49 protein-coding genes and 1 pseudogene (1 of these 50 running past the window's edge) are annotated in these 57671 nt (G+C 56.7%); 19 read left to right on the plus strand and 31 right to left on the minus strand.

The window, feature by feature from the left end; all coding sequences use genetic code 11:
• Positions 1 to 263 precede the first annotated feature (263 nt).
• A complete protein-coding gene (locus Q1A48_RS08535; protein WP_299943471.1) occupies positions 264 to 815 on the minus strand; it encodes a hypothetical protein in 552 nt (183 codons plus the stop codon).
• Between the two features lie 4 nt (positions 816 to 819).
• Positions 820 to 3168, minus strand: a complete 2349-nt coding sequence (locus Q1A48_RS08540) for a S8 family serine peptidase (protein WP_299943474.1) — start codon at positions 3166 to 3168, stop codon at positions 820 to 822.
• A gap of 95 nt (positions 3169 to 3263) precedes the next feature.
• Between Q1A48_RS08540 and Q1A48_RS08545 the strand changes: the two are divergent.
• A pseudogene (locus tag Q1A48_RS08545) lies at positions 3264 to 3541 on the plus strand (IS3 family transposase); the annotation flags it as partial.
• A 546-nt stretch (positions 3542 to 4087) separates the two neighbouring features.
• On the opposite strand, the gene Q1A48_RS08550 reads toward Q1A48_RS08545, so the two are convergent.
• From Q1A48_RS08550 to Q1A48_RS08590, 9 genes are all read right to left on the minus strand, one after another.
• Entirely contained in the window at positions 4088 to 4711 is a 624-nt protein-coding gene (locus Q1A48_RS08550; protein ID WP_299943477.1) for an anaerobic ribonucleoside-triphosphate reductase activating protein, read from the minus strand.
• A gap of 4 nt (positions 4712 to 4715) precedes the next feature.
• On the minus strand, positions 4716 to 4883 hold the full coding sequence (gene nrdD / locus Q1A48_RS08555) for an anaerobic ribonucleoside-triphosphate reductase (RefSeq protein ID WP_299943480.1): 168 nt from the start codon (positions 4881 to 4883) through the stop codon (positions 4716 to 4718).
• A 1-nt stretch (position 4884) separates the two neighbouring features.
• Complete coding sequence (locus Q1A48_RS08560; RefSeq protein ID WP_299943482.1) at positions 4885 to 6975, minus strand: ribonucleoside triphosphate reductase; 2091 nt, start codon at positions 6973 to 6975, stop codon at positions 4885 to 4887.
• Positions 6976 to 7354: 379 nt separating this feature from the next.
• Positions 7355 to 7789, minus strand: coding sequence for a GNAT family N-acetyltransferase (locus Q1A48_RS08565; RefSeq protein ID WP_299943485.1), 435 nt, complete (start codon positions 7787 to 7789; stop codon positions 7355 to 7357).
• 1 nt (position 7790) lies between these two features.
• Positions 7791 to 8945 carry a cupin domain-containing protein gene (locus tag Q1A48_RS08570; protein ID WP_299943487.1) on the minus strand — a complete coding sequence of 385 codons (1155 nt, stop codon included), beginning with the start codon at positions 8943 to 8945 and terminating at the stop codon, positions 7791 to 7793.
• 133 nt (positions 8946 to 9078) lie between these two features.
• On the minus strand, positions 9079 to 10452 hold the full coding sequence (purB, locus tag Q1A48_RS08575) for an adenylosuccinate lyase (protein ID WP_299943490.1): 1374 nt from the start codon (positions 10450 to 10452) through the stop codon (positions 9079 to 9081).
• A gap of 15 nt (positions 10453 to 10467) precedes the next feature.
• Positions 10468 to 11106, minus strand: a complete 639-nt coding sequence (gene hflD, locus Q1A48_RS08580; RefSeq protein WP_299943680.1) for a high frequency lysogenization protein HflD — start codon at positions 11104 to 11106, stop codon at positions 10468 to 10470.
• Entirely contained in the window at positions 11100 to 12257 is a 1158-nt protein-coding gene (gene mnmA, locus Q1A48_RS08585) for a tRNA 2-thiouridine(34) synthase MnmA (protein WP_299943493.1), read from the minus strand. Before mnmA ends, hflD begins: the two co-directional genes overlap by 7 nt.
• 89 nt (positions 12258 to 12346) lie before the next feature.
• Complete coding sequence (locus Q1A48_RS08590) at positions 12347 to 12955, minus strand: pseudouridine synthase (RefSeq protein ID WP_299943496.1); 609 nt, start codon at positions 12953 to 12955, stop codon at positions 12347 to 12349.
• Between the two features lie 148 nt (positions 12956 to 13103).
• Between Q1A48_RS08590 and icd the strand changes: the two genes are divergently transcribed.
• Positions 13104 to 14354: an NADP-dependent isocitrate dehydrogenase gene (gene icd, locus Q1A48_RS08595; RefSeq protein WP_299943498.1), complete on the plus strand. Its 1251-nt coding sequence runs from the start codon at positions 13104 to 13106 to the stop codon at positions 14352 to 14354.
• A 99-nt stretch (positions 14355 to 14453) separates the two neighbouring features.
• On the opposite strand, the gene cspD is transcribed toward icd, so the two are convergent.
• Positions 14454 to 14744 (minus strand): cold shock domain-containing protein CspD, encoded by a 291-nt coding sequence (gene cspD / locus Q1A48_RS08600; RefSeq protein WP_299943501.1) that lies wholly within the window; start codon positions 14742 to 14744, stop codon positions 14454 to 14456.
• A gap of 299 nt (positions 14745 to 15043) precedes the next feature.
• Here cspD and clpS point away from each other — a divergent pair, with 299 nt between their 5' ends.
• Both clpS and clpA read left to right on the plus strand, forming a co-directional pair.
• The gene (gene clpS / locus Q1A48_RS08605; protein ID WP_299943504.1) at positions 15044 to 15415 is read left to right on the plus strand and encodes an ATP-dependent Clp protease adapter ClpS; all 372 of its coding nucleotides are present in this window, start codon (positions 15044 to 15046) and stop codon (positions 15413 to 15415) included.
• Positions 15416 to 15549: 134 nt separating this feature from the next.
• Positions 15550 to 17829, plus strand: a complete 2280-nt coding sequence (clpA, locus tag Q1A48_RS08610; RefSeq protein WP_299943507.1) for an ATP-dependent Clp protease ATP-binding subunit ClpA — start codon at positions 15550 to 15552, stop codon at positions 17827 to 17829.
• Between the two features lie 93 nt (positions 17830 to 17922).
• On the opposite strand, the gene infA is transcribed toward clpA, so the two are convergent.
• The 10 genes from infA to Q1A48_RS08660 form a co-directional block, all read right to left on the minus strand.
• Entirely contained in the window at positions 17923 to 18141 is a 219-nt protein-coding gene (gene infA, locus Q1A48_RS08615) for a translation initiation factor IF-1 (protein ID WP_299943510.1), read from the minus strand.
• Positions 18142 to 18267: 126 nt separating this feature from the next.
• Entirely contained in the window at positions 18268 to 18987 is a 720-nt protein-coding gene (locus tag Q1A48_RS08620) for an arginyltransferase (RefSeq protein ID WP_299943513.1), read from the minus strand.
• Positions 18980 to 19693, minus strand: coding sequence for a leucyl/phenylalanyl-tRNA--protein transferase (gene aat / locus Q1A48_RS08625; RefSeq protein ID WP_299943515.1), 714 nt, complete (start codon positions 19691 to 19693; stop codon positions 18980 to 18982). The genes Q1A48_RS08620 and aat overlap by 8 nt, the downstream gene beginning before the upstream one ends.
• A 71-nt stretch (positions 19694 to 19764) precedes the next feature.
• The gene (gene trxB, locus Q1A48_RS08630; RefSeq protein ID WP_299943517.1) at positions 19765 to 20706 is read right to left on the minus strand and encodes a thioredoxin-disulfide reductase; all 942 of its coding nucleotides are present in this window, start codon (positions 20704 to 20706) and stop codon (positions 19765 to 19767) included.
• Between the two features lie 332 nt (positions 20707 to 21038).
• Positions 21039 to 22202 (minus strand): acyl-CoA dehydrogenase family protein, encoded by a 1164-nt coding sequence (locus Q1A48_RS08635; RefSeq protein WP_299943519.1) that lies wholly within the window; start codon positions 22200 to 22202, stop codon positions 21039 to 21041.
• An 11-nt stretch (positions 22203 to 22213) separates the two neighbouring features.
• Positions 22214 to 24226, minus strand: a complete 2013-nt coding sequence (locus tag Q1A48_RS08640; protein WP_299943522.1) for a biotin carboxylase N-terminal domain-containing protein — start codon at positions 24224 to 24226, stop codon at positions 22214 to 22216.
• The gene (locus Q1A48_RS08645) at positions 24226 to 25029 is read right to left on the minus strand and encodes an enoyl-CoA hydratase/isomerase family protein (protein WP_299943524.1); all 804 of its coding nucleotides are present in this window, start codon (positions 25027 to 25029) and stop codon (positions 24226 to 24228) included. Before Q1A48_RS08645 ends, Q1A48_RS08640 begins: the two co-directional genes overlap by 1 nt.
• 14 nt (positions 25030 to 25043) lie before the next feature.
• Positions 25044 to 26210 carry an acyl-CoA dehydrogenase family protein gene (locus tag Q1A48_RS08650; RefSeq protein ID WP_299943527.1) on the minus strand — a complete coding sequence of 389 codons (1167 nt, stop codon included), beginning with the start codon at positions 26208 to 26210 and terminating at the stop codon, positions 25044 to 25046.
• 99 nt (positions 26211 to 26309) lie between these two features.
• A complete protein-coding gene (locus tag Q1A48_RS08655) occupies positions 26310 to 27917 on the minus strand; it encodes an acyl-CoA carboxylase subunit beta (protein WP_299943530.1) in 1608 nt (535 codons plus the stop codon).
• Positions 27917 to 28810, minus strand: coding sequence for an SDR family oxidoreductase (locus Q1A48_RS08660; protein ID WP_299943533.1), 894 nt, complete (start codon positions 28808 to 28810; stop codon positions 27917 to 27919). Before Q1A48_RS08660 ends, Q1A48_RS08655 begins: the two co-directional genes overlap by 1 nt.
• A 187-nt stretch (positions 28811 to 28997) precedes the next feature.
• Between Q1A48_RS08660 and Q1A48_RS08665 the strand changes: the two genes are divergently transcribed.
• Positions 28998 to 29642: a TetR/AcrR family transcriptional regulator gene (locus Q1A48_RS08665; RefSeq protein ID WP_299943536.1), complete on the plus strand. Its 645-nt coding sequence runs from the start codon at positions 28998 to 29000 to the stop codon at positions 29640 to 29642.
• A gap of 260 nt (positions 29643 to 29902) precedes the next feature.
• Entirely contained in the window at positions 29903 to 32437 is a 2535-nt protein-coding gene (locus Q1A48_RS08670; protein ID WP_299943539.1) for a hypothetical protein, read from the plus strand.
• On the opposite strand, the gene yciH is transcribed toward Q1A48_RS08670, so the two are convergent.
• A complete protein-coding gene (gene yciH / locus Q1A48_RS08675) occupies positions 32434 to 32757 on the minus strand; it encodes a stress response translation initiation inhibitor YciH (protein WP_299943542.1) in 324 nt (107 codons plus the stop codon). The genes Q1A48_RS08670 and yciH overlap by 4 nt on opposite strands.
• 189 nt (positions 32758 to 32946) lie before the next feature.
• Between yciH and Q1A48_RS08680 the strand changes: the two genes are divergently transcribed.
• The gene (locus tag Q1A48_RS08680) at positions 32947 to 33780 is read left to right on the plus strand and encodes an ion transporter (RefSeq protein ID WP_299943545.1); all 834 of its coding nucleotides are present in this window, start codon (positions 32947 to 32949) and stop codon (positions 33778 to 33780) included.
• Positions 33781 to 33805: 25 nt separating this feature from the next.
• Here the strand turns inward: Q1A48_RS08680 and Q1A48_RS08685 are convergent, their stop codons facing one another.
• The gene (locus tag Q1A48_RS08685) at positions 33806 to 34270 is read right to left on the minus strand and encodes a PaaI family thioesterase (RefSeq protein WP_299943548.1); all 465 of its coding nucleotides are present in this window, start codon (positions 34268 to 34270) and stop codon (positions 33806 to 33808) included.
• Between the two features lie 100 nt (positions 34271 to 34370).
• On the opposite strand from Q1A48_RS08685, the gene Q1A48_RS08690 reads away from it, so the two are divergent.
• From Q1A48_RS08690 to Q1A48_RS08720, 7 genes are all read left to right on the plus strand, one after another.
• On the plus strand, positions 34371 to 35516 hold the full coding sequence (locus tag Q1A48_RS08690) for a serine hydrolase domain-containing protein (RefSeq protein WP_299943551.1): 1146 nt from the start codon (positions 34371 to 34373) through the stop codon (positions 35514 to 35516).
• The gene (locus tag Q1A48_RS08695; protein ID WP_299943554.1) at positions 35513 to 35740 is read left to right on the plus strand and encodes a SlyX family protein; all 228 of its coding nucleotides are present in this window, start codon (positions 35513 to 35515) and stop codon (positions 35738 to 35740) included. The genes Q1A48_RS08690 and Q1A48_RS08695 overlap by 4 nt, the downstream gene beginning before the upstream one ends.
• Positions 35741 to 36422: 682 nt before the next feature.
• Positions 36423 to 37070 (plus strand): OmpA family protein, encoded by a 648-nt coding sequence (locus Q1A48_RS08700; protein ID WP_299943684.1) that lies wholly within the window; start codon positions 36423 to 36425, stop codon positions 37068 to 37070.
• 293 nt (positions 37071 to 37363) lie between these two features.
• On the plus strand, positions 37364 to 37978 hold the full coding sequence (locus tag Q1A48_RS08705) for a hypothetical protein (protein WP_299943557.1): 615 nt from the start codon (positions 37364 to 37366) through the stop codon (positions 37976 to 37978).
• Between the two features lie 315 nt (positions 37979 to 38293).
• Positions 38294 to 38758 (plus strand): hypothetical protein, encoded by a 465-nt coding sequence (locus tag Q1A48_RS08710; RefSeq protein ID WP_299943560.1) that lies wholly within the window; start codon positions 38294 to 38296, stop codon positions 38756 to 38758.
• 166 nt (positions 38759 to 38924) lie between these two features.
• Positions 38925 to 39293 carry an STAS/SEC14 domain-containing protein gene (locus tag Q1A48_RS08715; protein WP_299943563.1) on the plus strand — a complete coding sequence of 123 codons (369 nt, stop codon included), beginning with the start codon at positions 38925 to 38927 and terminating at the stop codon, positions 39291 to 39293.
• Positions 39294 to 39328: 35 nt separating this feature from the next.
• Complete coding sequence (locus tag Q1A48_RS08720; RefSeq protein WP_299943566.1) at positions 39329 to 40132, plus strand: class I SAM-dependent methyltransferase; 804 nt, start codon at positions 39329 to 39331, stop codon at positions 40130 to 40132.
• Between the two features lie 170 nt (positions 40133 to 40302).
• On the opposite strand, the gene Q1A48_RS08725 is transcribed toward Q1A48_RS08720, so the two are convergent.
• The 3 genes from Q1A48_RS08725 to cmoA all read right to left on the minus strand — a co-directional run bounded on the left by Q1A48_RS08725 (position 40303) and on the right by cmoA (position 43603).
• Positions 40303 to 41688: an L-serine ammonia-lyase gene (locus Q1A48_RS08725; protein WP_299943569.1), complete on the minus strand. Its 1386-nt coding sequence runs from the start codon at positions 41686 to 41688 to the stop codon at positions 40303 to 40305.
• A gap of 185 nt (positions 41689 to 41873) precedes the next feature.
• Positions 41874 to 42851 (minus strand): tRNA 5-methoxyuridine(34)/uridine 5-oxyacetic acid(34) synthase CmoB, encoded by a 978-nt coding sequence (cmoB, locus tag Q1A48_RS08730; protein WP_299943573.1) that lies wholly within the window; start codon positions 42849 to 42851, stop codon positions 41874 to 41876.
• Positions 42852 to 42859: 8 nt separating this feature from the next.
• Entirely contained in the window at positions 42860 to 43603 is a 744-nt protein-coding gene (gene cmoA, locus Q1A48_RS08735) for a carboxy-S-adenosyl-L-methionine synthase CmoA (RefSeq protein ID WP_299943576.1), read from the minus strand.
• A gap of 668 nt (positions 43604 to 44271) precedes the next feature.
• Here cmoA and Q1A48_RS08740 point away from each other — a divergent pair.
• The 3 genes from Q1A48_RS08740 (at position 44272) to Q1A48_RS08750 (ending at position 47140) form a co-directional block, all read left to right on the plus strand.
• Positions 44272 to 45369, plus strand: coding sequence for a PHB depolymerase family esterase (locus tag Q1A48_RS08740; RefSeq protein WP_299943579.1), 1098 nt, complete (start codon positions 44272 to 44274; stop codon positions 45367 to 45369).
• Positions 45370 to 45696: 327 nt separating this feature from the next.
• The gene (locus Q1A48_RS08745; RefSeq protein WP_299943582.1) at positions 45697 to 46491 is read left to right on the plus strand and encodes a 3-hydroxybutyrate dehydrogenase; all 795 of its coding nucleotides are present in this window, start codon (positions 45697 to 45699) and stop codon (positions 46489 to 46491) included.
• Between the two features lie 34 nt (positions 46492 to 46525).
• Positions 46526 to 47140: a response regulator transcription factor gene (locus Q1A48_RS08750; RefSeq protein ID WP_299943585.1), complete on the plus strand. Its 615-nt coding sequence runs from the start codon at positions 46526 to 46528 to the stop codon at positions 47138 to 47140.
• A 48-nt stretch (positions 47141 to 47188) separates the two neighbouring features.
• On the opposite strand, the gene Q1A48_RS08755 is transcribed toward Q1A48_RS08750, so the two are convergent.
• From Q1A48_RS08755 to Q1A48_RS08765, 3 genes are all read right to left on the minus strand, one after another.
• A complete protein-coding gene (locus tag Q1A48_RS08755) occupies positions 47189 to 48136 on the minus strand; it encodes an alpha/beta hydrolase (protein ID WP_299943588.1) in 948 nt (315 codons plus the stop codon).
• Complete coding sequence (locus tag Q1A48_RS08760) at positions 48123 to 49322, minus strand: MFS transporter (protein WP_299943590.1); 1200 nt, start codon at positions 49320 to 49322, stop codon at positions 48123 to 48125. The genes Q1A48_RS08755 and Q1A48_RS08760 overlap by 14 nt, the downstream gene beginning before the upstream one ends.
• Positions 49323 to 49413: 91 nt before the next feature.
• On the minus strand, positions 49414 to 52737 hold the full coding sequence (locus Q1A48_RS08765) for a PAS-domain containing protein (RefSeq protein ID WP_299943592.1): 3324 nt from the start codon (positions 52735 to 52737) through the stop codon (positions 49414 to 49416).
• Positions 52738 to 52954: 217 nt separating this feature from the next.
• Here Q1A48_RS08765 and Q1A48_RS08770 point away from each other — a divergent pair, with 217 nt between their 5' ends.
• Together Q1A48_RS08770 and Q1A48_RS08775 are read left to right on the plus strand one after the other, a co-directional pair.
• Positions 52955 to 55132, plus strand: coding sequence for a TonB-dependent receptor (locus Q1A48_RS08770; protein ID WP_299943594.1), 2178 nt, complete (start codon positions 52955 to 52957; stop codon positions 55130 to 55132).
• A gap of 277 nt (positions 55133 to 55409) precedes the next feature.
• Complete coding sequence (locus Q1A48_RS08775) at positions 55410 to 55826, plus strand: YbaN family protein (protein WP_299943596.1); 417 nt, start codon at positions 55410 to 55412, stop codon at positions 55824 to 55826.
• Positions 55827 to 56139: 313 nt separating this feature from the next.
• On the opposite strand, the gene Q1A48_RS08780 is transcribed toward Q1A48_RS08775, so the two are convergent.
• A protein-coding gene (locus tag Q1A48_RS08780) for an insulinase family protein (protein ID WP_299943599.1) crosses the window boundary here: on the minus strand, positions 56140 to 57671 show its 3' portion. Its footprint extends 1378 nt past the window's final position; the window shows 1532 of its 2910 coding nt (coding positions 1379-2910); its start codon lies beyond the right edge, outside the window — the gene reads right to left on this strand; the stop codon is at positions 56140 to 56142.

Raw genomic sequence — 57671 nt, forward strand, 5'->3', positions numbered from 1 at the left:
TCTTCCGCCAGATTGAGCAGACCGGTCTTGTGTTTAATGATGCGATCGTTAGTATGAATCATGGGGTTTATCCTTGGCTTTGGTTTCAGGTTTCGTCACCTTCATCAAAGCCGGTAAACCCCCTCTTTTCAAGGAGATGTGTCAGATTTGGTCTGAACTAATACAGTTTAGTATTCTGAACACTACCATAAAAAGGGCATCACTTATAAGGTGGTGCCCTTTTTCTGTCTCAGATAAAACTTACTAATTTAGGTAAGTTTTAACTATTGTGCTTTGTGCATAGTCTCTGTAACTTCAACTCGGCTTTCAACCGTCAAGCCAGACTGTCTTATCGCATTGAAAGCTTCTAACAAGTCATTGCCTTCTCTAACTTTCAAAATGGCAATGTCAGTGCCTGGAAATGTCGATACTACTTCCATGCCAGCAGCAGCTGCTACTTCTGATGCGCTAACATTTTCACCTAATAAAATTGTGATATTACCAGTTAAAGTTGTTAGTTCATCGGTCAGTGTATTTCGTACTATTGTACCTTTAGCAATAACATCTGTTACTGCATCAGCATCGATATTCACTATGGCCATTTCACCTTTAATTGCAACAACCTGTTCTGGTGCAGCAATCGATGATGGGACACTTGCCATTGATCGTTCAACCTTAAAGATACCAAACTCAGTAGAGTTCGCTCTTGCTTCGGATATCGTTCTTAGCTGCTTGACCTTTATATCTTTCTTTTCCACGCTATCAATAGTGCTGGCCTGTGCCATACCTGATAAACACAGTGCGGCAGTTAAGATCATTAATGTATTAAACTTCATTGTACTATCCTTCTTGTTGAGAGGCACGCCCGAACGCTCTTAGTGATACACCTTCTAGAACACTCTCTACAGGGTTATTAATCATGCCTGTCGCCTCCCACTGGTTTCTCGTGTTTGAGAACTCAATGTTAGTCTCACCGGTATCAAATGCTCTGATTGTCCAAGTTCCCATAGCATTTTCACCATAAAATGCATTCGAAAGGATTACGGCACCATCCAGGATGTAACCTTCGCTAAGAGTCCCATCGGCGAAGCTAAATGAAGCATCTAATAATGCCTGCTTAGAAGAAAGTAAAACACTTCTAGTGCCTGAAGGAGAAACCACTTCAAGCGCTAAGTCGTTACCAGCCGAGGTTAATAGACTATCATTTAAAAGGGGGCCACCTATATGTTCATTGCGGACATCAAACTCGAACTGCATGGCTTCAATAATAATATCTTCCGCCACTTCAATTTGTTGGCTCACACCAGTCGCACTATTGTCTGGAATAATCGCTTCCATGGCGTCGTCACCAGCGGTGGATCCCACACCTTGCCATTCAGTGATAAATTGTTCACCAAGGTTCTCTGGGTAATCTAAGGCCATAGCAACAGCTGCACCTGCATCAACTCGACCAAAGCCATAGAGATTGTTAAAGCGATAACCAGCTGCGTTTTCAACCCAGCCGTCGTGAGCAACAAAAGATCCTTCTCCAATTTGCAGTTCAACTTTTTCGTTTTCAGGGTCAACTATAGTGCTGGTTGAAGCTAAAATGTGCCGAACATCCCGCCAGGTCAACTCTGGGTTTGCTGATAAGATTAGAGACACAACGCCTGATGCATTCGGCGCAGCAGAAGATGTACCATTGAAGGTTGAAGTATAGTTACAAGTTGCGTTCTCTGGATGGCCTGGATAATTGAACGGGTATTGGCTGATTGCAAAGGCTTCACCAAAAGCTTCGCTAAACGAACTTATTCCGCTACCATTAAAGCCAGAATAACCATTAATACAGGTCATTTGGTCTGTTGTTACCATCGCTGGCCGATAACGTCCAAATTCACCGGCAGGAGCGGATACCATTATGCTTGCGCCTGCTGTTGAGTAACTTGTATGTTTGCCGTCAGCATTCACCGCCGCAACGTTCAAGTAATATGGGTGAGAGTGACTGGGCTGGAACGCTGAGTTGTAGCAGGTTAAACCTAAATCATTAGCGCCATTATCAGCACAGAAAGAACCCTCAAGAGTACTTCTTCCAGATCTAAAGGCATTACCACTGGACTTCATGTTCAAAGCGCCTTTGCCGCCTCGAAGCATAAGATTCGGGTAAGACTCAACAGCTACATCTAAAGCAGAGGGTGCGATAGCACTAGGGTAGGTAATGCCGTAGCTACGGTTAAATGCTGAAATTTCTTCATCCTTAGAAATACCACTTCCCGGAAACCCGTGAGCCAATAGGTCCGTTTGCTCTATTTTATCAGAGCCTAAATAGTTCATACCTATTAGCCCTGTATCTGGGGCTACACCACGGCTACCTATGTTGTTCCAGCCTGTAGCTGCAATTAAGCCAGCTACACTAGTACCATGATCACCGTCAATGGAGGTGCTCGTTGGGTCTGTTCTGTCAACTGCTGATGCGTTTAAGTTGATAGAGCGATTTGGTAATACATTATTTATCAAGTCTTCATGGCGAATTTCTACGCCTGAATCTACAACAACCGCTGTCACACCTGCACCAGTGACACCTTGAGCATAAGCAGCTGCAACATTCATGTCTTCGCCAGCAATAAGCTCTTCGGCTTCAAGTCTTTCAAATAGGGCATCAGCTTCCTCAACTGTATAAACCTCATCATCGACAAGGCCTTGCTTCATTTGATCACTTAATGCGTAAGCTTTTTGGCCTGTATTGCGTAGGTGCCATTGTTGATACGCTAGAGGGTCATTTGCAACCTTCATGATCTCAATGGTCGCAGAGGCTGAAACATCATTTGCTGTTACAGTATAAGCAATAGAAGCGGCTTGTCCTGAGATCGGAGTATATTCAAACTGATTGCCATTTAATGAAAGCTGACCATGACTAAAAGTATAAACGCCATCAACTGGATTAATAGCCTCACCATTTTCTGAAAAACCATAGGTTAAAGCATCACCATCTGGATCGCTGCCCAATAGTTCTCCAGATACAGGAATCCATTGCTTTGCTCCATCTACAGTTACATTACTTGCAGTTGGCGGAGTATCAGAAGCAACAGGATCAGAAGCAACAGGATCAGAAGCAGGATCGGAGGAAGACGAATCATTATTGCTCCCACAGCCTGATAATGTTAATAAAAGCGCTGCTTGAATCGCAGAAAGTTGGAACATTTTTCTAATCATTTAAATTTCCCATTATAAGTAATTGTCGGGTGTGAGAATTATAAACCACCTCAACGATGTCTGGCCACTAATCGTAGATATTCCAATAACTTCAGCACACAGACCGGGGAAGTCAATATTGTGCGCAATTTTACAGTGATTTACAGGAGGAATTTGGTATGGTTTCTTGAGTGTCGCGTAAGGAGAACTACTCCGGCAACGCACCACACGAGAATTTCTGGGGAGCTCTGAAAAATGAGTTTGTGCACCACCGCCGCTTTTTCACCCGGACGGAAGAGCAAGCAGCTATCAGGGAGTACATCAAGATTTTTTATAACCGCCAGTACCGCTTGGCAACCTGGCTCCGGCCGAATTTTCCAAATGGTATTTGTAGTCAGCCAAAGTCGCTTAAAGCTGATTGTCCTATATTGTCAAAAAATAACAGGATAGTTACAGCACAGACGGATTATTTTTCTGTGATGGAAAATGAGACAGGCTCGGTTGGAAATTTTTACTTGGATGATGACCAAGTGCTACCTATTGGTCTGCAAGTTAACCTTGGTCGAAGTTTAAATCTTTATGGAGAGGGTGCCAACCGTTTAGTGTCAATAATTGTGGGCTATCCAAAATGTATTGAGCGGGCACTAGCCTGGGCGATACCAAATATTAACTTTTCCGTTTTCAGTACAGAGGTTCTAACGGTTGACAGTGACGAAGATGGCATTAGTAATGGTGAAAAGACCCGGGCTGGTGAGGATGGTTTTATTACAATACCCTTGCTTTACGATACAGGCGGTGTTGGTCTCAACGATGGTGTTGAACTGAAAGTAGGCTCGGACCCAACTTAAGAGGGAAGCACTTCGCACGCAGCGGTGCGTTGTTGGGTTGGCGATAGGTATTCGTGCGTTATGTGCATCTCTTAACCCCTTGCCTGAGCTTACTATGAAAATCGAAGCGTTTTATCCAATGCCTGTGCGCTGTTGCACTGCTGTATTTCCAGGTGGGAAATCCCGAATAGCCGCAGTTTTTGACGAATCTGGTCCAGTTCGCTGTCGCTTGTGAGCCGGGGGTGTCGGGTCAGGCGCACCTGCAGGGGGAGGCCGGCTTCTGCCAGGAGTTTTGCACATTGCCAGGGTGCAGCTCCACTGCGGGCCACACCGGAAATAGCCGGGTAATTTTCCGGCAGGGCTTTGATATCAAGGCCGACCCAATCCAATCGGGGGATCAGGCGGCGCAGGCGGCGCGGGTAGATGCCGGCGGTGTGCAGGCCCACCTTGAATCCCAGTTTGCGCACCCCGGTTATGGCATCCTCCAGGGCTTCCTGGGCTGTGGGCTCGCCGCCGGAGAATACCACCGCATCCAGCAAACCGCGCCGATCAGCAAGAAGGTTCAGAATCTGGCCCCAGTCGTAGGCACTGGCGGCACGGGCGGGCAACAGATGGCCGTTGTGGCAGTAGCGGCAGCGCCAGGGGCAGCCCTGGCAAAAGACCACCGCGGCCAATTCGCCGGGGTAGTCGATGGCGGTAAATGGTGTAAAGCCGCCGACCCGCAGGCGTGCAGTCATGATTTTACACCGAGCCCGGTTTGTTGTTAGCGACAAAGAAGCGGCGCTCCCGGTGTTCGGACTGCTTGCCGGGGTTCCAGAATGACACCGGGCGGTGGTAGCCCATCACACGGCTCCAAACTTCGCAGCGGGTGCGGTCTTCCTCTTTCATTATTGGGGCTTGTTTATGCATGTCATGTCTCCTTGGTGGTCAAGTGTGAATTACTGCAGCGGCCCTGCTCATTCGCGAGCAGCGCCTCGTCGCAGCGGGGGCAAAATTCGTGCTCACCGCTCAGGTAACCGTGCACCGGGCAGATGGAAAAGCTGGGGGTCACAGTGATATAGGGCAGGCGGTAGTGCTCCAGTGCGCGCCGCAGCAGCCGGCGGCAACTGTCGCTGTCCGGCAGCTGCTCGCCCAGATACAGGTGCAATACGGTACCGCCGGTATAGCGGGACTGGAGGGACTCCTGCCGGGCCAGGGCTTCGAAGGGGTCATCGGTAAAGCCCACGGGCAGTTGTGTTGAGTTGGTATAGTAGGGCGCTTCTTCGCTGCCGGCCTGGATGATATCTGCGAAACGCCTGCGGTCCTCACGGGCAAATCGGTAGGTGGTGCCCTCGGCTGGCGTCGCCTCAAGGTTGTAGAGATGACCAGTTTGTTCCTGGAATTCCGTCATGCGTGCGCGGATATGGTCCAGCAGCCGTTCCGCCAGGCGGGTTCCTGTTTCAGTGACAATGCTCTCGCGGTCGCCGCTGAAATTGCGCAGCATCTCGTTGATGCCGTTTACCCCGATGGTGGAAAAATGATTGCGCAGAGTGCCCAGGTAGCGGAGGGTATAGGGAAACAGCCCCGCATCCATATGCTGCTGGATAATTTTGCGCTTGACCTCAAGTGAGTCCCGCGCCAGTTCCAGCAGCCGATCCAGGCGGATGACCAGGGCATCCCAATCGTCGCGGTACTGGTAGCCGAGACGTGCACAGTTGATCGTCACTACGCCGAGAGAGCCCGTCTGTTCCGCGGAACCGAACAGGCCGTTACCGCGTTTGAGCAATTCGCGCAGATCCAACTGCAAGCGGCAGCACATGGAGCGCACCATATTCGGACTCAGGTCTGAATTGATAAAGTTTTGGAAGTAGGGCAGGCCATAGCGGGCTGTCATGGCAAACAGGCGCTCTGCGTTGTCGCTGTGCCAGGGAAAATCCGCAGTGATGTTGTAGGTGGGAATCGGAAAGGTAAAAACCCGGCCACGTGCATCGCCCTCACTCATCACTTCGATATAGGCGCGGTTGATCAGGTCCATTTCTTCCTGCAGAGCGCCATAGGTGAACGGCATCTCCTCGCCTGCGATCACCGGTACCTGATCGCGCAGATCCTGCGGGCATACCCAGTCGAATGTGAGGTTGGTAAAAGGGGTTTGGGTTCCCCAGCGGGACGGTACATTGAGGTTGAAAATCAGCTCCTGCAAACATTGGCGCACGGTGGCGTAGCCCAGCCGGTCCTTGCGCACATAGGGGGCCAGGTAAGTGTCGAAGGAACTAAAAGCCTGGGCGCCAGCCCACTCGTTTTGCAGGGTTCCGAGAAAATTGACAATCTGGCCCACGGCGCTGGACAGATGTGCCGGCGGCGCGGATTCCACCTTGCCCGGCACGCCGTTCAAGCCTTCGTGCAGCAGGGTGCGCAGCGACCAGCCAGCGCAATAACCCGCAAGCATATCGAGATCGTGGATATGCAGGTCACCATCCCGGTGGGCTGCGCCGATTTCTTTTGCATAGACATGATTCAGCCAGTAGTTGGCGATCATTTTGCCGGCACTGTTCAGGATCAAACCGCCCAGAGAGTAGCCCTGATTGGCGTTGGCCGCGACACGCCAGTCCGCCCGCTGCAAATACTCATTGATCGAGGTCTCCACATTCACCAGGGATTGCCGATGACTGCGCAACCGCTGATGCCGGCCCCGATAGGTAATATAAGCCCGTGCAGTCTCCACATAATTGCCGCTGATCAACACCTGCTCGGCAATATTCTGGATCTCCTCAATATCAATTGGTGTGCCGTCATCAAAGCGGTGACCGATCACTTTCAACACCGACTGGGTGAGACGCAATGCGTCCTCTTCGTCATAAGCCTCGGTGGCACGGCCGGCACGCAAAAGCGCACTGGTGATTCGCCGGGCATCAAAAGCCAGGGTGCGTCCATCGCGCTTGCATACCAGATAATCTTCAGGGGATGTGATCGGGTTTGCCGAACTGGGTAGATTAGGGTGGGTTGGAGTGGCAATGCTCGTCATGGGCGGTCCTCACAAACAGTGCGGGAAGCATAACGAGGCAATGGGGGCAACACTTGATCTGGATCACTATATATTGAATATGAAAATTAAAGTCCCACAATATATGGTGTTTTCATTATTTTTGAACGGAGCTTTGAGTGGAGGTTTTGACGCCAAGGGGGGGGGAGTCAACCTGAAGCTTCAGCTGCCACTGCGACCCTATCCGTACTGATGGTACAGTAACCAAAAGGGCCTTCTGGCGACGGCCTTTCTGCTGGCTAAGTGGCGCGCTGGCCGGTGCAGGCTGCAGGTCCGATATGCCCTTGGGTGATGAGCCGCGCCTGACTGTGACTGCAGTCTTTCAGATCGGCGATTCAGCGGGCCATTGGAAATCTATTGGTCAGCCGGACGAGAAATCCAGATCCCGCACCATCCTGATATGGGGAATATTCGCCTCCGAGAAAATGTCACCTTTGACAACAAAGCCAACCCGGCTGTAGAACCCCTGGGCCTGTTGCTGGGCGTGCAAATAAACACGCTGATGGCCGAGGGTTTGGGCATGTTCGCAAATGGTCTCAAGCAGCTTCGCGCCATAGCCAAGGCCCCGCGCGGATTTTATTAGTGCTAAGCGACCGATCTTGCCATCTGCCGTCAGGCGTCCCGTGCCTATTGCCTCGCCATCCTTGAAAACAAGGAAATGCCGGGCGCTTTCTTCCAGGGTGTCCCACTCCAAATCGGCGGGCACTTTCTGTTCCCGCACAAACACGGCGTCCCGGATAGAGCGGATAGCGCTTCGCTCGCTATGCCAGTTGGCGGTGCGGATAACCGCGGCCATATCAGAAATCCTCCGGAGGATAGATCAGCGTGCCCTGGGAAACCAGTTGATCGATCAAGCCATCCGCAACGCCCAGTTGCGGATAGTCGTCGATATCGCGCCAGAGGATTGCGCGGCTTACGGTAAATTGTCTGGCAAAAGCAAGGGGCACGGGGAGAGCTTCCCCATCCACAAACAGGGTTGCAGGCTGGTGGCAAAAGGCACAGCGCGAGGCGGGATTCAGTACCAGGGACAGTCCCCGGGGCAGCTGTTGCCGCCAGTCGGCGGCACTGTCCGCATCCAGGGCCACGATATCTGGATATTTTGCCTCGGTCATTACCGCACCGAACCACCGGGTGATTTTCTCCGGCTGTTGCAGCCAATGGCCTAACTGTTTCTGTAGGCGTGCTACTGAGAGCGCGTCAATTTCGGCGGGATTCCCTGTGGGCTCCGCGCCTGCATCGGTATAGCGCATGCTGTCTGGCAATCCCGTTGCGATTTCGCTGGCGAGGTCCTCAAGAATCACCGCAGCAGAGGGCGCGCGAAAGCCGATGGAAATTGTTGTGCAGGGGCCTTCGGCAATACCCCAGTGACTGTACTGTGGCGGCAGGTAAAGCATATCGCCCGGTTCCAGTAGCCAGTGGTTTTCCGCTTCGAATGCACTCAGGATATTGAGCGGCGTGCCCGCCAGCTGCGGCTCGGTCTCATTGACTTTGGGGCCCTGTTGCCAGAGACGTTTGCCCTCAGCTTGAAGTAGAAAAACATCATAGTGGTCGTAGTGCGGGCCCACGCTGCCCTGATCGGCGGCATAGCTGATCATCACATCGTCAAGGCGCCAGTCGGGAATAAAACGAAAGTACTCTTTGAGTTCGGCTACTTCAGATAACCATTGGTCCACGGCTTGAACCAGCAGGGTCCAGCGGGTGCGGGGCAAAGAGAGGAAGTCCGCTTCGGTGAATGGTCCCGAGCGCAGTTGCCAGGGTCCATTTTCCCCGTGTTCCAGTACCAGGCGCGATTCCACCCTTTCTTCGAGGGCCATGCCCGCCAGCGCCTCAGGGGAAATGGGGGACTTGAAATCGGCAAAGGCGCTGCGAATCAGTAGGGGCTTTTGCTGCCAATAATCGCGCATAAAGATGTCGATCGGCATATCACCGAGATGGGTCAGGAGGCTGGCCATAGGAAACTCGCTATTGAAAAACCAAAAAGTGCGCGGACGCACTGTTTCCGGTCATTGCCCGCTGGAAGGCGCGTAGGGCGCGGGCGGTGTTTATCCTTGCGGCTACCTGTCGGGTGGCCGCTGCTGAACCTGTTTAAAGCTTGCGGGCCTGTTCTGCGGCATTGCCGATATAGGTGGACGGAGTCAATTCCAACAGAGCGCTCTTGGCCGCAGCAGGAATCTCCAGGCCTTCAATAAATACTTTCAGGGTCTCGCGGGTGATGCCCTGGCCGCGCGTGAGGGTTTTGAGTTTCTCGTAGGGTGCTTCGATATTGTAGCGGCGCATCACGGTCTGAATGGGTTCAGCCAGCACTTCCCAGGCATTGCCCAGGTCTTTTGCGAGGCGCTCGCGGTTGATTTCCAGCTTGCCCAGGCCCTTTGTGGTGGCGGCATAGGCGATAGTGGAATAGCCGGCACCAACTCCCATATTGCGCAGTACGGTGGAATCGGTCAGGTCGCGCTGCCAGCGGGAAAGGGGCAGCTTGGCGGCCAGGTGCCGGAACACGGCGTTGGCCAGGCCCAAATTGCCCTCGGAATTTTCGAAGTCGATGGGGTTGACCTTGTGCGGCATAGTGGAAGAACCCACTTCGCCGGCAACCACCCGCTGTTTGAAGTAGCCGAGGGAAATATAGCCCCAAATATCCCGGTCGAAATCAATCAGGATGGTGTTAAAGCGTGCGATTGCATCGAACAGTTCGGCAATATAGTCATGTGGCTCGATCTGGGTAGTGTAGGGGTTCCAGGTCAGGCCCAGGGAGTTTACAAACGCTTTCGCATGCTGTTCCCAGTCGATCTCCGGATAGGCGGACAGGTGTGCATTGTAGTTACCTACGGCGCCATTGATTTTACCCAGCAGGGGTACTGCGTGGATTTGGTTTACCTGGCGGCGCAAGCGCGCAACCACGTTGGCGAGTTCCTTGCCCACGGTGGAGGGGCTGGCGGATTGACCGTGGGTGCGCGACAGCATGGGCACATCGGCAAAGTTTTTGGCAAGCTCGGCGACCTTGTCCACGAGGTTGTTCATTGCTGGCAACAGGACCTTTTCACGCCCGGCGCGCAGCATCAGTGCGTGGGCAAGGTTGTTGATGTCTTCTGAGGTGCAGGCGAAGTGGACGAATTCGCTCACCCTGGCCAATTGTGCATTGCTACTGATTTTTTCCTTGAGAAAGTATTCGACAGCTTTTACATCGTGGTTGGTAGTGCGTTCGATGTCTTTGATACGCTGGGCATCTTCCAGGGAGAAATCGGCCACGATGCGGTCGAGCAGCTGATTGGCATCGTCGTCGAACCGCGCCACCTCGGTGATCTGCCTGTGCGCGGAGAGTTGCTGCAGCCAGCGTACCTCTACTTCAACGCGGGCGGAAATCAGGCCGTATTCGCTGAAAATAGCGCGCAGAGGGGCGGTCTTGGCCTCGTAGCGGCCATCAATGGGGGATACCGCTGTAAGTGCGGAAAGCGCAACGGTCATAGTCAATCTCCGAAACTAGTGATTTGTAGATTCGATGTGTGCGATCAATTCATTGGTCGAGCGCAATAGCTTCTTGCGCTGAAACAGCAGATGCAGGCGGCGACCGCCCAGCTGCCGCCACAGGGTTGCGGCGCGGATGCCGGCAAACAGCATGGAGCGGATCTGGTTGGCGATGCGTTGCTGCTGCAGGTAATTGAAATCTCCGAGTACCTGGATGCGAAAGCGGAAGGTACCGAGGGTGTCACTGTAGATACTGGCCAGGTTTGAAAACACATTTTCGTGTGTCGGTGCGAAATGCTCGGCCTGGGCTTTGGCTTTTTGCAGGCGGTTGCCAATGATGGAAAGGAGCGCGCTCTTTTTGCTGAGCTGCCGCTGCAGATAGAGTATGGAAAGCGCATACCGAAGACAGTCGGTATATTCTGGGTGCTGGCGCGATTGTAGCAGTTGCCTTGAGACCTGCAGGCCCGGCAGTAGATTGACGGCACCGCCAAAGACAGTGTCGGTGTGGTCGGGATTGAGCTGAAACAGGCTGAACACACCCGTTTCCAATTGTACCTGCGGGGCAGTGCCGGTCTTTGCGAGGCGTTCTACCAGTGTTGCAGCTTGAAATATTCCGGCCAGTGCCAGAGCCTGATCCCGCCAGTTATTCAAAATCGCTCCTTAGTGTTTGTTGTTTTTTTCGATACGGCAGAACCGATGCCGGTGGCATTTTCTATCACCGCACCGCCAAGGCAAACCTCGCCATCGTAGAGTACCAGTGATTGCCCCGGTGTCACGGCGCGCTGTGGCTCATCAAATGCCACAACCAGGTCTCCATTTTCCTGTACATGCACAGTGCAATCCTGGTCTGGCTGGCGGTAGCGGGTTTTAGCCTGGCAGCGGAATGTTTCACCCGGTGCGGCGCCATTAATCCAGTGTGTCTGGGTTGCTTCTAGCCCTGTTGCATAGAGCAATGGATGATGCGCCCCCTGTGCAACGATCAGTACATTGCGCCGCAGGTCTTTGCCCACCACGTACCAGGGATCCTCCCCGCCACCTTTGACGCCGCCGATACCCAGGCCCTGCCGCTGGCCAATGGTGTGGTACATCAATCCCGCATGGTGCCCCATGAACCTGCCTTCCGGCGTTTGCATATCCCCGGGCTGTGCCGGCAGGTACTGTTCCAGAAAATCCTTGAAACGGCGCTCGCCGATAAAACAGATGCCGGTGCTGTCTTTTTTGTTATGGGTGATAAAGCTGTTCTCTTCGGCAATACGGCGGACTTCGGGTTTTTCCAATTCCCCGAGCGGGAAGAGGGCACGGGCGAATGCCGCCTCTCCCACCGCGTGCAGGAAATAGCTCTGATCCTTGTTGCCATCCAGCCCCTTGAGCAGATAGGTGCGCCCCTTACTATCACGACGGCGCGCATAGTGGCCGGTGGCAATGGCATCCGCGCCCAGCACTTCTGCGTATTCGAGGAAGACTTTGAATTTGATTTCGCGATTGCACAGGATATCCGGGTTGGGTGTGCGCCCGGCCTTGTATTCCGCCAGGAAGTAGGCAAAGACATGATCCCAGTATTCAGCGGCAAAGCTGGCTGTATGTAGTTGAATGCCGAGCCTGTGGCAGATGTCCTGGGCATCGGCCAGGTCGGCCCTGGCGGTACAGTACTCGGTGCCGTCGTCCTCGTCCCAGTTCTTCATAAACAGGCCCTCGACCCGATAGCCCTGCTGGATCAGGCGCAATGCGGCTACGGAAGAATCGACACCGCCGGACATGCCGACAATGATGCGCTTGGGCTGTTTGTTGGGTGTGGAATCAGACATAGAAGGACTGTCCCTACCTCACTGGAAAGGAAAAAGGGGCGAATTTTACCTGTGAAAACGCCCCGGACCAAGGCCGTTTTGAGTTTCCGTTAGTGCTTACCGCTGTCGGTGCGCGGGATACGCTTTTGTCCGGGCTTTGACCGGGTCTTGTCAGCGGTGAAAATCTCCTCCATCCGGTATTCTCCGGGCTTAAGCGCGCCGAGCTGCCAGCGGCCGATCGCCATACGCACCAGGCGCAGGGTGGGGAAGCCGACGGCGGCGGTCATACGCCGCACCTGGCGGTTACGGCCTTCGCAAATGGTCAGTTCCAGCCAACTGGTGGGTATGGACTTTCGCTCCCGAATCGGCGGCGTGCGCGGCCACAGTTTAACATCGGGCAGGCGCCGGGTCCTGGCCGGCGCAGAGCACCCCTCTTTGAGAACCACGCCCCGGCGCAGAGCCCTGAGTGCATCAATGCTAATCTCCCCCTCAACCTGGACCCAGTAGGTTTTTGCCATCTTTTTCTTTGGGTGGCTGATTTGATGTTGCAGTGCGCCATCGGCTGTGAGCAACAGTAGTCCCTCCGAGTCAAAATCGAGCCGGCCGGCGGGATAGAACCCCTTTTGGCAGATGTAGTCTGCAAGCGTGGGGCGGCACTGGCTATCCGTGAATTGGCTCAGGACGCCGTAGGGTTTGTTGAAGAGAACGAGCTTGGCCATGGCAAAAACCCGGTATTGTAATCCAACAACAAAAAGAAGCCGATACTGCTATAATCCCGCCGTTTTTGTCCCCGCCCCAAGGGCCCGGGGAAGTGGTGCAAGCAATGCTGGGCCTAAAAAGTCACAGAATTTAGGGAGTTTACGCAATATGGGTCATATCCAAGTGCCGACAGACGGCGAAAAAGTTACAGTCAATGCCGATGGTTCGCTGAATGTTCCGGATCGCCCGGTGATTCCCTTTATCGAGGGCGACGGCATCGGTGTGGATATCACCCCGGTTATGCGCAAGGTGATCGATGCCGCAGTAGAGAAGGCTTATGGTGGCGGCAAAAAAATCGAGTGGATGGAAATCTACTGTGGTGAAAAAGCGGCTGAGACATACGCGGGCGACTGGTTCCCGGCCGAAACCCTCGCGGCGATTCGGGAGTATGTTGTCAGCATCAAAGGCCCTCTCACTACCCCGGTAGGTGGGGGATTCCGTTCCCTGAATGTCGCTCTGCGCCAGGAACTGGATCTGTATGTCTGTCAGCGACCGGTGCGCTGGTTCAGCGGCGTGCCCTCTCCGGTGAAGGAGCCGAACAAGGTAGATATGGTGATCTTCCGGGAGAACTCCGAAGATATCTATGCAGGCATCGAGTGGAAAGCGGACAGTGACGAAGCGAAAAAAGTCATCCAGTTCCTGCAAGAAGACATGGGTGTTAAGAAAATCCGCTTTCCGGAGCACTGCGGTATCGGCGTCAAGCCGGTTTCTGCCGAAGGCACCAAGCGCCTGGTGCGCAAGGCGATCCAATATGCCATAGACCAGGACCGCGATTCCGTCACCCTGGTACACAAAGGCAATATCATGAAGTTCACCGAAGGTGCCTTTGCCGATTGGGGCTACGAGCTGGCGCGCGATGAGTTTGGTGCCCAACCTCTGGACGGGGGCCCCTGGCATAGCTTCAAGAGCCCGAAAACCGGTAGGGAAATTATTATCAAGGATGTGATTGCAGATGCCATGCTGCAGCAAATCCTGCTGCGTCCGGCGGAGTATGATGTTATCGCCACTCTGAATCTGAACGGTGACTATCTGTCCGATGCCCTGGCTGCTCAGGTGGGGGGTATCGGCATTGCGCCGGGTGCCAACCTTTCCGACGAAGTCGCGCTGTTTGAAGCCACGCACGGCACAGCGCCCAAGTACGCCGGCCAGGACAAGGTCAACCCCGGCTCCCTGATTCTGTCTGCGGAAATGATGCTGCGTCACCTGGGTTGGGAAAAAGCGGCAAACCTGGTCATCACAGGTATGGAGGGCGCCATCAAGGCCAAGACCGTCACTTACGACTTCGAACGCCTGATGGAGGGCGCCGAACTGAAATCCTGTTCTGAGTTTGGTGGCGAAGTTATCACCCACATGGTCTAGATTGCCGCCGGGCTGGTTGTCTGGGCGCCGGCCTTAGACAAGCCCTTCACTGAAAAGTGGAGGGCTTTTTTGCCTGAGCGTATTGCCGGGTGCGGTTGGCTAATCCAGCGCCTCGGCTTCCTTTTCCCGGAGTGCTTCAGAAGGTGCAGGCTCAGATTCGTGACTGGGGGGGCTGGATTCGCCCGCAGTCACAGAGGAAATGTTGGTGGCGTGATAGCCCTTATCGCCCCTGATGATATCAAAGGTGACCTGCTGGCCAGCTTTCAGGGTTCGATAACCCTCCATTTGAATTGCGGAATAGTGTGCAAAAAGATCCTCCCCTCCGTCATCCGCAAGAATAAATCCATATCCCTTGGCGTTGTTGAACCACTTCACGGTACCGGTAGGCATAGCGAACTCCCTCTAATTGCCCAGGTGGCCCCCTGGCCACCGTACAGAGTTTTTATTTTTATTTGAACTGCGAATAAATCGGCTGCGATCCTGACTGCGATTAACGGCTGCGAATAAGGCAGACAATACCTCTTGTAGTCAACTGGCGTGAGAATGTCAAGAAACCCAGCTGGTTACTGTGGTATCCCTGTGTCGATGGTCAATTAAGGTTACAATGGCAGGTCATTGATGTTTGCGCGGGTGGCAACATCCGAGCTCAAAAGACCGAGCTCAAAAGAAAGAATGCATTGATAATTTTTATGAGTGTTGCAAAAATCATTAAACTAAACGCCGATAAAGAGGACGGGGATCGCGAGTTCTCCGATGGTGGGCTCGCGCTGGAAGAGGCGCCACCGCAGTTAAAGCGACCCCCGATGTATAAAGTCGTGATGCTCAATGATGACTATACCCCCATGGACTTTGTGGTTGAGACTCTGGAGCTGTTTTTTGGCGTCAACCGGGAGCGTGCAACGCAGCTGATGTTGCAGGTACACACGCGGGGAAAAGCGGTGTGCGGTGTCTATACTCGGGATATAGCGGAGACAAAGGCCGCCCAGGTCAATCGATTCGCCCAGGAGAATGAACATCCATTGCTGTGCGAGATTGAGGCGGATGAAAGTAAAGACCAGTGATTTTGGACAGAGCTGCCTTTGAACTAGGGCCCCGTCACCTGAAAGGAATCAGCCAGGATATAGACGCCGGCAAAGGGTGCGCGCCAACCAGCGGAGTCGGCGGGAACTATTGGCGATTACGGTTTGAGGTTTAAATGCTCAGCAAGGACTTAGAGGTAACGCTTAATCTGGCGTTCAAGGGTGCGCGCGCAAAACGGCACGAATTCATGACCGTAGAGCACCTGCTGCTGGCGCTTTTGGACAATGAATCGGCAGCCGATGTGTTGCATGCCTGTGGGGCCGATCTCAGTGCGCTGCGGCGTGAACTGCTGGAGTTTGTGGATTCCACCACGCCGTTGATTCCCGAAGCCGATAGCGATCGCGAAACCCAGCCGACACTCGGTTTCCAAAGAGTCCTGCAGCGGGCCGTTTTTCACGTCCAGTCCTCCGGCAAAAAAGAGGTGACCGGGGCCAATGTCCTGGTGGCGATTTTTTGCGAGCAGGAAAGCCAAGCCGTTTATTACCTGAAGCAACAAAGTGTTGCGCGCATTGATGTGGTCAATTACATCACCCACGGGATTTCCCGTGTCGGCTCCAGTGGCAACAATCACCACCACAGCCCCGATGCCGCACCGGAGCAGGTCGACGAGGAGATCGGCGGCGGCACTGAAGCCGGTGCCGCGGACCCCCTGGGAAGCTATGCCACCAATTTGAACCAGGAGGCTATTCTGGGCCGTATCGATCCCCTGGTGGGGCGCGTCCCTGAGGTGGAACGGGTTACCCAGGTCCTGGCACGCCGGCGCAAGAACAATCCACTGCTGGTTGGCGAGTCCGGTGTCGGTAAAACGGCGATCGCCGAAGGGCTCGCGCGGCGCATCGTGGATGAAGATATTCCCGAGCCTCTCAAAGAGAGCACCATCTACTCACTGGATCTCGGCTCTTTGCTGGCCGGGACCAAGTACCGGGGGGATTTCGAGAAGCGTTTCAAAGCCCTGTTGGCCGAGCTGAGGAAGCGTGAGCACGCGGTGCTGTTTATCGATGAGATCCACACCATTATCGGTGCCGGTGCGGCCTCTGGTGGCGTAATGGATGCCTCCAATCTGCTCAAACCGCTGCTCTCCAGTGGCCATTTTCGTTGTATCGGCTCCACCACATTCAGCGAATATCGCGGTATCTTCGAGAAAGATCGCGCCTTGTCCCGCCGCTTCCAGAAGATTGATGTGAGCGAGCCAACCGTTGAAGAGACGGTGCAGATTCTGCAGGGGCTTAGAAGCTGCTTTGAGGATCACCACAAGGTACGTTTTACCGAGGCGGCCCTGGAAGCGGCGGCGCAGCTTTCCAGCCGCCATATCACCGAGCGTTTTCTTCCGGACAAGGCCATCGATGTTATTGATGAGGCCGGCGCTTACCAATCGTTGCTGCCCCTTGAGGAGCGCACGGAGGTCATTGGCGTTGGTGAAATTGAGTCGGTGATCGCAAAAATGGCCCGTATCCCGGCCAAGAGTGTTTCCGCATCGGATAAAGAACAGCTGTCCAAACTCGACGATAACCTGAAGATGGTGGTATTTGGCCAGGACCGGGCTATCGAGGCACTCAGTACCGCGATCAAGCTCAGTCGCGCGGGCTTGGGTGCTGAGGAGAAGCCCATAGGCTCCTTCCTGTTCTCCGGTCCCACCGGTGTCGGCAAGACCGAGTTGTGCCGGCAGTTGGCGAAGGTGATGGGCATCGAGCTGATTCGCTTCGATATGTCGGAGTACATGGAGCGGCACACGGTCTCCCGCCTGATCGGGGCGCCGCCGGGCTATGTGGGTTTTGATCAGGGCGGTTTGCTGACCGACGCTGTCACCAAACATCCCCACAGTGTGGTCTTGCTGGATGAAATCGAAAAGGCCCACCCCGAGGTTTTCAATCTGCTTCTGCAGGTGATGGATCACGGCACTCTGACGGACAACAACGGGCGCAAGGCCGACTTCCGCAATGTGATCCTGATTATGACCACTAATGCCGGCGCCGAGTTGATGAGCCGCCGCTCAATTGGCTTCTCCAGTCAGGATCATTCCACGGATGGTATGGAGGAGATTAAAAAGATCTTCACCCCCGAGTTCCGCAACCGCCTGGACAGCATTATCCAGTTTGCTGCTTTGCCATTGGATGTGGTGAAAACGGTGGTGGACAAGTTGATTGTCGAGCTGCAGACGCAACTGGATGATTCCCGGGTGACCCTGGCCGTGGACGATGAGGCCCGCGAGTGGCTGGCTTTACACGGCTACGATGAAACAATGGGGGCCCGCCCCATGTCCCGCCTGATTCGCGACAAGCTGCGCAAACCCCTGGCCGAAGCCGTTCTGTTTGGAGAGCTGGCGGAAGAGGGGGGGCGAGTGGCGGTGACAATAGAAAATGATGAGTTGGCAATAAAAACTGCGGTGCCGGCCTGATTATCGATACGCCATTGCAACAAAAAAAGCCACCTGCGGTGGCTTTTTTTGACTGGGCAAGCTGCCGATAAGGGGCTTCCAGCAGTGCGCAGATTAGCGCGCCCGGTAGGTGATACGTCCCTTGCTCAGATCGTAGGGGGTCAGCTCCACCTTGACCTTGTCACCGGTGAGGATGCGAATATAGTTTTTGCGCATTTTCCCCGAGATATGTGCAATGATCACGTGCCCATTTTCCAACTTCACGCGGAAAGTGGTATTTGGCAGAGTGTCAATCACCTCGCCTTCCATTTCAATATAATCGTCTTTTGCCATGCGGCAGCAACCTTAAAATAACTTGATCAGACCTGTACCCCGGAGACACTCTGGTCTAGCCGCGGTTCGACGGGCGAGCATTTTGCACGAAAAGAGGCGCTAGAGCAAAGGGCGTGTCTGTCAGCGCTAGGGGGATTTTAGTCTCCAGCGGTTCTCCACGAGCATTTCTATCGGCTGGAACTGGCTTTTGTAGGCCATTTTATGGCACTGCTCAATCCAATAACCCAAATAGAGATTGGCAAGGCCGAGTCGTCTTGCCCACTCAATCTGATAGAGAATAGAGTAACTGCCCAGACTCCGCCTGTCCTCATCCGGGTCGAAGAAAGTATAGATGGCAGACAGGCCCGCAGTGAGCAGATCGGTGACGGCCACAGCGACCAGCACACCCCGTGCGCGCAGTTCGATATAGCGTGTGGCTCCCCAGGCTTGGCACAGGAAGCTGCGATACTGTTCGCGACCGGGCGGGTACATCTCCCCGTCGGCGTGGCGCTGTTCAATATAGCGCGCGTAGAGGGCGTAGTGCTCATCGGTGTCGATGGTTTCGATATGGAAGATATCCAGGTCCCTGTTGCGCTTCCAGCAGCGGCGCTGATTGCGGTTGGGGACAAACAGACTCACCGGCACCCGGGCCGGGATACAGGCCTTGCAGGTGGCGCACTGGGGGCGGTACAGGTAGGCGCCACTGCGGCGGAACCCCAGCTCCGAAAGATGATTGTACAGGCGCTGGTCCACCTCGGTCTGCGGGTCCACGAATACCGTATTGGCTTCCCGGTCCGGCAGGTAGCCACAGGGGTGGGGCAGAGTGGCCAGGAGATGGACTGAGTCCAGCTGAGAGTATTTACCCATAAATCCACGAAAGCTTCCAGGGCTTTGCAAAGGCGGGTTGTTGTAGCCCGTTTTCCAGCAAGTGTTCGAAATCCCTGCGAGAGATCTCCACTGCCCCCAGGCTGGCCAGGTGGGGACTGCCCACCTGGCAGTCGATCAACGGGCAGCCCCACAATTCTAATTGCCGAACCAGGTGAACAAAAGCGACTTTGGAGGCGTCTTTCTCACGGTGAAACATCGATTCCCCGAAAAACACACGCCCGATGGCGATACCGTAGAGTCCCCCAACAAGGTCACCATTGCGCCATACCTCCACAGAGTGGCTGTGACCGAGATGATGCATGTGGATAAATGCCCGGCGCATCCTATCGGTAATCCAGGTGCCCTCCCCATTGGCCCTCTGGGCGCGGCAGCTATCGATAACAGGCTCGAATGCGCGGTCAAATGTGACCCGGAAGGTTTTGCGGCGCAATACTTTTTGCAGGCTGCGGCCCACACGGAATGTTTGCGGAAAAACCACACAGCGGGGGCAGGGGCTCCACCAAAGAATGGGTTGGCCGTTCGAGTACCAGGGGAAAATCCCCCGCCGGTAAGCAGCCAGCAGCCACTCGGGGGTCAGGTCCCCCCCCGCAGCCAGGAACCCATTGGGGTCCGCCAGTGCCGCCGCTGTGGGCGGGAAGGCGATACGCTGGTGGTCGAGCCACACCAAGCGTTGGGTACTTGCCATGGCCTGACTCCTGTCTGAGGGGCGGAACGATATCCGGAGGTCTAGCAGCCGGGAATCGGGTTCACTCGCTATTACGCGTCCAGGAAGCGCTCGGCATCCAGTGCCGCCATACAGCCAGTGCCGGCAGAGGTCACCGCCTGGCGGTAGATGTGATCGGACACATCGCCGGCGGCAAAAACGCCTGCGACAGAGGTCTGGGTGGCATTCCCCTCAAGGCCATTGCGGACAATGATATAGCCACCATGCATCTCCAGCTGCCCCTTAAACATGTCGGTATTTGGCTTATGGCCGATGGCGATAAAGACACCGAATACGTCCAGTTCCCTGGTGGTGTTGTCCTGCGTATTGCGCAGACGCAGGCCGGTAACGCCATTATCATCGCCCAGAACCGCGTCCAGCGTGTGTTGCCAGCAGACAGTGATATTGCCGTTTTGCACTTTTTCCATCAGGCGATCCTGCAGAATCTTTTCTGCGCGGAGCTGGTCGCGGCGGTGGATCAGGGTCACCTCGCTGGCGATATTGGACAGGTAAAGCGCTTCTTCTACGGCGGTATTACCACCACCAACCACGGCTACTTTCTGATTGCGGTAAAAGAAACCATCGCAGGTTGCGCAGGCGCTGACGCCGCGACCTTGAAAGGCCTCTTCAGAGGGAAGACCCAGGTACTGGGCCGAGGCACCGGTGGCAATAATCAGTGCATCGCAGGTATAGGTCTTGTTGCCCTGCAGAGTGAATGGGCGTTGCTTCAGGTCCACCGATTCGATGTGATCAAAAATAACCTGGGTGTCGAAGCGTTCCGCGTGGGCCTGCATCTGAGCCATCAGGTCGGGCCCCTGCAGGTCCGCAGCGCCACCCGGCCAGTTTTCCACCTCTGTGGTTGTGGTTAATTGTCCACCCTGTTGCATACCGGTGATAACGACGGGTTTCAGATTTGCGCGGGCTGCGTAAATCGCAGCGGTGTACCCGGCGGGGCCCGAGCCGAGAATGATCAGTCGATGGTGGTTGCTACTCATGAAGTACTCTTAACAATCGTCGGTGTGCAAAGGTAACAGTGAACCGGAAGTCCACCAGCTTGTTTGTTTTTTGATCAGATGGGGCTGTCAGTTTGGGCCGTATAATAGGGGATAAAAACTCGTGGGCGAAATAGTTTGGCTTAATTTGTTTCATTGGCCAGCGCTATCCAAGAGGGGATGCGGGTTGTCGGCTGTGGCCTGGGCGAGGAAAATAAATCTTACAATCCAGCCGGGCAAATGCCGGACAGGGTGTCGGGCCGAGGGATTCTGGCTGCAAGAGGCCCCTGGTATTCGTTGGTAGGGTCAATAGCCTGTGCCAAGTGTGAAAATCCCTAAACCCCCATCTGCCTGGAAGCCAAATCCCGCATGATTTCCTCGGAACCACCCCCGATCGCATTGACACGCACTTCGCGATAGATACGCTCAACCCGGCCGCCGCGCATATAGCCGGCGCCGCCGAGCACCTGCATGGCTTCACGGGCGCAATACTCGAGGGTTTCTGTGGCCTGAACTTTGAGCAGGGCGATCTCGGCCACCTTCAGTTGCTGCTGTTGTTCAGCCCAGGCACAGAGATCCATATAGGCCTGGGTGGCATTAATACGTTGCAGCATCTGTGCGAACTTGTGGCGGATCACCTGGTGGCTGGCGAGGCATTTGCCGAAGGTCTTGCGCGCCTGGGCCCATTCGATCGCATCCTGCAGGCAGACGCGGCTGTACTCCACGCAGGAGGCGGCGATACCGAGGCGTTCGCGGTTGAAATTGTGCACTATGGGCAGGAAGCCCTGGTTTTCTGCACCGATCCTATTGTCTGCGGGCACACGCACCTGGTCAAAGAAGATACTGGCCGTATCTGAACACCACCAACCCTGCTTTTTGTCCAGTAGCTGCCGGCTGACACCCTGTGCGTTTGCCGGTATCAGCAACAGGGAGATACCGTCAAACCCCTCGCCGCCGGTGCGCACGGCGGTAGTGAACCAGTGGGCCCGCATACCCCCGGTAATATAAGTCTTTTCCCCGCTGACAATGTAGCTGTCGCCATCGCGCACCGCACGGCATTGAAGATTGGCCACGTCAGAGCCGGCATCGGGTTCGGTGACGGCCAGGGAGATCTGTTTGTCGCCGCGCAGTACTGCCGGTATCACCGCGTCTTTGAGGGCATCGCTGCTGTAATGCAACAACGGGGGCAGGGCGATTCCGTGCACCATCAGGCTGGCATAGAGACCACCGGCACCGGTGCGCGCCAGCTCCTCGGCGGCAACAATCATATGAAAGGCATCCGTCTCGATGCCACCATAGCGCTCGGGGTAACCCATTTGCAGCAGGCCCACATCGGCAGCCTTTTTCCAAAGGGCCTCCGGCAGCAGGCCCTGCTCGTCCCAGTGGGTGATATGGGGCTGGATTTCCCGCTCGACAAAACGGCGCAACTGATTGCGCCACTGCCGGTGACTCTCGCCGTAGAAAGGGCTGGCCATGCGGGAGGCATCGATATCGTACACGCTGGAATCCTCTAGGAAGAGTCACTGCCGGGAAGCAGGGTGGTTCTGTTGGGGGCAGCTTCTATCTGCACCAGGAGCTGACCGCCGCGCACCTGGTCGCCGGCGCAGGCCCCGAGCTTGATAACGGTGCCGTCGCGATCCGCGCGCAGGGGGTGTTCCATCTTCATGGCTTCCATCACAGCGAGGGTAGCGCCGCAGCGCACGGTCTGATTCAGTTCTACCCGCATTTCCAGCAGGGCGCCGTCCATCGGGGCGCTAATATGGCCGCTACCCTGACCGAGATTTGCCTGTAACGGTGCCTGGCTTCGATCCTCGAACTGCAGTTGGCGGCCATCTTGCAACAGGTAGAGCCTATTGCCCTGTTGCAGGAAAAGGGGTTTCTGGGCGACGCCGTCGATCGTTAAGGTGGCGGTCGCGGTGTTGTCGAGCGCTTGTGGCTGCATTTCAATCTGATGGGCCTGCTCCGCCACGCTCACCCGGTAGCGGTGCGGTCCCAGCGCCAGCAGCTCACACTCGAAGTCTCGCCCTTCGGTACCGAGGCGGTAGTGCAGGGGCACACTGCTATCGCCACTGCGCCAGTTAGTGCGCCCCCCGCGCCTATCCTGCGGTTTCAGGTGACGCTGGTGATTGAGTACCGCCGCTAGTGCCACCCAATCGCTGGATATTGCTTCGGGTGCAGTGAGGTTGGTGATTGTGTCCAGAAAACCGGTATCGGCATCGCCGGAAATAAACTCGGGCTGTATCAGTAGTTGGTACAGGAAGCGAATATTGTTCTTTGGGCCAATAAGCTGCAGCTGTGCCAGCGCTTGCCACAATTTTCTCCGGGCGGCTTCGCGGTCCTGTCCCCAGGCGATCAGCTTGCCCAGCATGGGGTCGTAGAAGGGGGTGATTTCAGCGCCCTCGCGCAAGGCGTGATCAATGCGCACCCCGTCTCTATCCGGTTCACGCCAGTAGAGGATAGGCCCCGCCTGGGGCAGAAATTGCTGCTGGGGATCTTCCGCATAGAGGCGGACTTCAATGGCGTGGCCACACTGGCTGACCTGCTGCTGGGTAACCGGCAGCGCCTCGCCGCGGGCTACAGCCAGCTGCCAGGCCACCAGGTCGAAACCGGTTACCATTTCTGTCACCGGGTGCTCCACCTGCAAGCGGGTGTTCATTTCCAGGAAATAGAATTCGCCACCCGGGCAGAGCAGGAATTCCACTGTCCCGGCGCCCTCATAACCACAGGCACGTGCCGCGGTTACCGCGGCCTCTCCCATGGTTGTGCGCAGATCTGCATCCACTGCCGGGGAGGGGGACTCCTCGACCACTTTCTGGTGGCGTCGCTGTACAGAACAGTCTCGCTCGCCCAGGTGGATGCAGTTGCCGTGTCGGTCGGCGAACACCTGGAATTCGATATGGCGGGCGCCGATGAGGGCCTGTTCCAGAATCAGCTCGTCGTTGCCAAAGGCGTTCTTGGACTCGCTGCGCGCGGCGCGCAGCTGCGCTGCCAGTTCGGCGCTGCTGTGGGCCAGGCGCATGCCGCGGCCGCCGCCGCCGGCGGCGGCCTTGATCATCAGGGGGAAGCCGATACGATCCGCCTCTGCCATCAGGGTGCGGTCATCCTGGGCTCCCTGAAAGCCGGGGATACAGGGCACACCGGCAGCGGAAACAAACGCTTTGGCGCGTCGCTTGTTGCCCATCAGCTCAATGACTTCAGCGGGGGGACCGATAAAGCGCAGGCCGTTCTCTGTGCAGGCGCGGGCAAAATCGGCGTTTTCGGCCAGGAATCCATAGCCCGGGTGAATAGCGGTGGTCCCGGTTTTTCTTGCGGCAGAGAGGATTTTGTCAATATCCAGATAGGATTCCGCGGAAGTCTGGCCGCCGAGGGCGACGGCCAGGTCGGCGCTATTGGCATGGGGGGCATGGCGATCCGGGTCGCTGAACACCGCAACGGTGCGATAGCCCTCGGCTTGGGCCGTGCGCAGGATGCGCAGGGCAATTTCCCCGCGGTTGGATATCAGGAGCGTGTCTGGTGTGGACATCAGTGTTGCCACCCCGGTGCGCGTTTTTCCATAAAAGCGCGGGCGCCTTCACGGCCTTCGCTGCCTTGAATGGCACTGGAAAAGTGTTTCGCAGCAGTGTCGAGCAGGTGGCTCAGGGCGGACTTGTCGGCAATCTGTGCGGCCTGCAAAAGCAGTTGTTTGGTGGTAGCCAGAGCGCCCGGTGCGCAGGCATTGATATTGCCGAGATGTTCCCGCAGTGCGGTCTCCAACGCCGTGGAGCTGTCCAGCAACTGGTGAATCAGGCCGATATCCAGCGCCTCCCGTGCTTCCAGAGTGGCGCCACTCAATGCCAGCCGCCTCGCCTGGGACAGACCCACGCGGGCAACCACAAATGGTGCAATCTGTGCCGGGGGCAGGCCCAGTCGGGTCTCCGGTAACGCGAAGCGACAGCTGTGATCGGCGATGGCGATGTCGGCACTGCAGGCCAGTCCAAAACCGCCACCCATCACGGCGCCTTCGAGTACAGCAATCACCACCAGCGGGGTGCTGTTGACTCTCTCCAGCAGTTCGCCGAAGCGGCGGTTCAGTCGATAAAAGGCATCCGTATCGCCATCGCCGGCGCCTTGCTGGGCAGTGAGCATGTCGCCGATATCCCCACCTGCGCAGAAGTTGTGTTCGACACCGCGCAGTACCAGAGCCCGGGTTTGTGAAGCGGTCTCCGCCTCTGTCAGTTTCTGTAGCAGTTCGTCCACCATGTGCAGGCTGATGGCATTGCGCTGCCGGGGGCGGTTGAGGGTGAGGTGCCGGGCAATGCCGATGGTTTCATCAATGATCGTTTGCATACTGGACCTCCACTCTATTCGCCGGACTTGCGCTTGCCGGGCAGAATGCCCATCAACTTGCAGATAATACCGAGCATCACTTCATCGGCGCCGCCACCAATGGCTGTGAGGCGGCTATCGCGATAGGCGCGGTTGATACGGGTTTCCTCGATATAGCCCATGCCACCCCAGAACTGCAGGCACTGATCGGGAATGGTACGGGACAGCCGGCCCGCTTTGAGCTTGGCCATGGAGGCCAGCGTGGTGACATCCTCACCCGCCACATAGGCTTCTACCGCGCGCCAGGTGAGTGCCCGCAGACACTCCACTTCGGATTGCATCTCCGCCAATGCAAAGTGCACGGTCTGGTTGTCGAGCAGCGGCGCCGTGAAGGCGTGGCGCTCGCGCACGTAGTCGATGGTACTGCTGATACAATTTTCCAGGCCCTTCAGGGTCAGGGCGGCGCCGGCGAGACGTTCCTCCTGGAATTGCAGCATCTGCAACAGAAAGCCGGCTCCCTCGTCGCCGATGCGGAAGTGTTTGGGAACCCGCACATTGTCAAAAAATACCGGTGCGGTTTCCGAGCAGCGCATTCCAAGCTTTTCCAGTTTTCCCCCAATGCGCAGCCCCGGTGTTTTGGCGGGAATAATCAGCAGGGATTTGTTCTTGTGGGCCTTGCCTTCGCCGGTGTTGACCAGGGTGCAGAAAAAATCGGCGCAGGGTGCGTTGGTGATCCACATCTTGCTGCCGTTGACCAGATAATCGTCGCCGTCACTTTTTGCGATCGTCTTGATGGCGGCCACATCCGAGCCGGCGCCGGATTCGGACACGGCGATGGCGCCAACCATCTCCCCGCGAATTGCCGGGGTCAGGAATTGCCCGCGCAGGTCGGCGCTGGCAAAGTTTGCCAGCGCCGGGGTGCACATGGCGGTCTGTACCGAGATGGCCAGGGGCACACCACCGCAATGGGCACCACCGAGCGTTTCCAGAAAAACGGTTTCGTAGCTGAAATCCAGCCCAAGCCCGCCATAGTCGCTGGACTTGCTGATGCCCAGCAAACCCAAATCCCCCAGTTGTCTGAAGATGTCGCGAACGGGAAAGCTGCCGGCTTTCTCCCATTTCTCTATATGGGGGTTGATTTCCTGCTGGACAAAATGCTCTACCGTGCGCTGTAATTCCCGGTGCTGTTGGCTGAGTATCATGAATGCTTCATCCTCTCTAGGGGCTTTTATCTGCTGAGTTTTATCCGCAAGCCGACCGCCCTTTGCCCGATTGCGATGTCCGGATCAGGCGAAACAGGGCTAGAACCTCGCCACGCCAAAGGTAATTTTGCGCGTTTGAGTACACGCCGATTCGCGACAGATTGCCAGCAGCATACCCAGCAGTTTGCGCGTGTCGCGAGGATCGATAATACCGTCGTCCCACAGGCGGGCGCTGCAGGCCAGGGCATCGGAATTTTCCTGCATAAAGGCACTGGTGTCGTTTTCCAGTTTGTCCAATAACGCAGTGTCTACCTGGCCGCTGCGCGCCATTTTCTGTTCGGTGACAATACGCAATACCTTGCCGGCCTGGGCCGGGCCCATGACCGCCGTGCGCGCATTGGGCCAGGCAAAAATAAAACGCGGGTCGAAGCCGCGCCCGCACATGGCGTAGTTACCGGCACCGTAGGAGCCACCCACCACGATACTGAGCTTGGCCACACTGGCGTTGGCGACAGCCTGTATCATTTTGGCTCCGTGTTTGATAATGCCGTGGTGCTCCACCTCGGTACCGACCATAAAGCCGGTGGTGTTGTGTAAAAACAGCAGTGGCGTGCCGCTTTGTTCACACAACTGGATAAACTGCGCGGCCTTGTTGGCACCCTTGGGGGTGATAGGGCCATTGTTGCCGATAATGCCCAGTGGGTTTCCTTCAATGCGGATATGGCCGCAGACGGTCTGCCGGTCAAATTGTGCTTTAAAGTCCAACATCGCAGAACCGTCGGCGATACGTGCGAGAATTTCGCGTACGTCATAGGGTTTTTTGCTGTCGGCGGGAATCAGGCCGAGCAGGTCGTCGGTGGGGTAGTGAGGATCTGCATACTCCTCTGGAAGATTGGGTGCGTGCTGGCAGGGAAGGGTGGCGACAATTTCCCGTGCTATGCGGATGCCATCGGCGTCGCTCTCGGCCAGATAGTCACCACTGCCGGACTCCCCACAGTGCATTTCTGCGCCGCCCAGGTCCTCTTTGTCGGCAATTTCCCCGGTTGCCGCCTTGAGCAGGGGGGGGCCCGCGAGATACATACCGGATTGTCCACGCACCATCACCACATAATCGGACAGGCCCGGCTGGTAAGCACCACCGGCGGTAGCACCACCGTGTACGACTGTGACCTGAGGAATGCCGGCGGCGGACATGCGCGCCTGGTTGGCGAAGCCGAGTCCGCCGGGGGCGAAGGTGTCGGTGGCATACTGCAGGTTGGCGCCACCGCTTTGCGCCAGGGTGATCACTGGCAGGCGGTTCTCCAGCGCTATTCGCTGTATGCGCAGGGCTTTATCCATACCGGCTGGGGAAATGGTGCCGCCTTTCACTGCGTAATTGTCTACTCGCACCATACAGCGGCGTCCGCTGACCTGGCCGATACCGCAGAGGGCGCCGCCTCCGGCACCACTGCCGTCCTGATCATCGTAGAGCTTGTAGCCTGCCAGGGCGCACAGCTCAATAAATGGCGCGCCCGGGTCCAGCAACAGGTTGAGACGCTCGCGGGGCAGCAGCCAGCCGCGTTCCCGGTAGCGAGAGGCTCGCTCCCGCTCGGCCTGTGCCGGTCGCTGTTCGGCTTCGCGAAAGTGGGCGATCCGCTCCATCATCGCGGTGCGGTTGTTGTTGAAATCGCTGCAGCGGTTGTCCAATTGGGAGTCGATGGGTTGCATCAGAGCTTGCCCTCTGCTTCCAGCGCTTCCACCACCTTGGGGCGGCGTTTACGGTGGAAGCCGTTAAAGCGCTTGACGCTGTTGGCCGCGACAGGGCGCCAGAGGGGGGAGTGGTGCTTGAGGCTGGAGCCGCCATCAATGCGCAGTGTCTGGCCGGTGATATAGCCGGCGGCATCAGAGAGCAGAAAGCACACGGCACCACTTACCTCTGCTTCCTCGCCCAGACGGTAGAGGGGTATTGTTTCACGAAAGCACGGTAACAGTTCGCGTAGGAATTCGGGATCGTAGGTATCCAGGCCGCTGGTGAGGATATAGCCGGGCGCCACGGCATTGACTCTGACTCCGGAGGCCGCCCATTCCAGTGCAGCGGTTTTTGTCAGGTTTTCCATGCCTGCACGGGCGGCACCGGAATGCCCCATCATCGGCATGCCACCAGCGTTGTCTGCGGTGATATTGACGATGCTGCCACCGTGGGTTTTCATGGACTGCACATACACTTCCCGGGCCATCAGGAATCCACCGAGCAGGTTGCTGCGCAAAACAGCGTCAAAGCCCTTTGCAGAGATGTGCTCCAGGACGGAGGGAAACTGACCGCCAGCATTGTTCACCAGTCCGTGAATCCTGCCCTGGGCCTGCACAATCTTGGCGACCGTATCCTTTACACTTTGTTCGTCGCGGATGTCGAGGCTGTAGTAGCTGCATTCGCCGCCGTCGCTAACGATCTCCCCGGCAACACGTTCCAGTTTGTCCAAGCTGCGCCCGATTAACAGAACGCGGGCGCCGAGGCTGGCCAGTTCATGGGCGATACAGCGGCCGATACCACTGCCGCCGCCGGTAACGATATGGGTCTGTTCACTGAAGCTGCCGGGACGCAGCTGGCTGTGATAGCGCATGAAAATTTCCTTTTATCAAGCTCTTCTGGCTTGTCAGTTTTTATCGTTGCTGCTTGCACCCGCGCGACTGAATACGCAGAATACCCTAACGCTACCAAGCAAGCGCTTGGTATTCAACCATTGTCACCCGTTCGATGAAAAATTCATTCAGCCGTTACTAAGTGCGGATTGTTTTGGGGAAGGTTCAGTGCACAAAGGCACCACAAGTCTGGCCAGGCAGCAGCAAAATCTAAGCCCGCAGCAATTGATCGGTGAATTGGTAGAGCGGGGCGAACTCACCGATCCGGGCTCTCCCCGCGGGCGCCTGCTCAATGTGGCCGCGCGGCAGTTTGAGCAGAAAGGTTTTGCCAGAACCACGGTACGGGATATCGCTACCGAGGTCGGTATTCTGTCCGGCAGCATCTTCCACCACTTTGCCAGTAAAGAGCAGATTCTCTGTGCGGTGATGCGGGAGGTCACTATTTTTGCCAGTGCGCGAATGCACAGTGCGGTGCAAGAGGCCGAGTCACCGCGGGATAAACTGCGCGCCTGCATTCAGTCGGAGCTGGAGGCGATTCACGCCCAGGCAGTCCCAGGCTTTTCCATTCTGGTATTGGAATGGCGCAGCCTATCCAAAGAGAGTCGCAAGGAAGTGCTGCGCTTACGGGATGAATACGAGCACATTTGGCTGGGTGCGATTCGGGCGGCCAGTTGTCGCGGTGGGGATGCGGCACTGGTGCGACGCCTGTTGGTGGGCGCCCTCAGTCATACCTACAGTTGGTTTAAGCCGCGAGGCAAAGGGCTCTCTATTGCCGATCTGGCAGATCGTATTCTGCTGATTTTTGCTCCCTGATGTTGTCTGGCGTTACACAGGCAGAAGCGGTTTGCCAATCCAAGGCCGCACTATACAGCGCCTTGTAGTGACACCCACTGGCAGTGCAGCTGGAAGATATGCCGGCAAAACTGTGCGCTTTTCCTCCTTTCCTGACAAATTTTCAATTGACATGGGGCTCCTGAGAACTAGGGCTCACCGGCGTTATCCTGAATCTTTTATTCTGCGCGAAAAATGCCACAAATTTGACATTTTGTGTCACTTGGTGACGGGAGAGGGAGATGCCAGGTCAGGGGTTATTCCAGATAGTCTCCATGGGGCGGACGCTGTACGGCAAAAAACCGGATCTGGTGATACAGGATGCAGCCAGGCTGTTTTCCATCCCCGAAGCCCAGGCCGGCAGGCTCTTGTTGAAAGGCTGGGTCATCAAAGATCAGCTGGTTTCTGCACAGGTACTGAAATATCGTGCCGGTCTGCACAACATCGGTTTGCGTGTAAAAGTGTACCCAGCGGGGCAATTTGACAACCTGCAGCTGATTGCCAGGATCAAAGTGGCCCAGAGGCGCAGAGCCCAGGGCACCAAAACAGACCGCGGCGAGGTGCGCGGGGCAAATATCCCGGCCATTAAAGGCAATCGTACCAGCGCAACGATGCATCGCCAACAAAGTGCAACAAGACATCAGCCAGCAGCTTTCCCCAAGGGGGCTGGGCTTAACACTGTGCCACCCTGCAATACCACCGATGGGGTGGAACACTTATTCAGTGGCGACAAAACTCTCTCCCCTGCCGGGGTCTCCGGCGCTGGCCCGGTGTTGCTGGGTTTGATCCCCGCCGCTGTATTGCCGGGGATTTTTATCCTGTTGCTGGGGTTTTGCCTGTATGGAGCTGGCTATGCCCTTTGGCAGATCCCCTTGGCCATTTGGCATGGGGGGCTGAACGGGGCTGTTGTGGCCCTTAGCCTCATTTCGACGGCCTTTTTCATTGTTGTCCTGCTGCTTGCTTTGCCTTATTTCCGGCTTCCCCGTGATCTGCAGGGTAAACCCGGTGTGCGCGGGTTGAGTCGCTCCGAGGGCCGGGAGCTATTGCGCTTATTCGAATTACTTTCCGTCAGCGCTGGCCTGCCGAAAGTACAGCGGGTATGGGTTGGGCCAGGTGCCAAAGTTTTCTCCGGGCCGAGCCTCTCCCAAGTGTTAAGCCAGGTGCTGACCTTAAATCTGGGGCTTGCCTGCGTGGTCTCCCTTCCGGGCAGTGACGGTCTGGCGTTGGCGGCGCGGGCGCTGGGCCTCTATCGCGGAAGGATGAGTGGGTTTTTTGCCTGGCTGGTGCTGGATGGGGGTCGCCGTTTGGAATTAATGCAGTGGGCCCTGGAAAACGAACGCAGTGCAGTTTGTATCACTGGCACGCCCAGGGGGCTGCAAAAGCCGGTGCATCGCTTACTGGTGATTTGTGGCCATTTTTTACTGCCGCTGATTGAACGCTTGGACAACCTACATCGCGCGCTTACCGGCCGTGCTGCACAGCATCTTGAGACCCGCGCGGATCTCTATGCAGCGGGGGTGATTGGCAGCGAGGCTTTCGCGGAATTTGCTCAAAGGTGGCACCGTCTGGTACATGCGGACTTACTTGTTGCCGGAATTAACCGCGATGCCTTGGCACTGGGGCAGTGTCTCGAGAATATTCCTGCGGCAGTGCAGTGGACGCTGGAAAATCTGGATGGGGAAACCTGCAAGGCCATTGAGCTGGCCATGGCACAGGCGAGTGACCCCTGGGACTGCGGTCAGGCTGCGGATGACGCGCGCATCGCTGCGGTCAGTCAGCAGCGATTGCCGGCACGGGTTACCAGGGCATTTTCCCTGGGGGACTTTTTCAGCGATCTGGATACGTTGACGCGGGGGGTGAGTGCTGCCAGCGCCGGGCCCGATTGCCAGATTGTGCCAAACCGGCAACTGTTGCGTTCAAACTGCGGGGCGCAAGAGGCCGCTGGTGTACTGGATGTCTATTTTAACCGCCTGCCACCGCACACACTTTTGCCTCTCGACCGCCCCGTTACCGAGCAAGTGCAGGGTATGGATCTGCAGGCCACGATCAATTGGTTGCGCGGCAAGCTGTTTGAGCTGCGAGGCCTTCGCGGGCGTCGGCAAGAGTTACTGGGGTGCCTTGTGGCCATGCAGTTGGGTGCGGGATTGATCAGGGTTAAGGTGCAGATCAGCCCACAGGACTACTGCCTGGAAAGCACAAGCCTAGTCGCTGCCCAGGAGATGGCTGCGGTGAAGCGGTCTGATCTGGAGGAAACGGAGAGGCAGTTACAGCAAATTTATGCCGTTTTCTACCAGCGCCTGTGCCTGGCAGTGGCGTTGATGCCATCCAAAGTGCGACAGGCGGCGCAGATCCAGTTGCGCGGTCTGTCGGCCTATGAACCCCTCGCACCCCACCTGGAGCAGCTCGCTAGCTACAGCAAAAGTCTCGCCCTGTTCGCCAGGCATCTCACACCTGAACTGGTGGAGCGCGAACTGGTGAAGAAATATCTGGCGCTCAGCGCCAGGGCACTCAACGCTCTACAGGCTATTGTACGTTCATCGGAATCGCTAAAAGCGCAAGGACTGCATAGCGTACTGGATATCAAGGCCAAACCCGACCTCCCGCGTCATCACCGGGAGATGCGGGCAGCGCTTGAGGTGATGGAATCCCGCTGCAGATATGCCGCTTCAGTGATTATGGAAGGTTACCGGGTGCAGTTGGGAGCCCTGCTGGGCCCCTGCCTGGAGCAGGAGCAGCAGTTGGGGGTGAATCCTCTGCGTTTGCTGCGCACAGTTTAGCCACCGGCCAGTTTGACGGTGTAGTTGCGCGCTTCCAACAGCGTTTTGATCTCGGCGCGTTTGTCGCCCTGAATTTCGATAACACCGTCTTTCAGAGTGCCGCCGCAGCCACAGCGCTTTTTCATTTCTGCCAGCATCCGTTTCAGTTCACTGTCGGTGCCCGCGAGGCCGCGCACGCAAGTCACTCCTTTGCCTTTGCGCCCTTTGGTTTCCCTCTGTATGCGCACGATCGCGCTGCCCTGGTGGCGTTTCTCCTGCGGGGATTTTTCTGCAATACGACCGCGGTCGGTGGAATAGACGTGACGATTCTCCCTGGCCATGGCTCTCCCCGGTCGGTGGTTACTCTGTGTGTGCAGGGCGCGATTGTGCCTGAGGGGAAGGGGAAATCAAAGGCGCAATACAGACTGCTGCGTGGATTGCGACGGGGTTGAAAATAGAGGGCGACCTGCCTGTGCCCAGGGGTTAGAATCTCGTCGCAAATTGGCAGCAGCTTGTAGTCGGGGTGAGAAATGGCGTTGACGGGACGTCGAAAACTGCTCAATGAGGTGATATTCGGTACAGACACGCCTGCCGGGCGCAACTTTGATGTTTTTTTGATTTGGGCCATTGTGATTAGTGTGGGCCTAGTGTTACTGGCATCCATCAGCACTGTTGCCGAACATTACGGTCCTCTGTTGATCGCGCTTGAATGGGTGTTTACCGGGCTCTTTACGGTGGAATATATTGCGCGTATCTACTGTTCAGCCAACCGGCGCCGCTATATTTTCAGCTTTTACGGGATTATCGACCTGCTGGCGATACTGCCCAGTTACCTGGCGCTCCTCTATACCGGCGCTACCTATCTGCTGGTGATCCGCCTGTTGCGGGTTCTGCGCATTTTCCGCATTCTCAAACTGGTGCGCTATTTACGCGATGCCAATATCCTCCTGCGGGCCTTTGGGCTGGCGCGGAGAAAAATCTTTGTGTTTTATTCCAGCGTGCTGGTGATGTGCGTTATTTTTGGCGCGTTGATGTTTGTGGTAGAGGGCCCGGAACACGGTTTTACCAGTATTCCCACCAGTGTCTATTGGGCCATTGTCACCATAACGACTGTGGGCTATGGGGATATCTCCCCGCAAACACCACTGGGACAGAGTATCGCTGCTATGACCATGTTGATTGGCTACTCCATTATTGCCGTGCCAACAGGCATTCTCACTGTGGAACTGGCTGGTGAAATGCATCGGGAGCGCATTCAACTGACCTGCCATAACTGTAGCCGCAGCGCCCATGACCCGGATGCGGAATACTGCAAATTCTGTGGACACAGGTTGGAGGATGCGGGAGAGGTGCAGGAAGCCTGAATCTTTCTGGTTCGGCGACGGGTAATTACCACGCCTCCGGTACACGTACAGCAATCACTTGTGCCTCGGCGCACAGGCGTCCGCTGCTGCTCAGGTCGCAGTGCAGCACGGTTTTTCGGGGGCTGCGTTCGACGATAGAGGCTTCGAGTATCACCGGTTTGTCAATGGCGGCGGGAGCCAGGTAGCGGATTGCGAGTTTGCCGGTGGCGTACCAGATTATGCTTCCGGCGCCGATGTCGCGCCCGGTCTGAAGGTAGCCATCTGCGATGGCGGTGCACACTGTATGACAATCGATCACTGTGGCGATGACCCCGCCGTTTAAATAGCGTGCGGGACCGGCACTGTGATGGGCAGCGGGGGTGAATACGCAGCGGGTTTTATCCTCGCCGCTCCAGTAGCTTTTGATGCGCAGTCCGTGGTCATTGTCAGGGCCGCAGCCGAAGCAGTGATTGTCGGAAATCATGTCCTGGATGGCGGTTTGTTCAATCATATCGGCCCCTCGCTCTAGACGCGCCATACTACCGATTTGCGCCGGCGAGGGGAAGAAACTAACCTTGCGGGCTTCCGACAGTGTTACCGGAAATAGAGAGATGGAAATATACGGCTTTTGTGCCCCCGGTTTTGAGGCCCTTCAGGATGCTTTCGCCAGGAATTTTCGCGAGTGCGGGGATACGGGGGCGGCCTTTGCGGTACGCCAGCATGGCCAACTGGTCTGCTCCCTGTGGGCGGGCAGCGCGGACCGGGATGCGGAGTGCCCTTTTACCGAGGACGCGATTGCAAATGTATTTTCTGCCAGCAAGGGTGTGCTGGCACTGATGGCTCTACAGCAGGCGGATGCCGGCAAGTTGGACCTGGACCGTCCGGTGGCGGACTACTGGCCGGAATTTGCCGAGGGCAAAGCGACGGTTACTGCGCGTCAATTACTTTGCCATCGAGGCGGCCTGGTGGCTTTCCGCAAGCGTGTGGAAGACAGGTTGATTTACGATTGGCACGCTGCCTGTGCGGAAGTTTCCCGCACTGAGCCCTGGTGGTCACCGGGTAGCCAGCAGGGTTATGCCCCTTTTTTGTATGGCTGGAGCCTCGGTGGACTGGTTGAACGGATTGCGCAAAAGCCGCTGCCAGAACTCTATCGAGAATCACTGGCCAACCCCCTGGGCCTCGATGGTGGTTTTGGTGCCAATGGCCACCGTTCACACCGTATTGCGGATGTGGGCCCGCTGAAACAACCCCTACCGGAACTGCGGGAAAACGCCATAGGCCGGGCGATCAAGGAAGATCGTAAGGGTCCCGTGGCCATGGCATTCGGCAATCCTGTGAGTCTGGTGATGGGCACCAACGGCCAACAGTGGCGCGATGCACTGATTCCCGCGGCCAATGGCCATTTCAGTGCCCGGGACTTGGCAGCGGTTTACGGTGATCTGGCACTGGAAGCCCCAACTACCTTGTCGCGAGACTGGGTAACGGAGGCGTCGCGGGAGCAGAGCTGTGGCCATGACAGGATACTGCTGGCCAAAGTCCGTTTCGGTTGCGGGTTCATTCTGAGTGGTGATGCGGCGGATTTACATTTCGGTGGAGCCCGGGGGTTCGGCCATCCAGGTGCCGGCGGTAGTATTGGTTTCGCCGATCCGGAACGGGGGCTGGGTTTGGGCTATATCACCACGCGTTTGGGGCAGAGCCTGTTTATGGATCGGCGCGCGGTTGAGTTGGTGCGTGTGCTGTACGGTTTGCTGTCATGACAGAAGCTGTTCTAAAGCTGGTCGAGCGTATTGATGAACTGGAGGCCCGGCTGGCATTTCAGGAAGATACGATCGCCCAGTTGAATGATGTGATTGCCAGGCAGGATGCCGATATCCGCCGTCTTTTAATCCATATGCGTGAGTTGATGCAGAAGTACAGTGCAATCAGCAGTGAATTACCGGGGGGTGTCAGGCCCTCGGGTGACAAGCCGCCGCACTATTAGTCAACCCGGTAGTCCAAAGGCATTCAGCGACCGGCTTGGTTGTGACTTGTGAATGCTATTGGCGTGCAGGAAGTTGCCCCTATTTTTGGGACTACCCCTTGTGCGGTCACCTTCACTGACTGGCATATTAAGAAAACATAATGGGTCTGGTGCCACTTAACCGGGAGCGTAAGTTCAAAAGTGTCTAAGCAATGTTTGTCCTCTCGCGCCAAGGGTATTGACAAACTTTTCCACATGCCTATGAGGAGAAAGTGGCGCCTCAAGTTGACGAGGTACAATTGTCACGGTTTTGTTTTACTTTTTATAACTTATTGTTTTTAAAGGAAAAAATAAAGAGTTTAAAAAATGTGCAAAATGCTGTGAGCCAGGGTTTATGCCGTTTGTCGCTGCCCTTTGTTTATTAATGCACAGAGTTATCCACAGAACTTGTGGAAGAAAAGGGTTTGACCGCTTTCTGTTCAAAAAATCTGCACGATAGTGCAATTTTGATGTGATTGATGATGTGCAACGGGGACTGGTTAGTGGAACCGGCGATCACTTCGCCGTAGTCTTTGCATGATTTTATTGGATGGATTCAGCCGTCAGTCAGCTTGCGCGCTGGATACTCCTGCGACTGTGCAGGAGCACTGTGCACAGTGCATCCCGATACCCATAAAGTAAAAGTATGTTAGGAGAATCAATGATGAAACATTGGGTAGCAATTCTCGCTTTGGGCTCAGTGGTGGGTTGTTCCACTCTGGACCCTTACACCGGGGAAAGCAAAACCAGTAATGCCTCAAGGGGGGCTGGCATCGGTGCGCTCACGGGCGCCATTATCGGTGCGGCTACCGCGAGTAAAAAAGATCGCCGTAAGGGCGCGCTTACCGGCGCTCTGGGGGGTGCTGCTATCGGCGGTGGTATTGGCTATTATATGGACCAACAGGAAATGGCACTGCGACAGCGCCTGGAGGGCACCGGTGTGGGCGTACAGCGCGAAGGCGACAATATCCGTTTGATCATGCCGGGTAATATCACTTTCGGTACCAACCGCTCTGATATCCGCCCGGGTTTTTACGACACCCTGGATTCCGTCACCGTGGTGCTGCAGGAGTTTGACAAAACCGCGATCCGCGTCAGCGGCCACACCGACAGCACCGGTTCAGATGTCTACAACCAGACGTTGAGTGAGCAGCGGGCTAACTCTGTGGCGGGCTTCTTCAGTCGCAATGGCCTCTCCTCTGGCCGTTTGCAGGCCATTGGCTACGGTGAGCGCTACCCGTTGGCTGGCAATGATTCCGAAGCCGGGCGTCAGGCCAACCGCCGCGTGGAGCTCGAGCTCCTGCCGCTGTGATCCATATTGCTTGTGTGTGGGCCATACTGTCGCCGGTACAGCGGCACTTGCTTCGCGAAAGGGCATCCAGTTGCCCAAACAGGCAAATATCCGGAGTTTTGGCAATTTCTTGATAACCTGGCCTGAAATACCGGCCCATCTGTGTAGTGTTGTGTTGATTTAAGAGCCCGTTATGGCCGGCTAAGGCGCTTACCTGGCCGGCTCAACGCCTTTTGCCGAAACAATCACCAGAGCGTTGTTGTCCGGCCGTGCTGTCAGTCAATCAGCCACTGCAGAAATAATGGAGAATAGCCGTGAGACGCCGCCAGCCTGTTAACAATACCCTGCGCCTGGCGTCTTTTCTTCCCGCGTTGTTTGCCACACTGGCCTTTGCTTGGCAGGACCGCGGCGAAGCGGTGTTTTCGGAAACCGCCGCTCACCTGGAAACGCAGTTCGCCGAGGCCGCGGTGGTGGCGCAGGTGGAGGTGATCGATATCCACCGGGATGTAGACAGCGCCCTTTCGGCGCCGGGGGTTACTGCGATTTCGGGTTATGTGTATTCCGCCGCGCCCAGCCGGGTGTGGAAAGGGGCGGTAGCCGAGCAGATCACCTTCCGCCTCGGCCTGGAGTACTGCGACAGGAAACTGGAAAGAGGTGGGCGCTACTTGATCTTTGCCGGGCGCGATATCTACGGCAGGCTGCAGCTGCTCAGTTGTGAGGCGGTTGTGGTGGAATCTGATGCAGCGGTACTGTTGGCAATACTCAGTGACTTGACCGCTCGGAGCCAAACCTGTTCACACCGGGCAAAGTTGTGGCGAAGCTGCCCTGGTTTGTTTCTGGTGCAGGGGTTCCTATCCACTCCGGAGCGGGTTAGGCACGCCACTTCGCGACTTGATTCCCGCAACCCCTTGGTTGCCCGGTTTATATAATCTCCGGTTTTAAGTCTTCCCACACTTACAGCAATCCAACCTCTAATAAGGGAGGCGGATTCCTTGAAGAACGCCAATGCCGGGTTATTCTTATCAGTATTGGCGCCACCTTCTTTAGCGAATGTGCTTTGTTTTATCGGATTATCTGACACTGCCTTCTGGCGCCAAAAGGGCTCAAGCCACAGGTTTTACCGCAGGGATGCAGGGCGAGCGGCGCATAGCTACCAACGCTGTCCGCCGCCTGTAAATTGCATGACCGGGCTGGCCTTGCGACGGGTATTTTTCTGATTTTGGCTGGCGTCGAGAGGTCGCAGTATGAAGAAGCTACTGATTCCACTGATCATTTTGTTACTGATCATCGGCTATTTTATTTCGCGTGGTGGCGAGCACAAGGCAAAAGATGCGTATGATTCGATGAATCAGCCGCAGAGCGAGCAGATGAATGACAACTCGACGCCATCGGATACTGGCGACGATAGCGACACACCTCCTCCCAGCAACACGCCGACGCCCCCTGATGGTATGGGTAACCCGGACATGCAAACGCCACAGGAGCCGGATCAGGCAAACCCCAACCCTCCCGGAGCCAACACCACTACCAGCCCCGGATCTGGTGCCGCGGTTGCAACACCGGCCGCTGGAACGCCAGATGCCAGCACGCCGACATCCACCGGTGTGGGTGGCAAGCCCCCGCAAGCCTCCACTGGCAACCGTGGTGATTCGACAGACAATACGGGCAATAAGGCGGACAAGGTTACCGAAGGGGCTTCTGCGGAGTAGGGCAGCTGTTAAGCGTTGACAGCCCCGAAAACGGGCATCTCCGGCAACAGTACCTGGATTGCCGAAGTTGTGAGGCAGCGTTCAGATCAACCCTGGCAGGGATCGCAAAACATTGCGGAGCGCGCACGGGCTGCCGACGGAGGTGGCCCTTGCCCGTTGTGGAAGCATGATTGAACATCAATGGTGTCGGGAACACGAGATACTCGAAGTCAAACCTGTAGGAAAATTTTCTGCGGGGGATTTTCAGCAGCTTGCAGCCCAGATAGATCCGGTCATCACGGAGCAGGGCAGGATAGAGGGTCTGCTGATCAATGCGCAGGATTTTGCCGGTTGGGAGAGTTTTGTTGCACTGATTTCACATTTCCGTTTTGTACACGACCACCATAAACATATCCAGAAAATAGCCGTACTATCCGATAATCCCGTCCTAAGTTTTATGCCGAATCTGGTCTGCCATTTCATCAGTGCCGAAGTGCGCCCCTTTTCGCTGAGTGAGTATCCCCAAGCCCTGGAATGGCTGGAAAATCCGGGTTAGCATTGGCCGCTTTTTGATTATTGCACGGAGTGTCGATGAGTCCGGCATTGGCTGTGATTGCGGCGACCCCGAAAAACCTCTCCGCTGCCCAACTGTTGTCCAGTCAACTCGATTTCCCCTGCCTGGGCGTGGTTGATCCCAGGGAAATAGGCGATTTCCCCCGGGTTCTACGCTGCGCCGAGCGCTTGGAAGTGTGTGCGACTGGTCCTGGGGCGCCGGGGCCTGTCGCTGTGGATTTTGTGGGCGGAGCCCTGGCGCACCGGCGCAGGTTTGGTGGTGGCAGGGCGCAACCGGTTGCCAGGGCCATTGGTTTGCGACCGGGTTTTTATCCGTGTGTATTGGATGCTACTGCCGGACTCGGGCGCGATGCTTTTGTATTGGCGACGCTGGGTTGTGAGGTGCGGATGCTTGAGCGCAACCCGGTGGTGCGCCTGTTGTTGCAGGATGGCCTGCGGCGGTTGCAGGTGGCGGCTGTTGCCGATACTGAACTGGTCTCAGTCGCCGGGCGTTTGTCCCTGGTTGATGACGCCATTTCCGCAGCGGACTGGCTGGCACGGCAAGGCGAGGACTCCTGGCAGGTTGTCTATCTGGATCCCATGTTCCCGTTGCGGGGCAAGAGTGCCAAAGTAAAAAAAGAAATGGTGGCATTTCATTATCTGGTAGGTGCGGACAAGGACGCGGATAACTTGCTGGAACCCGCTATCAAAGCCTGCTATTACCGCACCGTGGTCAAGCGTCCCAAGCTGGCCCCCCACCTGGCCGGTAAAAAACCCAGCCTTTTTTTGCAGGGAAAGTCCGGGCGTTTTGATATCTATACCAAACATGGCATACCAAGCTGATCACGGTCCTTGCGCCATGGCTTAGCCTAGACAGGCTACCCGGACTTGCACAAGCCGAATTCTCCCCGGGAGGGTTGCCGGCGCACCACATTATTCGCGCTTTTTCCGTAACAATGTCCTGATTTATCTACACTGGCAGGATAGTACCGGGTGAAGGTGCGGTTATGTTATTAACAGTTCACTGCGTTGACCGCAAGGCCGCCCAGGGCGGTTTCCTTGTACTTGTTCTGCATATCGATACCGGTCTGGTGCATGGTTTCAATCACGCTGTCGAGGGGAACTATGTGGGCACCGTCGCCGCGCAGGGCGAGGCGTGCAGCGTTAATGGCTTTTACCGCGCCCATGGTGTTGCGCTCGATACAGGGCACCTGGACAAGCCCGCCGATAGGGTCACAGGTGAGCCCCAGATTGTGTTCCATGCCGATTTCCGCCGCGTTTTCGATCTGCTGGTTGCTGCCGCCTTGCACTGCTGCGAGGCCGGCAGAGGCCATGGAACAGGCCACGCCAATCTCTCCCTGGCAACCCACTTCCGCAGCGGAAATGGAAGCGTTTTTCTTGTACAGCATACCAATGGCGCCGGCGGTCAGAAGGAATTTCACCACCTGGTCCTTAAGATCACCATGTTTGCTGGGTTTGTGTACAAATTCCACGTAGTAGGCGATGACGGCGGGGATGACTCCTGCAGCGCCGTTGGTGGGGGCGGTAACAATACGCCCGCGCGCGGCATTTTCCTCGTTTACGGCGAGGGCGAACAGGCTGACCCAGTCGAGGATGGCCAAACCCTGGTTGCGCTCCTCCGGGGGTTGTTTATTCAGTTCCTGATACAGATCCGCTGCGCGACGGGGCACGTTCAGTCCACCGGGCAGAATTCCCTGCTGATGACAGCCCCTCTCAATAGAGGCATCCATCACCTTCCAGATATTCCACAAGCGGTCTTTCACCTCCTGTTCACTGCGAAACGCCTTCTCATTTTGCATGGCCAGATCGGCAATGGCCCAGCCGTGCTGTGTGCAGGTCTTCATCAGTTGTTCGGCGTTTTGGAAGTCATAGGGCAGCAGGGTAGCGATTTCCTCTCTGTGGGCGAAGTCCTCCTCAGACAGTACAAAACCACCGCCGATAGAGAAGTAACTGCGTTCAAATAGCCGTTCTGGGCCCGAGTAGGCCTGGCAGGTCATACCGTTGGAGTGTTGAGGCAGGAATGTCTCTGTGTGGAAAGTCAGGTCACGATCGCGAATAAATTCGATCTTGTGGTCATTATATAATAGCAGGGCAGACGCCTGTTGGATCGCAGCCAATCGTTCATCGATACTGTCCACATCGATGGTATCAGGGGATTGACCCAGCAGTCCCATCAATACCGCCATGTCGGTGCCGTGGCCTAAACCGGTGAGGGCCAGGGAGCCGTAGAGGTGTATTTGTACGCGATCAGTCTGGGGCAGCTGTCCGTGGGCGCGCAGGTCCTGCACAAATTGGCGGGCAGCGATCATGGGACCCACTGTGTGGGAGCTGGAAGGGCCCACGCCGATTTTAAAGAGTTCGAAAACACTAATACTCATAAATTACTCTTCGCCGGACTGCACTGTTTCGCAGCCCTCCCTGAGGGTATTGTTGCACCGTTTGGGGGCGAGCTTTGCCCCAGGGGACGCAATAATCAAGATCACAGCGGTTATTCCGCACAAAATTCTCCCAGTGGCGGGTTTTTCCAGATTTATGCATCCGCAGAACCGTGGCGTAAGAGAAGCTACGGTACTTTCGCGACCAAAACCGCACGTTTGGGCGCGGGGTGACCCTCAATGGTTTTCCCCGGTGATTGCGGATCAAGAAAATCCGCCAGGGATTCAAAGCGCATCCAGTCGGTGCGCCGCTGCTCCTCAGCACTGGTGGTGTTCAGGTCCACGGTTTTTGGGTTTTCGAAGCCACACTTGCGCAGCCAGCTCTCCAGAGTCGCACAGCTGGGGAAAAACCACACGTTGCGCATTTTCGCGTAGCGCCCTTCGGGTACCAGGCAGTCCCCCAGTTCGCCATCAATCACCAGGGTTTCCAACACCAGCTGCCCCCCCGGGCGCAGAGTCCCGCGAAGGTCTCGCAGATGATCCATAGGCGAACGCCGGTGGTAGAGTACCCCCATAGAGAAAGTGGTGTCGAAGGCGCGCAGGTTTTCCGGCAGTGCCTCGATACCCAGTGGCAGCAGGTCCACCGGTTTCTTATTTCCCAGGTACTTTTTCAGGGCGTAGAACTGAGCAACAGACTTTGCCGAAGGATCTATACCGATCACCCGGCACGCACCGGCACCGTAGGCCCGCCAGCAGTGATAGCCATTGCCGCACCCCACATCCAGCACCAGCCTGTTTCTGAGCGGGGCCAGGTGTGGCCGCACGCGATCCCATTTCCAGTCGGATCGCCACTCCGTATCAATGGATACGCCAAACAGCTCCCAGGGGCCTTTACGCCAGGGGTGGAGTTTTCTCAGTCCTGTTTCCAGCAGCTGCCGTTGCGCGGGGCTGGCATCGGTCGTGCTACCGACACGAATCCGGTGATTCAGTTGGATACTCGAGGGCGTTATATCCGGCAGAGCTTCGATTGCGGCGCGCCAATCGGGCAGGTCGCCCCAGCGCTGCGGGCTCAGACCCTCAGCGACCTGTTGCGGTAGTTGTGACAGCCAGGCGCGCAGGGCCGGGATATGTTGCAGGCCTTGGTAGAGTCGTGTGTAGTCAATCACAGAGGTACTTACTTTTCGGGCTTGCCTTTAAGAGCCAGTAAAGAGGCAAAATTAAAACACTGGAACCAGACATCCACGCTGGAAAAACCAATGTCTTTCAGGCGTCCGCGGTGGGTATCCAGGGTTTCTGGAGTCAGGATATTTTCCAGGGCTGAGCGTTTTTGTGCAATTTCCAGGGTACTGTAACCGTTGGCAGCCTTAAAGGCGTGGTGCAACTCAATCATCAGCTCACTGTGTGCTTTATCGGAAAAGTGCACCTTCTCCGAGAGAATGAAAATTCCCCCGGGGCGCAGGCCGTCATAAATTTTCTGCAGGATCGGCCGGCGCTTTGCCAGCGGGATAAACTGCAGGGTGAAATTAAGCACCACCACCGAGGCGTTTTCAATGGCAATAGTTTGCAGGTCGCTGCAGATAAGTTGTACCGGAATTTCACCGCTGTCGGCGGCGAGTACAGTGCGGGCCTGAGTTACCATTGCGGAGGAATTGTCCACCGCGACAATTTCACAGTTTGCCGCGGGGATACGGTGGCGCATGGCAAGGGTGGCTGCGCACAGGGAGCTGCCCAGGTCGTAGCAGCGGCTGCCGGCTTGTGCGTAGCGTTCTGCCAGGGTACCGGTCATGGCCACAATGGTTGTATAGCCGGGCACTGAGCGCTTGATCATATCCGGGAAAACGTCCACAACCTGGCGGTCAAACTCAAAACCAGCCACTTGCCCCAGCGGGTTTGCGTAAAGATCGTCGTGTTTATTCATCGGATATTTCTATGTACAGATGGGGGACTGCAGCAACCCGCCAAGGCGGTGTTGCAATGATACCAAGCAAATCAATGCGTTCACTAATAAAGTAAGCATCAGAAAAATTTTAGCCCAAGCGCCCGGCGGCTCTGGTGCTGTTTCAATGTTACTAGTAATGCAGGAGGGAAGAATACCCCTCTGCCAGGATCGTATGAGGCATAAATGCCGATAACGAGTGTACAGGGGTGTATTCACAGCGTGTCCTGGGAGAGTGGGGTTTCTCTCCTTCCGACCCGATAGTAAAACCCCCGCGGTACCAAGCGGTGCATTTTGCCCAGCCGAGAGCCTTTTGCTTTGAATCATAACCGTTGGCAGCGAGCGCAGGATCAGCCGAAAACGCGTCTTGAAGGGGTTTAATCGAGTATATTCTGATATTGCCGCAAGCATTTGCCAGGGAAGTGGATCGAAAAACCGCCGGCGAACCTTCATATTCACCGGCTTGGGTTCATCGGGCCTGCGCCTTGTGTCGGGGTGGGGCCTGTGCCTGAAAGGCATCTCCGACCTAAGTCTAGTTGCGCCTATTGTATACAGTTTCTATTTTGATCAACAATCGGCTGCCTGTGAGGGGAAGGGCTTACAGGCAGCGCAGTTTTCACCGGCTCACTACACCAAAAGAGGCGCCAGCTATGTTTTTTCAACGCCCTGGTAAGCGGGTATCGAGCCTGTGGCTCGGTATGTTGTTTGCGGTTTTCGGTAGTATCCCGGCGCTGGCCGATTCCTGGCAGCAAAATGTGGCCATCGGTGGCTTTGACCGAGTCCATTTGTTCATTCCGGATAGCATTTCGTCCATCGGTAACGGCAAAGCGCTGCTGATCGTTTTACATGGCTGTAGCCAGTCTATCGATGTATTTCTGACGGCGGGCCTGGAGGAGACAGCGGAAAATTACGGCATGGTGATCGCCGTACCAGATGCGGCGAATAAAGCGGGGTTTGGCTGTTGGTCTTACTGGCAGGGGGCACGTACCCGCAGCCACGGCGACTACGCCAATCTGATTAATCTGGCCACCGCCCTGTCTGGCGATGCCGCATACAATATCGATCCCGGGCAGGTGTATATCGCGGGCCTTTCCTCCGGGGCGGCCTTTGCCAACACTGCCGCCTGTATTGCCCCGGATATATTTGCAGGTTTTGGGGCCAGTGCCGGGCCCAGTATTGGTACCAGCGCCAGTGGGGCGATAGGCAACTGTGAGCGGGCCGACGTTGCCAGCCGCTGCCGCAATTATGCCGGTAGCTACGCCAGCCATTTGGATACCCAGATTGCCAGCATTGGCCACGGCAGCGCTGATACCACAGTGAATGCCTGCTACAACACACAAAATGCGAAGGGTATGGCCAAGGTATACGGAGTGAAGCGGATGAGTGACACCAACCACCTGAGTGACGCAGCCGGTCACACGGCCGAAGAACAATTATGGCAGGATGGTCGCGTGTCGATGCTTTGGTTCAATGACCTGGGACACACCTGGTCCGGCGGTATTGATGCCAGCGGTTCCCATGTGGATTCGGTCAGTATTGACTATGCCAATTATCTCGGCGCTTTCTTCCAGCGGAACAACAAACGTGTCGAGCGCATAGTCGCCGCGCAGGTTGACGAAGCACAAACAGGGTCCACTGGGGCGAAGGGGGCGACAGAAGAAGGTAAAGGGCGTGTTTCCGATGCCGAGGCGGTTTCCGCAGGCCGAGACAGCCATGCGCTGTCGGGTTCCACAGAGATCGATCCGTAGTTTTTTGGTGATCCCCCTCAAGGATAACCGCGCCGGGACAGTACACCAAGGGTGTTTGAGAGACTGTAACACCGGGGTGTAGGCTCCGCCACTCTGCTGGCTGGAGCCCCACAGATAACCCTTTCCGCTGCGAGTGATGTCCCCCCTTTAGCGGTCTGCAATCAGTGTTGGCAACCGGGCGGGACGGAAAGTGGTATCTCCGCTGCAACGCGGCTGTTTTTTTGGGGAAGCGCTTTGCCACAAGCCTCATACCTTGGTCATACAGACGGGCTTTTCGCTCCTTGCTAGGATCATTTTCGATTGACCAAGTTGAGACGGAGAATTGTGGTGTCTGAAGGTGATCACTCCGGCAAGCTGGCCCTGGTGACCGGTTCGACCAGTGGCATTGGGCTGGGTGTGGCTCGGGAGTTGGCGAGCAGTGGCTATCGGATCATGTTGCACGGCCTGCTGGATGCCGGTGTCGGAGCTGAAGTTGCGGCCGATTTCACGCGGGAGTTTGGCGTTGACTGTGGATTCAGCAGTGCTGATCTCAGGACTCTGCGGGGATGCACCGAATTGGTGGTGGCCACACAGGAGTTTGGCGGCAGTGTGGATGTGCTGGTGAACAATGCCGGTCTTCAATACACATCCGCAGCGGTGGATTTTCCACAAGCGCGCTGGGATAGCCTGATTGCCGTCAATCTGAATGCCCCTTTTTATTTGAGCCAACAGGTGCTGCCGGCGATGTTGGCAGTCGGCTGGGGTCGCATTATCAATATTGCATCGGTGCATGGCCTGGTCGCCTCCGGCAAGAAAGCCGCTTACTGCGCAGCCAAACACGGCCTGGTGGGGCTCACCAAAGTGCTCGCTCTGGAGTCCGCCAAGGCCGGGGTAACCGTTAATGCGATTTGCCCCGGCTGGGTGGAAACACCGCTGATCGAGCCGCAAATTCAAGCCATTGCGCAAGCGCGGGGTATCGATATGGAGAGGGCCAAAATGGTCCTTGTTGGAGAGAAGCAACCGCTACCTGTGGCGACGCAACCTGCGGCGATCGGGCAGCTTGTCGTCTTTCTGTTGTCCGATGCTGCAGCCACCATGACCGGCATTGCCCTGCCGGTGGACGGAGGCTGGACAGCTCAGTAGACTGGAGCCAGACAATAACCCCCGGTTTCTGGCAATGAGCAGTACCATTCTGATTGCGGATGACCACCCGCTCTATCGCAGTGCCCTATTCGCCACATTACAGCATGCCAGCGACGCGAAACTGATAGAGAGTGTCGATCTGGAATCCACACTGGCGACACTCGCTCACCAGGCGGATCTCGATCTGCTCCTGCTCGATTTAAACATGCCCGGCAGTGATGGCTACAATGGCCTGGCGCGAATTCGCAAGGAATACCCGCAGGTGCCGGTGGTGGTGGTGTCGGGTAGTGACAGTGCACAAAGCGTGGCGGGCGCCGCACAATTCGGTGCAGTGGGCTTTCTTTCCAAAACCGCACAGCCACTGGAAATCCAAAACTGTATCCGGGCGGTATTGCAGGGCGAAACCTGGTTTGCCGAGGAGCTGTTGGCAGCGCAGCCACAGAGTCCATTGATTGAGCGGCTGCAGGGACTGACGCCGCAGCAGTTGCGCATCTTTCAGATGATCGCCCGCGGCATGCTGAACAAGCAAATTGCCTTTGAGCTGGGGATTACCGAGCCCACGGTGAAGAGCCATGTCACCGCGATCCTGCGCAAGACGGGCTTGCGCGACCGCAAGCAACTTATCCGTGAGGCGCAAAGCCTAAGTTAATCTTTTCCTGGCAACCCGACAGGCAATGAAGGCCTACCTGAATACCCGTCAGTGGTCTGCGAGCAATTGGGTGATAAAGTCCGCAGTACGCTGGTAGAGGGTTCTGCACGCTTTGGATGTCAGTTGCTCCAGATTCAAAAAAGCGTGAATCATGTCATCAAAGTTGTGCAGCCAGACCTGTGCACCGGCTGCCTGGAGTTTCTCCACATACGCATGCCCTTCGTCGCGCAGGGGGTCAAACTGTGCAGTGAACACCAGGGTGGGGGCCAGCCTGGCACTCACCGGCATCGACAGCGGTGACGCCTGCACCCGCTCTTCTCCCCGGCTGAAATAATTTTGGAAGTACCAGCGGATCTTCTCCACTTCCAACAGATGGCCGCGCCCGTTTTCGGTATAAGACTTGTGGCTCATGGTGTAGTCCAGGCTGGGATATACCAGGATCTGCCCGAGGATCGGTGAGTCGACGCGGCTCTGGTAGCGCGCGCACAGGGTGGCGCAGAGCGCACCGCCAGCGGAATCCCCCATTAAAATCACTTGGCCGTTGTGGGGAATGTCCCTGTTCGCCAGTGCCGGGGCAAGGTTTTCCAGCACCTGATTCAGATCGGAGAGGGCGGCGGGATAGGGGTTTTCTGGCGAGCGCCGATACTCAATGGAAACCACGCACCGCCGACAGGTTTCAGCAATTCGGCGGCAGATCGGATCGTACACCGTCACGCTGCCTGCCATATGGCCGCCACCGTGCACATAGACTATGACAGGCCCGCCGCTGGCCCGCTGCGGTAAGTAAGTGCGCACCGGGACCTGGTAGGCGCCGCCGGGAATCACAAAGTCCTTGACGGCCGTGTCGGGGCCGGTTTCGACAAACTGGCGCGTGAGGCTGGCGAGGCCCTCGCGTGCATTGATGGGGGTCGGCTCCACTCCTGCTGTCTTTGCCTGCTCGGCCAGTGTGTGAATTTTTGGCAACCACTCTGCCAGGGTTGGATCAAGTGTTGGCATTGACGCTTCTCTCGGTATTGGCGCTGGTCCCTGTCTCGGGCAGCTTGAAGGAGACAACAAATAGCGATGCTGAACAGGCCACGGCGATCCAGGCAGCGCTGGCGGCTATTCCGCTGGCATCGGCAAAACTGGTAGCACTCCACATCAACAGGGTTTCGATACCGTAAGAAATGGACCAGAACATCCCGAAGATGACGGTGATACGCGCCGGTGTCATGCCCGGCAGCTCCTGGGGCAGAGTGACTAATGCAGTCATCGGCAGAAACATAAAAAAGCCTGCCATTGCCGCGGCACTATAGGCAATAGTGGGAGAGCTGGTGGCAATCATTGCCGTTGCACTGAGCGTCAGCCCAGCACCACCGGCGCGAATCACTGGTAGGCGCATCGGCAGGCGCTTGGTGGTGACGATGCCGGCCACGGTGCCCACCATCCCCGCGGCAATCATCACCGCGGACAAATGGGTGCTCTGTACCGCAAAGGTATCGAGCAGTGGGAAGAGCGCAAATACGGCGATATAGCAGAAGAGTACGCCGCAGTAGGCCAGCGGCAGCCACCAGTTGAAAGGATCTGCCAGCCCTTCGCGCAAGCGGTAGGGCCGGGCCCTTTCGGAATCCGCTGTGCTACCGGCAAGGGGAATGGACTCGGCGCAGAGCCACCACAGCAGAGCGAGACTCGCGGCCATGGTACTGTAGAGGAATATCAGGTTTTCCCAACTGCCGAGCCATTGCAACAGAACGCTGGTCGTCAGCAGCGCGAGCAAATTTCCGGTATTGAACGCGGCGGCGTTTATCCCGTTTACCACCGGGCGCTCGCCGGGCCTGAAGTAATGCAGGACCACTGGATTAAAATAAACTATCGCCAGGGCACCCCCGAGGCCAAGGGCCAATCGGGATAGTAGCCAACCGTTGTAACTGTCGGCAAAGGCCCCCAGGCCGCCGGCGGCAATCAGTAAAATGGCGGCGGCGAACGCATAGCGAATGCCGAGTTTGACCAGCACGATGGCAGCGGCCAGGTTGCCAAGAATCTTTGCCAGAGTAATGGCATTGCTGCCCCAACTGGCGTTGGCGAGGCCCATCTGGGCAAACGACTGCTGAATTTCCGGTGTGAGGATGGCCCCGGCCACCCAGGATGCTGCAAACAGCGCGTAGGCGCTGAACATTAAGACTTCTACGATAATTCTTCTCATATATTGTTCACAGTGCAAAGACTGCCGCGCTTGTGGATACAGTGGTTTTTGTGGCTCTGACCCATACGCTAGCGCACCCTCTGCGCTCTCACTATTCGACCTTGGTAGGAATGGCTTGCTGGGCGATGCTGCTCAGCAAAGCCCGCAGCGCGGCGGGCCTGATGGGTTTTTGCAAAAAGTAAAATCCGGCGTGCTGGGCACGGGTGCGTACCCGGTCGGTATTCTCAGCGGAAATCACGATACAGGGACAGCCACAGCCCCACTGAACGAACAACTGCCGGGCCAGGGCAATGCCGTTAGTGGCATCGTCGAGATGGTAGTCCATCAGCACAACGTCGGGCATGCTCAAGTTCCGGGTGTGCTGGCCCGTGTTGACCCGGATCGTGCAACCCCACCCCTGCAACAGCGCCTGCATGGCTTGCAGGACCCGCGGTTCGTTATCGATACACAGCACCTGCAGATGTATGGGCTGCGCGGCCCCCGGCCTGGTCGTCGCAACCGCCGGGGGTCCGGGTCGCGCCCCGGTTCGCGGCAGGCTCAGTGTAAAGACACTGCCGCGGCCCACGCGTGAGCGCAGGGCCAGCGGGGCCTTGAGCAGGCGACACAGCCGCTTGACGGTGGCGAGGCCCAGTCCGTAACCGTGACCTTCACTGGTGCCACCCAGGCGGGTAAATTCTTCAAAGATGGCGTTTTGCTGTTCTGGCGCAATACCCACGCCGGTATCCCAGATTTCCAGGCGCAGGTGATCGCCATGGGCGCGGCAGCCGATCAGAATACCGCCGCGGCGGGTATACTTGATGGCATTCTCCAACAGGTTTTGCACCACCCGGCGCAACATGTTCGGGTCACTTGCCACCCACCACGGACTGGGGCGATAGTGCAGTTGGAGCGGTGGCCCCGTTTTTTGGCGCAACTGCAAGCGCGCCTCGGCCACCGCCACATCGAGAATACTGGAGAGGGCGAGTGGCTGCAGCTGCGGCTTGATATCCCCGGCGTCCATCCGCGCCAGTTGCAGCATGTCGGTAATCAGGCGCTCGGCCGCGCGCAGGGCATCGTCGGTACGGCACACCAGTGTGCGGCTGTCACTGTCCAGGTCGTGTCCGGCCAGTGCGTCCAAGAACAGCCGACTGGCATTGAGCGGTTGCACCAGATCGTGGCTCGCCGAAGCCAGGAAGCGGGTTTTGCTGGCCATGGCTTCCTGTAAATCGCGGTTGACCAGTTCAATTTCAGCTGTGCGCTGAGACACTTTTTGCTCCAGGGAATTCCGGATGTCTTCCAATTCCCGCACCGCGTGCGCGTAGTCGGAAATATCGGTGTAGGTGGTGACAAAGCCGCCCTCTGGCAGTGGCATACCGCGAATTTCCAGCACCGTGTCATCCCGGCGATAGCGGCGCACCTTGTAGGCGGTGCCGCGGCGCAAATGTGCCACCCGCTTACGTACGTGCTCTTCGACCGCACCCGGACCGCATTCACCCCGTTCGGCGTTGTAGCGCACCAACTCGGCGACGGGTTGGCCGACATAAATCAGGGGTGCCGGGTAGTGAAACAATGCCAGGTAGCGACGGTTCCAGGCCACCAGGTTCAGGTTGCCGTCAATCACGCTGATACCCTGCTCAATATTGTCGATGCTGCTCTGTAGCAGGCCGCGGCCAAATCGGTAGATTTCCGAAGCCGCATCGATATCCGGTGCTTTCGCGCTGCCCAGTTCGCGCAGCAAGCGCTGTGCGCTGGAGGAGCCGACAATACCGGCGAGCACTTTTTCCGTCATGTCCCGGTAGGGGGTGAAGGGTACCTGGCCGCCACTTTGTCTGTTTTTAACCGTGGCAAAGGTTTTGTGTGCGGCGTCGGCACCGATAAAGCGCGCCAGCAGGCGAAACAAAGCGTTTTTATCCGGCTGGCGCGGCGATTCGGTGGAGACTGTGTTCGTTGAGTGGCGGTTGTACCATTGGGATACCCACCACAAAAGCAGGGTGTTCAGGCCCAGGCCCAGTACACAGCTGATGGTGAGCGCACCGAAACCGAGCGCCCTGCCCAAGAGGTCGGGGTATCCCAGGGCAATTGCCAGAGGGGAGACTGCCCACACAGCGGTACCGGCGAGCAGCCCCGCAGCAACGCCCTCTGCGCGCGCCCGGCGCCAGTAGAGGCTCGCAATCATGGCTGGGGCTAATTGTGCCACCAGTGCCAGCGACAACAATCCAAAGGTGCCCAGGCGCACCTCCGCCCCCATACTGGCATTCACTAAAAGGGCGCAACCCATAATGCCGGCGATAATAACGCGGCGCACCTGGCGCAGGTTATGCCCCAAAATCTGCTGCGGGGTTTGCTGCGCCCGCTGCAGCCACCAGGGAACCACCAGGGTGTTGGCAATCATGGTGGACAGGGCAATAGTAGCGACAATAATCATACTGGCGCCAGCCGAGAGACCGCCGATAAACGCCAATAGTGCCAGGCCCGGATTTCCGCTTTCGAGTGGCAGAGCCAGTACGAAGCGCTCGGGGTTATCGTAGTGAGCGGGCAGCCACAGGTAACCGGCGTAGCCCACTGGGGCAATAAAGAGGGTCAGTATGCCCAGGTAGAATGGGATCAATTTGCGCAGCGTATGAATATCCTTATCGCTGTCGCTTTCGATCATCAGGATATGAAACTGGCGCGGAAGACAGAACATGGCCGCCATGCCCAGCACGATGGTGGCAAAATAACCGGTATCTGCCGGGCGGCTCGCCGCCAGCACTTGCAATCGCTCGCTGTTGAGCGCGCTGCGGGCAAGATCCCAGGGGCCGTCGAACAGAAGGTGGGAGGCATAGTAGCCGACAGCGACAAAGGCGAGGATTTTCACCAGGGCCTCCAGCGCTACGGCCATCAGCATGCCATTGCGGTGCGCCCCGCTGTCGATATTGCGGGCACCGAACATCAGCGCAAACAGACCCAGGGTGACCCCGATAACCAGGGTGATCGTGGGCGTGAAGGATTCCGAGGCATCGGTCAGCAGCAGGAAACTGTCACTGATTGCACGCAATTGGAGTGCCAGGTAGGGCAATACCGCCACCAGTGCGACTACCGCCACCGCCGCCGCCAGTAGTTGCGAGCCACCGTATTGGGCACTGATAAAGTCGGCAATAGAGGTGCAGCCCTGCTGTTTGGTGAGCTTGACAAAGCGCTGCAGCAGGGGCGCGCCGAAAGCGAGCATTAGGGTAGCGCCAACGAAGGTGGGGGGCAGTAGCCAGCCCTCCTCCAGGGCCTGCGCCGGGGTGCCGAAAAACATCCAGGCACTGGTATAGGTGCCGGCCAGGGCGAGCAGCAGAGGTTTTACGGAACGAATACGGCGGACGGGTAGCCGGTCACCCCAGTAGGCCACCGCGAAAAGCAGCAGCAGGTAGGCCAGGCCCAGGAAGGCCAGAGTCATCAAGCTAAACACAACGGCATCCGCTTTGGTCATTATTTGAGCGCGTTGGCAGCTAATATACTATCTGTCGCCCCTGAAGGCACCCGTTGACAGTGGTTCGGACTCATACCTTGGTCTAGCAGGCAAGGGTGATACAAGCCGGTAGAGTCGCAGTCCAGCATCGGTTGTGTTTTCTCCAGATCACAGCAATACCGAAATAAGAATCATTTGGATCTTGAGGGAGAGGATCATGGGCCCCAACAGCAAATTCAACCCGCTCGCTGCCGGCATCCTGCTGGCCAGTGGTGCCAGCTTCGTTTCAGCCGAACCGGTACTGGAAGAAATTATCGTGACGGCTCAAAAGCGCCAACAGTCCCTGCAGGAAGTGCCCGTCGCCGTGAGTGCATTCGATGAGGATGCGCTGCAGCAAAATGGCGTCACCGACGTTACCGACCTGCAAAAACTTGCACCCAACACGACTTTGCAGGCCAGCCGGGGCACCAATTCCACGCTGACGGCATTTGTGCGCGGTATTGGTCAGCAGGATCCTCTGTGGGGCTTCGAGCCGGGTGTTGGTATTTATGTCGACGATATCTACATTGCCCGCCCCCAGGGCGCTGTGTTGGATTTGTACGATGTGGCTTCCATCGAAGTGCTGCGTGGCCCCCAGGGTACCCTGTACGGCAAAAATACCATCGGCGGTGCGGTGAAATATGTTACCAAGCGTCTCACCGGTGACAGTGAACTGAGCTTCAGCGCAGCCCTTGGCAATTACAATCAGCGCGACCTGAAAGTGTCCGGTCAAACCGCGCTCTCGGATACTGTTTTTGTCAGCGGTGCTATTGCCACATTTCAACGCGATGGCTTTGGCGAAAATGTGATTACCGGGGAAGACCAGTACAACAAGGATATTGTTAGCGGTCGCGTCTCTGTGGAATTCAATCCGAGTGAGAAGCTGTGGCTGCGCCTGGCTGCGGATCAGACAAAGGATGAGTCTGCCTCCAAGCACGGTCACCGCTTCGGTCCGGGCTTGGCCGGTGAGCCGGTCCTCGACAGTGTGTATGATACCGAGACCAATCTGCCCAGCGATAACCTGGTCGAGACCTCCGGTGTATCCCTGGCCGTCGAGTATGAGGTTTCCGGCACGATTACCGTGAAGTCCATTACCGCCAGGCGGGAAGGCAATACCGATACCGTGATCGATTTTGATAGTACCCAGGGCGCCTGGTTTGATGTTCCTGCGATCTACGACGACGAGCAGTTTACCCAGGAATTTCAGCTCTTGTGGCAGGGGGATAGCGCTGATCTGGTGAGCGGTATTTACTACTATGACGGTACCGCATCCGGTGCCTTCGATGCAGTGCTGGGCTATCTTGCGGCGCCAGCCGGGTTTACCCAGAAAGTGGCCGGCAAGGTCGATACCCAGAGTATTTCCGCCTATGCGCACTACAACTGGCAGTTCGCCGATCAATGGAACTTGAATCTGGGTGGCCGCTACACCAGGGACAAAAAACAGGCAGCGGTATTTAAGGGCAACTACCTGGGACTCGGCAGTGATTTTCCCCATGCCCTCTACTATGCCGATACCCCCGAACCGGTTTTCCTGGCGACTTTGACCGATTACACCGGTGAGAACGACTGGGGCCAATTCTCACCGCGCGTAGGCATCGACTACCAGATCAATGACAATGCCATGGTGTATCTGTCTTACAGTGCGGGCTTTAAATCCGGTGGTTTCGATATGCGCGGTGATGCGAGCGTGAACCCGGAAACGGTCGACGGCTATGACCCGGAAACCGTCAACAGTGCAGAATTGGGCTGGAAGCTGGATTTGTTGGGCAACCGTCTGCGCCTGAATGGCGCTCTGTTCCGGGCCGATTATACGGATATGCAGGTTACCACGCAGACCCTGGTTCCCGGTGGCGGCTTTGCCAGTGCGGTGCTGAACGCTGGCGAGGCCCGTATCCAGGGGCTCGAGCTGGAAGCGTCCTTGGCGGTGACGGACAGCCTGACAGCCAATGCGGTCCTCGGTCTTATCGACGCGAAATTTATCGAGTTTCTCAGCGGAGGTGAAAATATCGCCGATACACTCGATATGCAGAATACGCCGGATACCACAGCGATGGTGCAGTTGAACTGGTCTATTCCTGTGGCCGACGGTGAGCTGGTGCTGAACCCATCGGTGTCCTACCGCGCGGATACGCAGATTTTTGAAACGCCGGGCATTCTGGACCAGAAGGCTTATACCCTGGTGGATGCTACTGCGACCTACTATCCGGGGTCAGGCAACTGGAGTGCGAGCCTGATCGGTAAAAACCTCGGCGATCAAGAATATCGCATTGCCGGTTACGATTTCGGTGCGCCTTTCCAAACAGGCTTCTACGGCGCCCCGCGCACCTTGGCATTGGCGTTTAATTACGCTTTCTAGCGCTTGATCCGGCACACGGCCAATTGGATTGAAGGTATTCCCGGTTAGAAACCCGCGCGTTTATTGCCGCTCCCCTGTGAGCGGCTTTTTTGTGTCCTCGAAACCGCTTGAATACACTGTCAGTTAGTCGGTTTTCAGCCGTTTCTGGGTCTTTTTGGCGCCTATCCAAATACGAGGGGATTGCCGGACGGCGAGGGCAGTCACGCAAAATCCATTTCGTGCTCACTGCGCTAAGGCAACCTGGGTTATCCGGTGAATAGCTTATGAAGATCCACCTTTGAGGGTACCCACCGAAGAGCCTCTTTCGAGCCTTGCCCCCAAGCTGGGCCCAGGTTGGCTGCGGTGGCTGTGGGGAGGGTTCGCCTGTTTTTGTATTTTTCTCGGTGTTATCGGGGCCATACTGCCCGGATTGCCTTCCGCCGTTTTTATCCTGCTTGGCGCCTGGGCCGCTTCGCGAAGCTCTCAGCGCCTCCATCGATGGATTGAAGAGCACCACCTGTTTGGAAATCTCTTGAAAACCTGCCGCAGCGGTTACCTGAGTCGACGCACCAAACTGGTGGCAAGTCTGACAATGACTGTGTCCCTCGCTTTTGCGATTCACCATATCAACAATGGGTATCTTATTTTACTCACCATCGGCGGCCTCGGTTGCGGCGCCTTTTGGAGATGGTCACGGTCGGAGTCGAATGGGTAATCCGGCAATAGACAGAGTGGTTGGTCGTCTCAATGCCCTGCCGGGTGACAGGGTTGAGTCCTGGCAAAACCAAAGTCATGCGCCAAACCACCTGCGGGACAGACACTGGTGGGTAGCGAACAGATAATCGGTCTTTCCAGGAGGCAAGCTGGACCGGGCAGTACAGCTTGAAACCCGAGCTCAAGGGTCCCTGCCAGGAGTGAAATTCTCCGGGTTGAAATCAGATCTATCGAAATTGCGCTGGCTCCCGGCCAATAGTCAGTGGAAACTCCTTGGCAAGGCGTGCCTATGCCTGCGGTGAAGTCGGGTTTGGCTAGAGTTCCTCTTCCCGCAGATTCCGCTGTGCGCCGCCGCTGCGGCCCTGAGGGCCGGTAACAACGGCGACGCTGGCCGTGTTCGGGTCCAGATAAGAGGCGGCAACCCGCTGCAGGTCGGCCAGGGTCACCTCCGTTACCTGCTTGCGGAACGCCTGACGTACCACGTGGCTGCGACCGTACAGGGCAGAGTGAAAATTCTTCTTGGCCTCGCCGGCGGGAGAGGCGGGCTTGTCCAGACCGCCGATGACACCGAGAATCGCTTCCTCCACCTGTTCGGTTTTGTGCCTCCCCTCTGCCAGCCACTCCAGGGACGCATTAAAATCATCCAGGGTTTCCCCCAGGCGCGGGTCGCGATAAGAGAAGAAGCGGAATACGCCAATATTGCTGTCCTGGGCTGCACCACTGCCATAGGCGCCACCCTGTTCGCGGATAGCGCGGTGCAGGAAACCATTGCGCAAAAAGCCGCCCAATACGGAAAGCGGCGCTGCATCCGGATGGGATAGTGGAACAGTGGCATACGCCTTGGCACAGAAATTTACCTGGCTGTTGACGAGCCACAGCGCCTGTATACGTTTGCGTTCAAAGGGCGCTTCGGGGTTGGCTGGCGTTTCACTGGGGATGGCAGTGAGTGCCGACAGGGCCTGGCTAAAATCGTCGAGTTTCTCCGCCTCGCCAATCAACAGGAACTGGCGCGGGGCGGCGAGTATTTTCCGGTGGATCGCCTGGAATTGCGTGGAGAGTTGCTGCAGCCCTTCTTTTTGCTCGAGATCGCGCACCAGCCCCTTGAGGTTGCGCAAACCAAGCAGACCGCCACTGGCGTGGTTCTCAAAAGCGGCGCGATTGGTCCCTGCGCTGGCCGCGGCCATGGCGAGGGCATGGCCGTTGTCGACAACGCCCTGTTCGCGGCGGGCCAAAGTCTGTTGAAGTAATTCCCGCATACGGGTGGACTCATCGAAACGCACCTGCTCCATGGTGGCTTGCATCAGGTCGGTCAGTTCACCCTGATTGCGTGCCAGCGCTTTGCCAGACAGGATAAAGTGACCGGATAGAGTATCGAGGTTGTCGATGGCGGTGCGGCTGCTGGTAAAACCGTGTAGAGCACCGGCCACGCGGGTCTGCCACTGCTGGACTGCCAGGTAGTCTTTGTCCCCCAGGCCGACTTCACTCAGGATTTGACAATAATAGGGGAGCAACTGGTGTTCCTCCTCGCTGAGTTCCGGCAGGGCACACACCACCTGCTGGTACACAAGGCCGTTGGTGCCGGCGCTGTAGCGGGACAGTTTCTGCGCGCCCAAGGAGGTCTTTTCACCCTCTACATCTGGCAGTTCCGCGGGAATATCCTCAACGCCAACTTTTGGCAGAATTGAGGCATCGTCCTCGCGGTTTTGCCGGTCTACCAGAGCTTTGGCGGTCTCGATAATCTGATTTCTGTCTTTTTCGCTGAGGCGCGACTTGATCTGCGCAAGCTGGTCTTTCTCCGCCTGCGCGCGGCGTGTCGCCAGTTGGTCATCGGGGCTCAGTACCAGGC

Origin of the sequence: uncultured Microbulbifer sp., assembly GCF_947489355.1 — a bacterium.
GTDB lineage: Bacteria > Pseudomonadota > Gammaproteobacteria > Pseudomonadales > Cellvibrionaceae > Microbulbifer.

Bases quoted from the DNA above. Each gene is read 5' to 3' on its own strand.
- Q1A48_RS08535 (WP_299943471.1), bottom strand. From the start codon at position 815: ATGAAGTTTAATACATTAATGATCTTAACTGCCGCACTGTGTTTATCA.
- Q1A48_RS08540 (WP_299943474.1), bottom strand. From the start codon at position 3,168: ATGATTAGAAAAATGTTCCAACTTTCTGCGATTCAAGCAGCGCTTTTA.
- Q1A48_RS08550 (WP_299943477.1), bottom strand. From the start codon at position 4,711: ATGACTGCACGCCTGCGGGTCGGCGGCTTTACACCATTTACCGCCATC.
- nrdD (WP_299943480.1), bottom strand. From the start codon at position 4,883: ATGCATAAACAAGCCCCAATAATGAAAGAGGAAGACCGCACCCGCTGC.
- Q1A48_RS08560 (WP_299943482.1), bottom strand. From the start codon at position 6,975: ATGACGAGCATTGCCACTCCAACCCACCCTAATCTACCCAGTTCGGCA.
- Q1A48_RS08565 (WP_299943485.1), bottom strand. From the start codon at position 7,789: ATGGCCGCGGTTATCCGCACCGCCAACTGGCATAGCGAGCGAAGCGCT.
- Q1A48_RS08570 (WP_299943487.1), bottom strand. From the start codon at position 8,945: ATGGCCAGCCTCCTGACCCATCTCGGTGATATGCCGATCGACATCTTT.
- purB (WP_299943490.1), bottom strand. From the start codon at position 10,452: ATGACCGTTGCGCTTTCCGCACTTACAGCGGTATCCCCCATTGATGGC.
- mnmA (WP_299943493.1), bottom strand. From the start codon at position 12,257: ATGTCTGATTCCACACCCAACAAACAGCCCAAGCGCATCATTGTCGGC.
- Q1A48_RS08590 (WP_299943496.1), bottom strand. From the start codon at position 12,955: ATGGCCAAGCTCGTTCTCTTCAACAAACCCTACGGCGTCCTGAGCCAA.
- icd (WP_299943498.1), top strand. From the start codon at position 13,104: ATGGGTCATATCCAAGTGCCGACAGACGGCGAAAAAGTTACAGTCAAT.
- cspD (WP_299943501.1), bottom strand. From the start codon at position 14,744: ATGCCTACCGGTACCGTGAAGTGGTTCAACAACGCCAAGGGATATGGA.
- clpS (WP_299943504.1), top strand. From the start codon at position 15,044: ATGAGTGTTGCAAAAATCATTAAACTAAACGCCGATAAAGAGGACGGG.
- clpA (WP_299943507.1), top strand. From the start codon at position 15,550: ATGCTCAGCAAGGACTTAGAGGTAACGCTTAATCTGGCGTTCAAGGGT.
- infA (WP_299943510.1), bottom strand. From the start codon at position 18,141: ATGGCAAAAGACGATTATATTGAAATGGAAGGCGAGGTGATTGACACT.
- Q1A48_RS08620 (WP_299943513.1), bottom strand. From the start codon at position 18,987: ATGGGTAAATACTCTCAGCTGGACTCAGTCCATCTCCTGGCCACTCTG.
- aat (WP_299943515.1), bottom strand. From the start codon at position 19,693: ATGGCAAGTACCCAACGCTTGGTGTGGCTCGACCACCAGCGTATCGCC.
- trxB (WP_299943517.1), bottom strand. From the start codon at position 20,706: ATGAGTAGCAACCACCATCGACTGATCATTCTCGGCTCGGGCCCCGCC.
- Q1A48_RS08640 (WP_299943522.1), bottom strand. From the start codon at position 24,226: ATGTCCACACCAGACACGCTCCTGATATCCAACCGCGGGGAAATTGCC.
- Q1A48_RS08645 (WP_299943524.1), bottom strand. From the start codon at position 25,029: ATGCAAACGATCATTGATGAAACCATCGGCATTGCCCGGCACCTCACC.
- Q1A48_RS08650 (WP_299943527.1), bottom strand. From the start codon at position 26,210: ATGATACTCAGCCAACAGCACCGGGAATTACAGCGCACGGTAGAGCAT.
- Q1A48_RS08655 (WP_299943530.1), bottom strand. From the start codon at position 27,917: ATGCAACCCATCGACTCCCAATTGGACAACCGCTGCAGCGATTTCAAC.
- Q1A48_RS08660 (WP_299943533.1), bottom strand. From the start codon at position 28,810: ATGCGCTATCACAGCCAGCTGCGTCCCGGCAGCTTCAGTGAACAGACC.
- Q1A48_RS08670 (WP_299943539.1), top strand. From the start codon at position 29,903: ATGCCAGGTCAGGGGTTATTCCAGATAGTCTCCATGGGGCGGACGCTG.
- yciH (WP_299943542.1), bottom strand. From the start codon at position 32,757: ATGGCCAGGGAGAATCGTCACGTCTATTCCACCGACCGCGGTCGTATT.
- Q1A48_RS08680 (WP_299943545.1), top strand. From the start codon at position 32,947: ATGGCGTTGACGGGACGTCGAAAACTGCTCAATGAGGTGATATTCGGT.
- Q1A48_RS08685 (WP_299943548.1), bottom strand. From the start codon at position 34,270: ATGATTGAACAAACCGCCATCCAGGACATGATTTCCGACAATCACTGC.
- Q1A48_RS08690 (WP_299943551.1), top strand. From the start codon at position 34,371: ATGGAAATATACGGCTTTTGTGCCCCCGGTTTTGAGGCCCTTCAGGAT.
- Q1A48_RS08695 (WP_299943554.1), top strand. From the start codon at position 35,513: ATGACAGAAGCTGTTCTAAAGCTGGTCGAGCGTATTGATGAACTGGAG.
- Q1A48_RS08700 (WP_299943684.1), top strand. From the start codon at position 36,423: ATGAAACATTGGGTAGCAATTCTCGCTTTGGGCTCAGTGGTGGGTTGT.
- Q1A48_RS08710 (WP_299943560.1), top strand. From the start codon at position 38,294: ATGAAGAAGCTACTGATTCCACTGATCATTTTGTTACTGATCATCGGC.
- Q1A48_RS08715 (WP_299943563.1), top strand. From the start codon at position 38,925: ATGATTGAACATCAATGGTGTCGGGAACACGAGATACTCGAAGTCAAA.
- Q1A48_RS08720 (WP_299943566.1), top strand. From the start codon at position 39,329: ATGAGTCCGGCATTGGCTGTGATTGCGGCGACCCCGAAAAACCTCTCC.
- Q1A48_RS08725 (WP_299943569.1), bottom strand. From the start codon at position 41,688: ATGAGTATTAGTGTTTTCGAACTCTTTAAAATCGGCGTGGGCCCTTCC.
- cmoA (WP_299943576.1), bottom strand. From the start codon at position 43,603: ATGAATAAACACGACGATCTTTACGCAAACCCGCTGGGGCAAGTGGCT.
- Q1A48_RS08740 (WP_299943579.1), top strand. From the start codon at position 44,272: ATGTTTTTTCAACGCCCTGGTAAGCGGGTATCGAGCCTGTGGCTCGGT.
- Q1A48_RS08750 (WP_299943585.1), top strand. From the start codon at position 46,526: ATGAGCAGTACCATTCTGATTGCGGATGACCACCCGCTCTATCGCAGT.
- Q1A48_RS08755 (WP_299943588.1), bottom strand. From the start codon at position 48,136: ATGCCAACACTTGATCCAACCCTGGCAGAGTGGTTGCCAAAAATTCAC.
- Q1A48_RS08760 (WP_299943590.1), bottom strand. From the start codon at position 49,322: ATGAGAAGAATTATCGTAGAAGTCTTAATGTTCAGCGCCTACGCGCTG.
- Q1A48_RS08770 (WP_299943594.1), top strand. From the start codon at position 52,955: ATGGGCCCCAACAGCAAATTCAACCCGCTCGCTGCCGGCATCCTGCTG.